Origin of the sequence: Nocardiopsis suaedae, from assembly GCF_027706745.1 — a bacterium.
GTDB lineage: Bacteria > Actinomycetota > Actinomycetes > Streptosporangiales > Streptosporangiaceae > Nocardiopsis_A > Nocardiopsis_A suaedae.
This window is the reverse complement of record NZ_JAQFWP010000018.1, coordinates 1-56,445: the sequence shown is the minus strand read 5'-3', so window position 1 is coordinate 56,445 and position 56,445 is coordinate 1. Positions and strand designations below refer to the sequence as shown.

Annotated in this window: 51 protein-coding genes (1 of these 51 only partly in view); 18 read left to right on the top strand and 33 right to left on the bottom strand. The window is 73.7% G+C overall.

The window, feature by feature from the left end:
* Window positions 1–170, bottom strand: partial view of a COG4315 family predicted lipoprotein gene (locus O4U47_RS11990; protein ID WP_270677888.1) — the 5' portion only. It extends 487 nt beyond the left edge of the window; 170 of the gene's 657 nt are visible here — the first part of the coding sequence; it begins with the start codon at window positions 168–170; its stop codon lies off the left edge, out of view.
* Window positions 171–357: 187 nt separating this feature from the next.
* Between O4U47_RS11990 and O4U47_RS11985 the strand changes: the two genes are divergently transcribed.
* The 3 genes from O4U47_RS11985 to O4U47_RS11975 are packed head-to-tail and all read left to right on the top strand — an operon-like array spanning window position 358 to window position 3,153.
* Window positions 358–1,233 (top strand): hypothetical protein, encoded by an 876-nt coding sequence (locus tag O4U47_RS11985; RefSeq protein ID WP_270677887.1) that lies wholly within the window; start codon window positions 358–360, stop codon window positions 1,231–1,233.
* Window positions 1,230–2,711, top strand: a complete 1,482-nt coding sequence (locus O4U47_RS11980; protein ID WP_270677886.1) for an NADH-quinone oxidoreductase subunit NuoF family protein — start codon at window positions 1,230–1,232, stop codon at window positions 2,709–2,711. Before O4U47_RS11985 ends, O4U47_RS11980 begins: the two co-directional genes overlap by 4 nt.
* A 46-nt stretch (window positions 2,712–2,757) precedes the next feature.
* Window positions 2,758–3,153, top strand: coding sequence for a VOC family protein (locus tag O4U47_RS11975; protein WP_270677885.1), 396 nt, complete (start codon window positions 2,758–2,760; stop codon window positions 3,151–3,153).
* Window positions 3,154–3,222: 69 nt separating this feature from the next.
* On the opposite strand, the gene O4U47_RS11970 is transcribed toward O4U47_RS11975, so the two are convergent.
* The 5 genes from O4U47_RS11970 to O4U47_RS11950 form a co-directional block, all read right to left on the bottom strand.
* The gene (locus tag O4U47_RS11970) at window positions 3,223–3,717 is read right to left on the bottom strand and encodes a sigma-70 family RNA polymerase sigma factor (protein WP_270677927.1); all 495 of its coding nucleotides are present in this window, start codon (window positions 3,715–3,717) and stop codon (window positions 3,223–3,225) included.
* 163 nt (window positions 3,718–3,880) lie between these two features.
* Complete coding sequence (locus tag O4U47_RS11965; RefSeq protein ID WP_270677884.1) at window positions 3,881–5,053, bottom strand: anhydro-N-acetylmuramic acid kinase; 1,173 nt, start codon at window positions 5,051–5,053, stop codon at window positions 3,881–3,883.
* Window positions 5,054–5,095: 42 nt separating this feature from the next.
* Entirely contained in the window at window positions 5,096–5,881 is a 786-nt protein-coding gene (locus O4U47_RS11960) for an SDR family oxidoreductase (RefSeq protein WP_270677883.1), read from the bottom strand.
* A 35-nt stretch (window positions 5,882–5,916) separates the two neighbouring features.
* Window positions 5,917–6,906 carry an NADPH:quinone oxidoreductase family protein gene (locus O4U47_RS11955; RefSeq protein WP_270677881.1) on the bottom strand — a complete coding sequence of 330 codons (990 nt, stop codon included), beginning with the start codon at window positions 6,904–6,906 and terminating at the stop codon, window positions 5,917–5,919.
* A gap of 123 nt (window positions 6,907–7,029) precedes the next feature.
* On the bottom strand, window positions 7,030–7,953 hold the full coding sequence (locus O4U47_RS11950) for a universal stress protein (protein ID WP_270677880.1): 924 nt from the start codon (window positions 7,951–7,953) through the stop codon (window positions 7,030–7,032).
* A 215-nt stretch (window positions 7,954–8,168) separates the two neighbouring features.
* Here O4U47_RS11950 and O4U47_RS11945 point away from each other — a divergent pair, with 215 nt between their 5' ends.
* From O4U47_RS11945 to O4U47_RS11935, 3 genes are all read left to right on the top strand, one after another.
* The gene (locus O4U47_RS11945) at window positions 8,169–8,891 is read left to right on the top strand and encodes a response regulator transcription factor (protein ID WP_270677879.1); all 723 of its coding nucleotides are present in this window, start codon (window positions 8,169–8,171) and stop codon (window positions 8,889–8,891) included.
* A 4-nt stretch (window positions 8,892–8,895) separates the two neighbouring features.
* Entirely contained in the window at window positions 8,896–10,326 is a 1,431-nt protein-coding gene (locus O4U47_RS11940) for a sensor histidine kinase (RefSeq protein ID WP_270677878.1), read from the top strand.
* A gap of 285 nt (window positions 10,327–10,611) precedes the next feature.
* A complete protein-coding gene (locus O4U47_RS11935; protein ID WP_270677877.1) occupies window positions 10,612–11,505 on the top strand; it encodes a DMT family transporter in 894 nt (297 codons plus the stop codon).
* On the opposite strand, the gene O4U47_RS11930 is transcribed toward O4U47_RS11935, so the two are convergent.
* From O4U47_RS11930 to O4U47_RS11900, 7 genes are all read right to left on the bottom strand, one after another.
* The gene (locus tag O4U47_RS11930) at window positions 11,463–12,725 is read right to left on the bottom strand and encodes a glycosyltransferase (RefSeq protein ID WP_270677876.1); all 1,263 of its coding nucleotides are present in this window, start codon (window positions 12,723–12,725) and stop codon (window positions 11,463–11,465) included. The two genes, O4U47_RS11935 and O4U47_RS11930, sit on opposite strands and share 43 nt — an antisense overlap.
* 483 nt (window positions 12,726–13,208) lie before the next feature.
* Entirely contained in the window at window positions 13,209–14,891 is a 1,683-nt protein-coding gene (locus O4U47_RS11925) for a S1C family serine protease (RefSeq protein ID WP_270677875.1), read from the bottom strand.
* A 244-nt stretch (window positions 14,892–15,135) separates the two neighbouring features.
* The gene (locus O4U47_RS11920) at window positions 15,136–16,017 is read right to left on the bottom strand and encodes a sulfurtransferase (protein WP_270677874.1); all 882 of its coding nucleotides are present in this window, start codon (window positions 16,015–16,017) and stop codon (window positions 15,136–15,138) included.
* A gap of 25 nt (window positions 16,018–16,042) precedes the next feature.
* Window positions 16,043–16,483, bottom strand: a complete 441-nt coding sequence (locus O4U47_RS11915) for a hypothetical protein (protein ID WP_270677873.1) — start codon at window positions 16,481–16,483, stop codon at window positions 16,043–16,045.
* On the bottom strand, window positions 16,476–16,841 hold the full coding sequence (locus tag O4U47_RS11910) for a hypothetical protein (protein WP_270677872.1): 366 nt from the start codon (window positions 16,839–16,841) through the stop codon (window positions 16,476–16,478). The genes O4U47_RS11915 and O4U47_RS11910 overlap by 8 nt, the downstream gene beginning before the upstream one ends.
* A gap of 132 nt (window positions 16,842–16,973) precedes the next feature.
* Window positions 16,974–17,579, bottom strand: a complete 606-nt coding sequence (locus tag O4U47_RS11905) for a DUF4352 domain-containing protein (RefSeq protein ID WP_270677871.1) — start codon at window positions 17,577–17,579, stop codon at window positions 16,974–16,976.
* Between the two features lie 219 nt (window positions 17,580–17,798).
* A complete protein-coding gene (locus O4U47_RS11900; protein WP_270677869.1) occupies window positions 17,799–18,518 on the bottom strand; it encodes an MIP/aquaporin family protein in 720 nt (239 codons plus the stop codon).
* A gap of 381 nt (window positions 18,519–18,899) precedes the next feature.
* On the opposite strand from O4U47_RS11900, the gene O4U47_RS11895 reads away from it, so the two are divergent.
* Both O4U47_RS11895 and O4U47_RS11890 read left to right on the top strand, forming a co-directional pair.
* A complete protein-coding gene (locus tag O4U47_RS11895; RefSeq protein ID WP_270677868.1) occupies window positions 18,900–20,996 on the top strand; it encodes a HelD family protein in 2,097 nt (698 codons plus the stop codon).
* Between the two features lie 73 nt (window positions 20,997–21,069).
* Window positions 21,070–22,572: a CYTH and CHAD domain-containing protein gene (locus O4U47_RS11890; protein ID WP_270677867.1), complete on the top strand. Its 1,503-nt coding sequence runs from the start codon at window positions 21,070–21,072 to the stop codon at window positions 22,570–22,572.
* 96 nt (window positions 22,573–22,668) lie between these two features.
* On the opposite strand, the gene O4U47_RS11885 is transcribed toward O4U47_RS11890, so the two are convergent.
* The 4 genes from O4U47_RS11885 to O4U47_RS11870 form a co-directional block, all read right to left on the bottom strand.
* Window positions 22,669–23,592, bottom strand: a complete 924-nt coding sequence (locus O4U47_RS11885) for an ABC transporter ATP-binding protein (protein WP_270677866.1) — start codon at window positions 23,590–23,592, stop codon at window positions 22,669–22,671.
* A gap of 61 nt (window positions 23,593–23,653) precedes the next feature.
* Window positions 23,654–24,751 (bottom strand): FecCD family ABC transporter permease, encoded by a 1,098-nt coding sequence (locus O4U47_RS11880; RefSeq protein WP_270677865.1) that lies wholly within the window; start codon window positions 24,749–24,751, stop codon window positions 23,654–23,656.
* Window positions 24,748–25,836, bottom strand: a complete 1,089-nt coding sequence (locus O4U47_RS11875) for a FecCD family ABC transporter permease (protein WP_270677864.1) — start codon at window positions 25,834–25,836, stop codon at window positions 24,748–24,750. The genes O4U47_RS11880 and O4U47_RS11875 overlap by 4 nt, the downstream gene beginning before the upstream one ends.
* 125 nt (window positions 25,837–25,961) lie before the next feature.
* Window positions 25,962–28,325, bottom strand: a complete 2,364-nt coding sequence (locus tag O4U47_RS11870) for a molybdopterin-dependent oxidoreductase (RefSeq protein WP_270677863.1) — start codon at window positions 28,323–28,325, stop codon at window positions 25,962–25,964.
* A gap of 160 nt (window positions 28,326–28,485) precedes the next feature.
* Here O4U47_RS11870 and O4U47_RS11865 point away from each other — a divergent pair, with 160 nt between their 5' ends.
* Window positions 28,486–29,427, top strand: a complete 942-nt coding sequence (locus tag O4U47_RS11865; RefSeq protein WP_270677861.1) for an HpcH/HpaI aldolase/citrate lyase family protein — start codon at window positions 28,486–28,488, stop codon at window positions 29,425–29,427.
* 177 nt (window positions 29,428–29,604) lie between these two features.
* Here O4U47_RS11865 and O4U47_RS11860 read toward each other — a convergent pair whose 3' ends face one another.
* Window positions 29,605–31,260, bottom strand: coding sequence for a glycine/sarcosine N-methyltransferase (locus O4U47_RS11860; RefSeq protein ID WP_270677860.1), 1,656 nt, complete (start codon window positions 31,258–31,260; stop codon window positions 29,605–29,607).
* 436 nt (window positions 31,261–31,696) lie between these two features.
* Between O4U47_RS11860 and O4U47_RS11855 the strand changes: the two genes are divergently transcribed.
* Window positions 31,697–33,013, top strand: a complete 1,317-nt coding sequence (locus O4U47_RS11855; protein WP_270677859.1) for an aminotransferase class I/II-fold pyridoxal phosphate-dependent enzyme — start codon at window positions 31,697–31,699, stop codon at window positions 33,011–33,013.
* Between the two features lie 48 nt (window positions 33,014–33,061).
* Here O4U47_RS11855 and O4U47_RS11850 read toward each other — a convergent pair whose 3' ends face one another.
* From O4U47_RS11850 to O4U47_RS11835, 4 genes are all read right to left on the bottom strand, one after another.
* On the bottom strand, window positions 33,062–35,212 hold the full coding sequence (locus O4U47_RS11850; protein WP_270677858.1) for a HEAT repeat domain-containing protein: 2,151 nt from the start codon (window positions 35,210–35,212) through the stop codon (window positions 33,062–33,064).
* Between the two features lie 111 nt (window positions 35,213–35,323).
* Window positions 35,324–35,956, bottom strand: a complete 633-nt coding sequence (locus tag O4U47_RS11845; RefSeq protein ID WP_270677857.1) for an AAA family ATPase — start codon at window positions 35,954–35,956, stop codon at window positions 35,324–35,326.
* Window positions 35,953–36,354: a TFIIB-type zinc ribbon-containing protein gene (locus tag O4U47_RS11840; RefSeq protein ID WP_270677856.1), complete on the bottom strand. Its 402-nt coding sequence runs from the start codon at window positions 36,352–36,354 to the stop codon at window positions 35,953–35,955. The genes O4U47_RS11845 and O4U47_RS11840 overlap by 4 nt, the downstream gene beginning before the upstream one ends.
* Before the next feature lie 103 nt (window positions 36,355–36,457).
* A complete protein-coding gene (locus O4U47_RS11835; RefSeq protein WP_270677855.1) occupies window positions 36,458–38,779 on the bottom strand; it encodes a glycosyl hydrolase in 2,322 nt (773 codons plus the stop codon).
* Window positions 38,780–39,112: 333 nt separating this feature from the next.
* Here O4U47_RS11835 and O4U47_RS11830 point away from each other — a divergent pair, with 333 nt between their 5' ends.
* Both O4U47_RS11830 and O4U47_RS11825 read left to right on the top strand, forming a co-directional pair.
* A complete protein-coding gene (locus O4U47_RS11830) occupies window positions 39,113–39,781 on the top strand; it encodes a hypothetical protein (protein WP_270677854.1) in 669 nt (222 codons plus the stop codon).
* A 164-nt stretch (window positions 39,782–39,945) separates the two neighbouring features.
* On the top strand, window positions 39,946–40,581 hold the full coding sequence (locus O4U47_RS11825; RefSeq protein ID WP_270677853.1) for a hypothetical protein: 636 nt from the start codon (window positions 39,946–39,948) through the stop codon (window positions 40,579–40,581).
* A 28-nt stretch (window positions 40,582–40,609) separates the two neighbouring features.
* Here O4U47_RS11825 and O4U47_RS11820 read toward each other — a convergent pair whose 3' ends face one another.
* Window positions 40,610–41,227 carry a CAP family protein gene (locus O4U47_RS11820; protein ID WP_270677852.1) on the bottom strand — a complete coding sequence of 206 codons (618 nt, stop codon included), beginning with the start codon at window positions 41,225–41,227 and terminating at the stop codon, window positions 40,610–40,612.
* 307 nt (window positions 41,228–41,534) lie between these two features.
* Here O4U47_RS11820 and O4U47_RS11815 point away from each other — a divergent pair, with 307 nt between their 5' ends.
* Both O4U47_RS11815 and O4U47_RS11810 read left to right on the top strand, forming a co-directional pair.
* A complete protein-coding gene (locus tag O4U47_RS11815; RefSeq protein WP_270677851.1) occupies window positions 41,535–42,356 on the top strand; it encodes a GH12 family glycosyl hydrolase domain-containing protein in 822 nt (273 codons plus the stop codon).
* A 121-nt stretch (window positions 42,357–42,477) separates the two neighbouring features.
* Window positions 42,478–42,948: a DUF6653 family protein gene (locus O4U47_RS11810; protein ID WP_270677850.1), complete on the top strand. Its 471-nt coding sequence runs from the start codon at window positions 42,478–42,480 to the stop codon at window positions 42,946–42,948.
* Between the two features lie 10 nt (window positions 42,949–42,958).
* Here O4U47_RS11810 and O4U47_RS11805 read toward each other — a convergent pair whose 3' ends face one another.
* The gene (locus O4U47_RS11805; protein WP_270677849.1) at window positions 42,959–44,206 is read right to left on the bottom strand and encodes an MFS transporter; all 1,248 of its coding nucleotides are present in this window, start codon (window positions 44,204–44,206) and stop codon (window positions 42,959–42,961) included.
* Window positions 44,207–44,319: 113 nt separating this feature from the next.
* On the opposite strand from O4U47_RS11805, the gene O4U47_RS11800 reads away from it, so the two are divergent.
* Entirely contained in the window at window positions 44,320–45,327 is a 1,008-nt protein-coding gene (locus O4U47_RS11800; RefSeq protein WP_270677848.1) for a GlxA family transcriptional regulator, read from the top strand.
* 63 nt (window positions 45,328–45,390) lie between these two features.
* Here O4U47_RS11800 and O4U47_RS11795 read toward each other — a convergent pair whose 3' ends face one another.
* Complete coding sequence (locus O4U47_RS11795) at window positions 45,391–46,059, bottom strand: DUF4360 domain-containing protein (protein ID WP_270677847.1); 669 nt, start codon at window positions 46,057–46,059, stop codon at window positions 45,391–45,393.
* A gap of 670 nt (window positions 46,060–46,729) precedes the next feature.
* Here O4U47_RS11795 and O4U47_RS11790 point away from each other — a divergent pair.
* Window positions 46,730–47,266: a class I SAM-dependent methyltransferase gene (locus tag O4U47_RS11790; protein WP_333563643.1), complete on the top strand. Its 537-nt coding sequence runs from the start codon at window positions 46,730–46,732 to the stop codon at window positions 47,264–47,266.
* A gap of 119 nt (window positions 47,267–47,385) precedes the next feature.
* Entirely contained in the window at window positions 47,386–49,566 is a 2,181-nt protein-coding gene (locus O4U47_RS11785) for a WD40 repeat domain-containing serine/threonine protein kinase (RefSeq protein WP_270677845.1), read from the top strand.
* Between the two features lie 190 nt (window positions 49,567–49,756).
* Here O4U47_RS11785 and O4U47_RS11780 read toward each other — a convergent pair whose 3' ends face one another.
* The 5 genes from O4U47_RS11780 to O4U47_RS11760 all read right to left on the bottom strand — a co-directional run bounded on the left by O4U47_RS11780 (window position 49,757) and on the right by O4U47_RS11760 (window position 53,555).
* Window positions 49,757–50,554, bottom strand: a complete 798-nt coding sequence (locus O4U47_RS11780; protein WP_270677844.1) for a siderophore-interacting protein — start codon at window positions 50,552–50,554, stop codon at window positions 49,757–49,759.
* A 171-nt stretch (window positions 50,555–50,725) separates the two neighbouring features.
* On the bottom strand, window positions 50,726–51,361 hold the full coding sequence (locus O4U47_RS11775; protein WP_270677843.1) for a hypothetical protein: 636 nt from the start codon (window positions 51,359–51,361) through the stop codon (window positions 50,726–50,728).
* Window positions 51,352–51,933: a hypothetical protein gene (locus O4U47_RS11770; protein WP_270677926.1), complete on the bottom strand. Its 582-nt coding sequence runs from the start codon at window positions 51,931–51,933 to the stop codon at window positions 51,352–51,354. Before O4U47_RS11770 ends, O4U47_RS11775 begins: the two co-directional genes overlap by 10 nt.
* A 111-nt stretch (window positions 51,934–52,044) precedes the next feature.
* Window positions 52,045–52,560, bottom strand: a complete 516-nt coding sequence (locus O4U47_RS11765; protein ID WP_270677842.1) for a hypothetical protein — start codon at window positions 52,558–52,560, stop codon at window positions 52,045–52,047.
* Window positions 52,561–52,988: 428 nt separating this feature from the next.
* Window positions 52,989–53,555 carry a TetR/AcrR family transcriptional regulator gene (locus O4U47_RS11760; RefSeq protein WP_270677841.1) on the bottom strand — a complete coding sequence of 189 codons (567 nt, stop codon included), beginning with the start codon at window positions 53,553–53,555 and terminating at the stop codon, window positions 52,989–52,991.
* Between the two features lie 92 nt (window positions 53,556–53,647).
* Between O4U47_RS11760 and O4U47_RS11755 the strand changes: the two genes are divergently transcribed.
* On the top strand, window positions 53,648–54,664 hold the full coding sequence (locus tag O4U47_RS11755) for an alpha/beta hydrolase (protein ID WP_270677840.1): 1,017 nt from the start codon (window positions 53,648–53,650) through the stop codon (window positions 54,662–54,664).
* Window positions 54,665–54,695: 31 nt separating this feature from the next.
* Here the strand turns inward: O4U47_RS11755 and O4U47_RS11750 are convergent, their stop codons facing one another.
* Genes O4U47_RS11750 through O4U47_RS11740 form a run of 3 tightly spaced genes read right to left on the bottom strand, consistent with a single transcriptional unit; the run spans window position 54,696 to window position 56,219 of the window.
* Window positions 54,696–55,118, bottom strand: a complete 423-nt coding sequence (locus tag O4U47_RS11750; protein WP_270677839.1) for an NUDIX hydrolase — start codon at window positions 55,116–55,118, stop codon at window positions 54,696–54,698.
* A 7-nt stretch (window positions 55,119–55,125) separates the two neighbouring features.
* Window positions 55,126–55,314, bottom strand: coding sequence for a DUF397 domain-containing protein (locus tag O4U47_RS11745; RefSeq protein ID WP_270677837.1), 189 nt, complete (start codon window positions 55,312–55,314; stop codon window positions 55,126–55,128).
* A gap of 23 nt (window positions 55,315–55,337) precedes the next feature.
* The gene (locus tag O4U47_RS11740; RefSeq protein ID WP_270677836.1) at window positions 55,338–56,219 is read right to left on the bottom strand and encodes a helix-turn-helix domain-containing protein; all 882 of its coding nucleotides are present in this window, start codon (window positions 56,217–56,219) and stop codon (window positions 55,338–55,340) included.
* Between the last annotated feature and the right edge of the window lie 226 nt (window positions 56,220–56,445).

Below are 56,445 nucleotides of genomic sequence, written 5' to 3'. Positions count from 1 at the left end.
CCCTCGCGCACCGCCAGCGCCCCCTCGGGGGCGTCCGGGGAGGCTCCGGCCTCCTCCTCGGCGGGCGCCGCGTCGTACTCGGGCAGCTCGCCCTGGCCGCCGCATCCGGCGGCGAGCACCGCCGCCGCTCCGCCGGCCAGGACCAGTGCGGTCGTTCCGGGTGCCTTCACGGTCCCTCCATCGGGTCCACGGTCATCGACCGTCACGGTTTCCCACCTGTTTCACGGCCGTTATCGCATAGAGATACGCATGACGGGCGCCACCGGTTCACCATATAAGCGATTTTCTTGATTCCCCCCACATGCGCTGCACGCGTGCTATGTTCTGTCACCCACCCGTGCCCGGTGGAGGCGGATAATGCCCGAGCGAACCGTCGCACAGACCCTCAAACAGGCTCTGACCTCGATTGATACCACCTTCAAGGCGCGGCGGCGGCCATTGGCCGCGCACGCGTTCCTCCTAATCGGACTAGTTATATCGAACACCGTCCTCGCCGTTGCGGCGCCGCGCCAATTGGATTTCCTGCGCGCGTTCCAGGATTTCCTCTGGGCGATGTCCGGGGTGCTCGCGCTGCTCGGCCTGACCGCCGCGACCGTCTGCGGGCTGCTGGCCACCGACCGGATCGTGCTGGACGTGCGGCGCCGGGTGCTGCTGCAGGCGGTGCACCGCTCGGTGGCGGTGGCCGCGGTGGGGTTCCTCTTCGCGCACGTGGCCCTGCAGGTGGCGTTCGGCCGGGTGGCCGCCCACCAGGCGGTGCTGCCGTTCGGGGCGGACGCGGCCGTGGCCTTCGGCGCGTTCTCCACCGACCTGCTGCTGGTCATCGTCGTGACCGGGCTGCTGCGGCGCCGCTTCGCCGGCGGGGGCCGCCCCCGGCTGTGGCGGGCCGTGCACGCGGCGGCCTACCTGTGCTGGCCGCTGGCGATCGTGCACGGGCTCACCGCCGGGCGCGAGCCCGCCGGATGGGTGGTGGCGGGGTACGCGCTGTGCCTGGCGGCCGTGGGTCTGGCCCTGGCGGCCCGGCTGCTGGTCGCCGCCGGGCCCGAGCGGGGCCGCGCGGACGCCGAGCGGCGGGTGACCGTGGTCCGCTCCGGAGGGCGGGACGCGGGGTCCGACGGGGTGTTCCCGCCCCCGGGGGACCGCACCGCGCAGGCGCGCCCGGCCGCCCCCCGGGACGGCGACGGCCTCGCCGAGGACCTGGAGTTCTGGGCGGCCATCCGGGAGGGGCGGCGGTGAGCGCGGAAGATGCGCCGACGGCCGTGCGCGCGCTGGGCCCGGCGCGGCTGACCGCCGGGCTGGAGGGCGGGGCCCGCCTCGCCCTGGACGGCCACCGCGCCCTGCACCCGGCGCCGCCCCGGCTGCGCCCCGACGACCTGGTGGCCCTGGCGGGCCTGGGCGAGCTGCGGGGCCGGGGCGGGGCGCACTTCCCGTTCGCCCGCAAGGTCGCCGCCGTGCTGCGCGCGTGCGGACGGCGCGGGTGCCCGGCGCGCGTGGTCGTCAACGCCGCCGAGGGCGAGCCGGGCAGCCGCAAGGACCGGACGCTGCTGGAACGCGCCCCGCACCTGGTGCTGGACGGGGCGGAGCTGGCCGCCTCCGCCCTGGACGCGCACGAGGTGGTGGTGGGCACCGCGGGCGGCGGCGGGGCCGAGCGGTCACTGCTGGACGCGATCGCCGAACGCGGGCCGGGCCCGGCGGTGCGGGTCGTCCGCCTCCCGGACCGGTTCCTGTCCGGGGAGGGCGGGGCGCTGGTGCGCGGCGTCAACGGGAGCACCCCCGTCCCGCCGGGCGTGAAGCGGCGCGCCAGCGACACGGGCGTGGACGGGCTCCCGACGCTGCTGTCCAACGCCGAGACCTATGCCCAGCTCGCGGTGCTCACCGCCCTGGGGGCGGACCGGTTCGGGATCGTCGGCGCACCCGGCGAGCCGGGGACGCTGCTCCTCACCGTGGGAGGGGCGGCCCGCTCCCCCGCCGTGGTGGAGGTCCCGCTGGGCACGCCCTTGGACGAGGTGCTGGAGGCGTGCGGGGCCGAGCCCGGGCGGGGCGTGCTCGTGGGCGGCTACCACGGGGCGTGGCTGGCGCCCAGGGACGTCGCGGGGGCCGTGCTCTCGCGCGCGGGAATGGAGGAGCGGGGCGGGGCGCTCGGGGCGGGGATCGTGCTCCCCATCGGCCCGGACGCCTGTCCGCTGGACGAGACGGCCCGTGTGCTGCGCTACCTGGCCGAGGAGAACGCCCGCCAGTGCGGACCGTGCGTGCGCGGACTACCGCGGCTGGCCCGTGCCTTCGGAGATCTGGCCGGGGGCGAGGGGACGCCCGAGGCGGTCACCGAGGCGGCGGGCATCGGGGCGGGCCGGGGGGCGTGCGCCCACCCGGACGGCGCGGCGCGGCTGGCGGCGTCGGCGCTGGAGGCCTTCCGCGACGACATCGCCGTGCACGCCGTGACCGGGTCGTGCCGCCCTCGCGAGCGGGAGGTGCTGCCGCTCCCCGGGGGCACGGCCGCGCAGTCGCGGCTGACGGTGGACTGGTCGCGGTGCGACGCCCATGGGCTGTGCGCGCACCTGGCTCCGGGGCTGATCCGGCTGGACCGGCACGGCTACCCGGAGGCGCCGGAGGTCACCGTTCCCGAACGCTTCGCAGAGGAGGCGGGCAAGGCCGTGGACATGTGCCCGGCCCTGGCCCTGCGGCTGTCGCCCGAATCGCCGCCCCGGTCGGGGTGAGGGGTCGGGGTGAGCGCCCGGACGGGGCCGCCCCTACAGTGTCGGCATGAAGATGGGCCTGGAATACGTCACCGTCATCGTCGACGAGTACGACCCGGCGATCGAATTCTTCACCGAAGCCCTGGGGTTCGAGCTGGTCGAGGACTCCCCTGCCCTCACGTCGGCCGAGGGGCGGCCCAAGCGGTGGGTCGTCGTGCGCCCTCCGGGCGGGGGTACGGGGCTCCTCCTCGCGCGCGCCGACGGGGAGCGCCAGGCCGCGGCCGTCGGCGACCAGATGGCCGGGCGCGTGGGGTTCTTCCTGCGCGTGGACGACTTCGACCGCGCCTACGCGCGGATGGTGGAGGCCGGTGTCCGCTTCGTCGGAGAGCCGCGCAGCGAGCCCTACGGCCGGGTGGCGGTGTTCCTCGACATCGCGGGCAACCGCTGGGACCTCCTGGGATGACCCCGGTTCCCCGTTGATCTCGGGAAAAACGACCCTACAAGCGCGGTTTTAGCGTCGTTTTTCCCGAGATCAACGACGGAGGGGGCCGTCGCCGTCGGGGCCGCCCACCGCCTCGCGCAGGGCGCGCAGGCCGTAGTGGATCCGGGACTTCACCGTGCCCGGCGGCACGCCCAGCTCCGCGGCGGCCTCGCCCACCGACCGGTCCCGCAGGTAGACGAGCACGAGCGCCTCCCGGTGGTGGTCGGCCAGGACCGGCAGCACCTGGGCGAGCACCAGGGCCGACAGGGTCGGCTCGGAGCCGTCCGGCACCGCCGGGTCCACGCCCCGCTCGGCCTCCACCTCCACCGGGCGGGTGCCGCGCTGGCGGCGGTCGTCGATGACGATGCGGCGGGACACGGTCATCATCCATGCCCACAGCTCGCCGCGCTCCCGGCTCAGGGCGTCGGCGCGGCGCCAGGCGCGCAGTGCGGCCTCCTGGAAGACGTCCTCGGCCCACTGCTCGTCGCCGCCGGTCAGCAGGCGCACGTTTCGCAGCAGGGGGGCGCGGAACTCCCGGTAGAGCAGTGCGACGAGCTCGTCGCCGCGGCCGCCGGCCGCCGGAGCGTCCGCGCCCGCCCAGCCCCCGGGTCCGGCGGATCCGCGCCCAGGGACATGGTCACCGATGAACCATGATCAGGTACACCGATCGGGCGAATCCGCCCCGGAGGGACGGAGCCCCCGTCCGGACCTAAACGCCCGAATGGGCGTCGCCGCTGATGCGCAGCCGCGCCGGGAGCGGCGCATCGGGCCCGGGGCGCCCCACCCGCCCCGACAGCACCGGGTGCGCGGCCCCGGTGCACTCCGGGACGGTCGACGGGATGCCGTGCCAGGTCAGGAATCCCAGGAGCGCGAAGAGGTAGGCCTCCTTGGCGTCCGGGCCGACGCCCAGCGCCTCCGACCCGCGGACCGGGGCGGGCGCGAGCGCCGCGCGCAGGACCTGCATCAGGCCGTGATTGTGCACGCCGCCCCCGGAGGCCACCACCTCGCCCACGCCGTGGGCCTTGCAGGCGTCGGCGATGGTCACCGCGGTCAGGTCGGTCAGCGTGGCGAACACGTCGTCCCAGGAGGCGTCGACCCCCGCCAGGGCGCGCTCCAGGTAGTCGGCGTTGAAGAGTTCCTTGCCGGTGGTCTTGGGGGCGGGGCGGGCGAAGTAGGGCTCGGCCAGGAGCCGCTCCATCAGCTCGGGCACCACCTGCCCGCGCAGGGCGCGCTCCCCTCCGGCGTCCATCCGCCCGGTGCCGGGCGCCAGCGCGGCGGCGGCGTCGAGGAGGGCGTTGCCGGGGCCGGTGTCGAAGGCGACCGGCGGGGCGTCCGGGGCGACGACGGTCAGGTTGGCGATGCCGCCGATGTTGAGGGCGGCGGCGGGGGCGCCCCGGCCGGAGAGCCAGAGGACGTCGAAGACCGAGGCCAGCGGTGCGCCCTGGCCGCCCGCGGCGATGTCGGCGGCGCGCACGTCGGACACGACGGGCAGGCCGGTGGCCTCGGTGATCCAGGCCGGCTGGCCGAGCTGGAGCGAGCCGCGGACGGCGCCGTCCTCGACCCAGTGGTAGAGCGTCTGGCCGTGCGAGACGGCGAGGTCGGCGGTGCCGCCCGGGCACAGCTCGGCCACGGCGGTGCGGGCGGCGTCCGCGAAGGCGCGCCCGATGCCGGTGTCGATCCGGCAGACCTGTTCGAGCGTGGTCGCCGCGGGCGGGAGGGCGGCCAGCACCGCGTCCCGGACGGCGGGCGGGTAGGGGGCGGTGAGGTGGCCGAGCGGGTCGAGGCGGACCTCGTCGCCCTCCAGCCGAAGGTCGGCCGCCGCGGCGTCGATGCCGTCCACCGATGTCCCTGACGAGAGTCCGATGACGATCACGGGCACCACCTCCGGGGACCGTCATTCCCCGGTTTCCGGGCCCGTCCCCTCTCAGGCCCCCTTGAGCTTGGCCCAGGCCTTGCGCATGCCCTTGAGCCAGCGGTCGCGGTCCTGGGCGCGGCGGAGCTCGTAGTCGGCGGCCTCGGGATGCGGCAGGATCAGGAACCGCCCGTCGCGCAGGGCGGCCGCCACCGCCTGGGCGACGTCCTCCGGCTCCAGGTACTCCCCGCCCAGGCGGGTGGAGGCCGAGGCGCCGTCCCCGGCGGTCATGGCGGTGTTCACGCCCTGGGGGCACAGGCACGACACCCCGATGCCGTCGTCGGCGTGGCGGATGGCCAGCCACTCGGCCAGTGCGACCGCGCCGTGCTTGGTCACCGTGTAGGGGGCGGTGTCGAGGTTGGTCAGCAGTCCGGCGGCGGACGCGGTCACCATGAAGTGGCCGCCGCGCCCCGCCATCCGCGGGAACAGCGCGCGCGCCGCGTAGACGTGCGCCATGACGTGCACCCGCCAGGACAGGTCCCAGTCGGCGTCGTCGCCCAGGCCCTCGCCCGCGCCGACACCGGCGTTGGAGCACCACAGGTCGACCGGCCCGGCCCGGTCCCATACGCGGTCGACGGCGGCGGCGACGGCCTGCTCGTCGGCGACGTCGAACGCCTCCCAGGACGCGCGGGGGCCGAGGCCGCCGGCGGCCGCGCGGGCGCGGTCGGCGTCCCGGTCGGCGATGACGACGTGCGCCGCGCCGTCGGCGAGCAGCCGGGCGGCGACGGCACGGCCGATGCCTCCGGCCGCGCCGGTGACGACCGCGTTGGTTCCGGGGACGGAGAAGGGTCCGGGCACGGGGGCTCCTCAGGGGGGTCGGGGGTGGGGCGGGCTCAGGCGGAGGGGGAGAAGACCAGGCGCCCGACGGTCGACCCGTCGGCGAGCCGCTGGACCCCGTCGGCCAGGCCGCCGAACCCGACGCGCTCGCTCACCAGCGGCTTGACCAGGCCCTTGTCGGCGAGCTCGGTGAGACCGCGGTGGGCCTCACCGATCAGCTCGGGGGCGCGGCGCTGGTAGAGGCCCCAGTGCAGGCCCAGCAGCGAGTAGTTCTTGATCAGCACGTGGTTGAGCGCCTGCTCGGGGATGGTCCCGGAGGCGAACCCGATGATGACGATCCGGCCCTCGAAGGCGATGCACTTGGTGGAGCGGGCGAAGGAGTCGCCGCCGACCGGGTCGAAGACCACGTCGGCGCCGCGTCCGCCGGTCTGGGCCTTGACGACCTCGACGAAGTCCTCCGCGCGCCGGTCGACCACGACGTCGGCGCCGAGCTCGGCGGCGACGCGGGCCTTGTCCGGGCCCCCGGCCACGCCGATGACCCGGGCGCCGGCGGCCTTGGCGAGCTGCACGGCGGCGCTGCCCACGCCCCCGGCCGCGGCGTGGACCAGGACGGTCTCGCCGGGCTGCAGGGCGGCCCGGCGGTGCAGGGCGAACCAGCCGGTCTGGTAGCCGATGAAGAGGGAGGCGGCCTCGTCGTCGCCGAGGGAGTCGGGGGCGGGGAAGACCGCGTCGGCGGGCATGAGGGCGTACTCGGCGAAGGCCCCGTCGGGGAGGGCGGCGCCGCCGAGGACACGGGTCCCGGCGGGCGGGGCGCCGGTCCCGGGGCCCGCCTGGACGACCTCGCCGCACAGCTCCACGCCCGGGGTGAACGGCGGGTCGGGCTTGACCTGGTAGGTGCCGCGGCACAGCAGGGCGTCGGGGAAGTTGACGGCGGCGGAGCGCACACGGACGAGGACCTGCCCTTCTGCGGGCTCGGGGCGGGGGGTCTCCTCCACCCGCAGGACGTCCTCGGGCTCGCCGGGACCGTGTACGCGCAACGCCTTCACTGCCGCCTCCGCCTTCTCGGGGGATACCAACCGGTCGGTAATCGTCGACGGCCAGTGAACCGCGCCCCCGGGCACGCGGTCAAGGGGCCCTTCCCCCTCGGACGGTGTCCGCCTCCCACGGTGTCAGCGCACCACGACCACCGGGCCGTGCGCCCCGTGGAGGACGGACTGGCTCACCGAGCCCAGCAGCAGCCCCCGGAAGCCTCCCCTGCCCCGCGAGCCCACGACGACCAGGTCGGCCGGGGACGCCTCCTCCAGCAGCGCCACCACCGGGTGCGCCCGCACCGTGCGCAGGTCCACCACCACCTTGGGGTGCTGCGCGCGCAGGTCCTCCATGGCGGCCTCGGCGGTGCGGCGCGCCGCCGCCTCCACCGCCTCGTCGTCGAAGGCCTCCGGCGGCACCGGCCCCACCGACGAGGCGAACGCCGCCATCGGCTGCCAGGCGCAGATCGCCACCACCTCCGACCCGCTCCGCTCGGCCTGGCGGAACGCGAACGCCAGCGCCCGGCCACCGGTCTCGGAGCCGTCCACGCCCACGACGATCCGCCCGCGCCGCCCCTCGGCGGTCTCGTGGTGCTTGGGCAGCACCACCGTGGGCACCGGCGACTTGGCCGCCAGCTCCACCCCCACCGACCCCACGAAGGCCGAGGCGAGCCCGCCGAGCCCGCGCGACCCCACGACCACGCAGGCCGCACCGGGCTCCGAGGCGGCCTCCAGCAGGGCCTGCGCCGGACGCTCCTCGACCTCACGGGTCTCCACCGACAGCTCCGGGAACAGCCGGAGCACCCAGTCCCGCGCGTACGCCAGCAGCGCGCGGGCGTCGTGCCGCCGCGGCGACTCCTCGTCGTCGCCGTCCGCGCCGCCCCCGCCCCGGTGGATCAGCTCGCCGAACGGCCCCTCGGAGTCCGGCGGCCACACGGCGGTGACGATGCGGACGCCCAGTCCGTAGGTCATCGCCTGATTGGCCGACCATTCCAGCGCGTACCGGCTGGAGTCGGAACCGTCCACACCGACGACCACCCAGCGCGGGTCCTCTCCGGTGTCCATATCGCCTGCCTCGCTCTCCGTCGAGCCGGTCGGGTCCCCCGTCGTCCTGCACGGCCGCACCGCCCCGACGCGGGCGGCCACCGGGGTACCTACCCCGGTGGGCCCCGGAACAGCCGGGCCGAAGGACGTCCCGTCCGTCACCCCTCCTGCTCACCGCGGCGCGGCGGCCGTGTCCTCTTACCGTCGTCTCACCCGGATGGGCGACCATGTCCTCCATGACGTCCGCCAGTGCCCCCGCCGGTCGCGTGCTCCTCGCCGACGACGACCGCGCCATCCGCGAGTCCCTGGAACGCGCCCTCATGCTGGAGGGCTACGAGGTGCTGACCGCCGAGGACGGCGTGCAGGCGCTCACCGCCGCCCACGCCGAACCGGTGGACCTGCTGGTGCTCGACGTGATGATGCCCGGCGTCGACGGGCTGGGCGTGACCCGGGTGCTGCGCGCCGAGGGCGACCGGCGGCCCATCCTCATGCTGACCGCGCGGGTGGAGACCTCCGACCGGGTGGCCGGGCTCGACGCGGGCGCCGACGACTACCTGCCCAAGCCCTTCGAGCTGGAGGAGCTGATGGCGCGCATCCGGGCGCTGCTGCGCCGCGCCGGCCCCGCCTCCGCCGACGACGGCGAGCGCCCCGAGCCGGTTCTGCAGGCCGGCGACCTGCGGCTGGACCCGGCGGCGCGGCGCGTCTGGCGGGCGGGGCGCGAGGTGGAGCTGTCCAAGACCGAGTTCGACCTGCTGGAGCTGCTGGCCCGCAACGCCGGGATCGTGCTCGACCACCCCACCATCTACGACCGCATCTGGGGGTACGACTTCGGGCCGGACTCCAAGAACCTCGCCGTCTACATCAGCTACCTGCGGCGCAAGCTGGACGCGCCGGACGCGCCGCCGCTGATCCAGACGGTGCGCGGGGTGGGCTACACGCTGCGCCCCCAGGAGGGCTGAGCGGATGCGCGGGCGGCCGGCGGTCCTCAGGCGGCGCGCGGCGGTGCTCGCCCGGTACGCGGCCTCGCCGGAGCGGTGGCGGCTGGGCACCAAGTTCGCGGTGGCCTTCGCCGTGGTGGCCGCCGCCGCCAGCCTGCTCACCGGGACCCTGGCCTACAGCACGGCATCGGTGCTGATCCGCAGCGACGCCAAGGAGCAGTTCCAGGCCACCGCCCAGCGGCTGGCCGACGACGTCAGCCGCCCCACCGCGGAGCTGGACGCCCGCCAGACGCTCACCTTCCTGCACTCGGACGACTTCACCTACCAGGGCGTCACGCCCAGCGGCTCGGTGGCGGTCCCGATCGGGGCCGACCGGTCGATCGAGGTGCTGCCGGTGCGCGACGACGACCGGGCGGTGGCGGCCGAGCGGAAGGCCGGGATCGTGCACACCCGCGAGGACACCGCCGACGGGGAGGACTACCGGATCGCGACGGTGTCCCTGGGCGGCGGGCGCGGCGCGATCCAGATCGGCCAGCGCCTCTCCCCGATGGAGCGGATGCTGGACGTGCTCGCGCTGCAGATCACCGTGGTGGGCGTGGGGGTGCTGGCGGTCGCCGCCGGTGCCGGGTGGCTGCTGGCGCGGCGGGTCACCAAGCGGCTGGTGCGCCTGACCGACACCGCCGAGCAGGTGCGCACGACGGGGCGCCTGGACCTGGTGGCGCCGGAGGGCGGTGCGTCCCCGGACGAGGTCGGGCGGCTCGGGCGGGCGTTCAACGCGATGCTGACCCGGCTGGCGGGGGCCGAGGCCGAGCAGCGGCGCCTGGTGCAGAACGCCTCGCACGAGCTGCGCACCCCGCTGACCAGCCTGCGCACCAACGTCAGCGTGATGCGCTCGTTCGACCGGCTGGGGTCCGACGCCCAGCAGCGGCTCGTCGACGACCTCCAAGGCGAGACGCGGGAGCTGTCCAAGCTCGTGGACGAGCTGGTGCAGCTGGCGACCGGGACCCGCGAGGACGAGGCGCCCGCGGACGTGGAGCTGGGGCCGCTGGCCGAGCGCGTGGCCGACCGGGTGCGGCGGCGGACGGGCCGGGAGGTGGTGGTCGACGCCGACGGGAGCACGGTGCACGGGCGCCCGACGGCGCTGGAGCGCGCGCTGTCCAACCCTGTGGAGAACGCCACGAAGTTCGACGCGGAGAGCGGCGGACCGATCGAGATCGTGGTCCGGGACGGCCGGGTGGAGGTGCGCGACCGGGGCCCGGGGATCGCCCCGGAGGAGGTGGAGCACGTCTTCGAGCGGTTCTACCGGTCCGACGCCGCCCGCGCGCTGCCGGGGTCGGGGCTGGGCCTGTCCATGGTGAAGGAGATCGTGCACGCTCAGGGAGGAACGGTGTTCGCGGCGAACCGCGAGGGGGGCGGGGCGGTCATCGGGTTCACGCTGCCGACCGTGGAGCGCTGAGGGGGGACGGCGTCCGCCGGCCCTGCCGGAATGTAGCGCATCTCACTCCCCCTCCCCCGCCCCGCTCCGGGCCCGATCCGCCCCCTCGGTGCACACGCGGGTCCGTGCTCTGCAGTAACCTCGTCACGCCCCCGTCTGCACGGCGTCCCCCGCCCAGCCTCCTCAGGTCCACCCGGCGGCGCGGGGCGGTGATGAGGCGGTGCGACGCGGCCCCGCGGCCGGACTCCGGCCCGCTCGGGCGGGCGCCGCACGCCGACGGGCACCCGGACACGAAGGGCGGGATCGATGACGTGGGCCGTCGCCGTGGCGCTGTCCGGGGCGTTCTCCGTCGCCGCCGGCGCCGCCGTGCACGACCGTGCGCTGCTGACCGCCCCCATCCGGGGCATCGGCCAGCTCGCCCTGCTGCGCGCGCTGCTGCGGATGCCCCTGTGGTGGCTCGGCACCCTCCTGACGATGGCCGGCATCGTCGCGCACCTGTGGGCGCTCACCCAGGCGCCCCTGGTGGTGATCCAGCCGATCGGCATCACCGGCCTGCTCTTCGCCGTGGTGCTCTCCGCCGTCTTCCGGCGGCGCCGCCCCAGCCCCGCGCAGGTCCTGGGGTCCCTGGCGGTCAGCCTCGCCCTGGCCGGACTCCTCACCACCGTCCCGCACGCCCAGGGCAGCGCCCCCGACGCGATGGGCCTGACCGAGATCGCCGTGATCGCGGGCGGGGCCATGGCGCTGTGTGTGGCGGTGGGACGCACCCGGCGCGGCGCCCTGCGGGCCGGCTCCTTCGCGCTGGCCAGCGGCATCGCCTACGCCGCCACGTCGGCCTTCGGCCGGGTGATCGGCATCGCCGCGCTGGCCGACCCGACGGCGGCGGTGCAGCCGATGACCGCCGTGGCCGTCGGCATCGGCCTCACCGGCGGGCTGATCATGCAGAACGCCTACCGCACCGACCACTTCACCCTGGCCTACGCCACCCTGATGCTCAGCGACCCGATCGCCGCCACCGTCATCGGCGTGGCCTACTTCGGCGAGCGCCTGCCCACCGACCCCGCGCACGCCGCGATCGCGGCCGGAGCGGCGGTGCTGGGCGCCGCGGGGGTGGTGACGCTGGCCCGCGCCTCCGGCCCGCAGCGGCCCGCCCGCGCCGGTCAGCCGCCGCGCAGCGACGACCTCAGCGCCACGTCGGCGTAGATCCGCTCGAAGCGGTCCAGCGAGCGCTCGTGGTCGTGCCGGGCGGCCATCGCGCGGCTCTCCGCCCCCATCCGGGACCGCTCCTCGGGGGAGGCGAGGATGGCGCTCAGGTACTTGGCGAGGTCGTCGGGGCTGCCCGGCTCGTAGAGGTAGCCGTTGCGGCCCTGCTCCACCAGGTGCGGCAGGGCCATCGCCTCGGCGGCCACCACCGGCAGCCCGCTGGCCATCGCCTCCAGGGTGGCGATCGACTGCAGCTCCGCTATCCCGGCGATCGCGAACACGTCCGCCGCCCGGTACACCAGCGGCAGGTCCCCGTGCGGCACGAAGCCGAGGAAGCGCACCCGGTCGGCCACGCCCTCCTCCTCGGCCAGGCGCTCCAGGGCGCCCCGCTGGGCGCCGGTCCCGGCCAGCACGAGCTGCGCGCCGTCGACGGTGGTCCGCCGTACCGCGCGGACCAGGTCGACGATGCGCTTCTCCTCGTCGAGGCGCCCGACGAAGGCGAAGGTGGGCCGGTCCGGGATGCCGAGCCGCTCCCGAAGGTCGGCACGGGGCGCGCCGTCGCCCGGCGGGTGGAAGCGGCGCAGGTCGATGCCGCAGGAGACGGCCTCCACCGGGCGGGCGAACCCCTGGTCGAGGAGGAGCTGGGCGGCGGTGGGGGTGGGCGTGGTGACGTGCTCGGCCCCCTGCAGCGCCCGGCGGAAGTCGCGCCAGGCGACGCGGCCCACGGGGCGGCGCAGCGCCTCGGGCACGAACAGGTAGTTGAACAGGTTCTCCGGCATGAAGTGGTTGGTGGCCACGAGCGGCACCCGGTGGCGCCGGGCGGCGGAGATGAGCAGGCGGCCGACGAGGAAGTGGTTCTGGACGTGCACCGCGTGCGGGCGCACCCGCCGGATCAGCCGGTCGAGGTGGCCGGGGGCGCCCGGCGGCAGGGCCAGCCGCACGGTCTCGTGGACCAGCGAGGACATCGAGCGCAGCCGGTGCTCCACCACCCCGTCCACGCGGGCGGTGTGCGGTGGGCCGTCCGGGGACTGGCACACCACGTGCACCTCGTGCCCGCGCGCGGCCAGGCCGCGGGCGAGGCGGGCGGTGAAGTAGGCGGCGCCGTTGACGTCGGGCGGGTAGGTGTCGGTGCCGATGAGCACGCGCAGGCGCTCGGGACGGGGGTCGGAACGCGGTTCGGGAGGCTGCTCGCGGGTGGCGGCGGATGCGAGTGCGGCCATCTCGGCCCTCCTGGGGGTGTGCGCGGGCGCGCAAGCCGGACGGGCCGGGCCCCTGACCGCCAGGACGGCCCGAACCCGGGTGGTCCCGGGGACGATACTCCGGGCGGTCCGCCGCGCGGCCCCGGTTCGGCGCCCATGTTGCCGACTGTTTACCCGCGCCCGCGGGCATTCACGGCGAACCCGCGGAAAACAGTGGGCGGCGACTGCGGATGAGGAAGGAATCCGCAGGTCGCCGCCGACGACCGAAACCGGCCGTACCCCCGTGGAAGGGGTTATCGCCCCCTTCGGAGAGGTCAAACGCACGGCACGCGGAAAAAGTTTCCCCTAGGGCGACGGATCGGTCGGATCTTCGCTTTCCGCTCGCCCATTCGTCATTCGGTGTTGGCGCGGGCCGGGGCCTCCCGGGAGGCGGCGCCCGCCCGCACGCGGCGGACCGGAGGCCCACACCCCCGGTCCGCCGCTCCCCCGTGTGCTCCGGCCGGCTCAGCCGCCGATGCTGTCGGCCGACTGGGCCGACAGCTTCACCTCGACCTCCTGCTCCTTGCCGTCGCGGGTGATCCCCAGCTTCACCGTCTCCCCCGGCTGCTTCGAGCGGATCTTGGCGATCAGCGCGTCCGGGCTGTCCACCGCGTCCCCGTCGACGGAGGTCACCACGTCGCCGCCCTTCAGCCCGGCCTCGGCCGCCGCTCCGCCCTTGGACGTGTCCACGATGCGCACGCCCCCCCGGTCGGCCGCCACGGTCGCGTCGATCGCCGCGTAGTCCGCGCTGCCCTGGTCGATGAGCTGCTCGGCGATGGGCTGGGCCTGGTTGATCGGGATCGCGAAGCCCAGGCCGATCGACCCGGCCTCGCCCTGCCCGCCCGACGAGGTCCCGGCGATCGCCGTGTTGATCCCGATCACCTCGCCCTTCATGTTGATCAGCGGCCCGCCGGAGTTCCCCGGGTTGATCGGGGCGTCCGTCTGGATCGCGTTGATCACCGTGGAGGTCCGCACCTCCCCCTGGCCCTGCTGCGGGGCGCCCAGGCCGAACGGCTCCTCCTGCCGCTCCTGTCCGCCGTCCACCACACCGGTGTTCACCGGCCGGTCCACGGCGCTGACCACACCGGAGGTGACCGTCCCGGACAGCCCCAGCGGCGACCCGATCGCCACCACGTCCGCGCCGACCTCGACCTTGTCGGAGTCGCCGAAGGTCGCGGGGGTCAGCCCGCTCACCCCCTTGGCCTCGAGCACCGCGATGTCGGAGACCTCGTCCGTGGCGACCACGCGCGCCTCGGCGTCCGAGCCGTCGTTGAACCGCACCCGGACGCTCTCGCCACGCGCCCCGGCCACCACGTGGGCGTTGGTGAGGATCTGCCCGTCGGAGCTGATCACCACCCCGCTGCCGCTGCCGCCCTCGGTCTCGATCGACACCACGCTCGGCAGCACCTTCTCGGCGACCTCGCTGACGTCCCCGGACGACACCGACCCGGCGGTCCCCCCGGTCAGGGAGCTGACCGGGGAGCTCGACCCCCCGGTGAGGTAGGTGGTGGCCACGGCCGCCGCGGGCCCCACGATGAGGCTGGTGACCAGCGCGGTCGCGGCCGCGATCGCCACCGGTCCGGGGCGCTTGCGCTTGCCGCCGCCTTCGGCGCCCCCGGGCGGCGGGACCGCCCCGGGCCAGTCCGGCGGGGCCGCGCCCCCGCCGCCCACCCCCGGCTGCGGTGCGGTGTGCTGGGGCCCGGTGTGCTGCGCCTGGTGGGCGCCGGGGTAGGGCTGCCCTGCGTAGTGGCCGCCGGGGTACTGCGGGGGCATGGCCCCGCCCGCGGGCGCGCCGAAGGCGCCCGCGCCCGTGAAGTGGCCGTGCCGGCCGTGCTGACCCTGTTGCCCGTGCCGGCCCTGCGGCCCGTAGGGCTCGGCGCCGGACGGATGACCGCCGCCCTGGGCCCGCATGCTCCACGCGCCGGCGCCCGGCGGGGACCACGGCCCGGCCTCGGCGGGCGTCTGCGCCTCCGGAGCGGTGTCCGCGGTCGGGGCGGCCTCGAAGGTGGGCCCGGACGCGGCGTCCGGGCTCTGGCCCGCCTCCTGTCCGGCATCGGCGTCGGACACGCCGCCGGTACCGTCGGTCTCCGGGGTCTCGTCGGTCCGGGGTTCCTCGCCCGGCCCGTCTCGCCTGTCCTCCGCGCTCATCCGAATCCTCCGGCTTCTCGTCCTGTAGCGATGAGTATCGGCGCCAGGGGTTAGAGCCCGGTGAGACGGCGCCTAGGTGCGGTTTCGAGGTCGGATCGGCGCGTCGTCCCCATTCGGGCCCCATCGTGACGGAACATGGTCATTGCCTCCCTCACGAGGTCCACCGCGTGGCCGCCTGCCAACCCGAGATGTCCGAAGGCCACGCGGTGCAGTCCCGACGGTGCGCCGCTCACGCGGTTCGCCGTCAGTCCCCGCCCTCCGCATCACCGGTCTCCGCCGGGAGCGCCGCGTCGGCCCCCCACGCGCTCCAGGAGCCCGGGTACAGCCGTGCCCCGGTGAACCCGGCGTGCTCCAGCGCGATGAGGTCGTGGCACGCGGTCACCCCGGAGCCGCAGTAGGCGGTGACCGACTCGGCCCCCTCGACGCCCAGTGCGGCGAAGCGCTCGCGCAGGCGCTCCGGCGAGGCGAACCGGCCGTCCGGCCCGAGGTTGCCCTGCCACTCCGCACTGCGCGCGCCGGGGATGTGCCCGGGGCGGGCATCGACGGGCGCGGGCTCCTCGCCGGTGTAGCGGCCCCGCGCGCGGGCGTCCAAGAGCAGTCGGCCGTACGGACGCGCCTTCAGGTCCTTCAGCTCCTCCGTGGTGGCGATCCGCTCGGCCGGCCACGGGACGGCCGTGCGCGTGCGCGGTTCGCGGCGCACCTCCCCCGTCTCCAGCGGGCCGTCCCAGGCCTGGATCCCGCCGTCGAGGACCGAGGCCGGGGTGCCCAGTGCGCGCAGCATCCACACCAGCCGCGCGGCGGTGGACCCGCCCGCGTCGTCGTAGGCGACGACCTCCGTGGCGTCGCCGATGCCGAGCCGCCCCAGCGCCTCGGCGAAGGCCTCGGGGGTCGGGAGCGGGTGACGCCCGCCCTCCGGGGTCGGTTCGGACGCCAGGTCCGAGTCCACGTCGGCCCAGACCGCCCCGGGAAGGTGCCCGGACAGGTAGGCCGCGTGCCCGTCCCGGCCGTCGAGGTACCACCGCACGTCGACGACGGCCAGGTCCCCGCCCTCACGCAGGCGCTCGGCCAAGCGCGCGGGGGAGACGACGGGCGGGACGGAGGACTGCTCGCTGCGCGGTTCACTCATGGTGCCAGCCTAGGACGGCACCCCCTCAGACCGCCTGTGCCGTCTCCCCTGTCCGGATCTTCTCCACGTGTCGCAGCCAGAGCATGCCCAGCACGGGCAGGACGAGCGGGATGAACAGGTAGCCGCTGCCGAAGCGCGACCACACGGTGTCGTCGGGGAACGCCGCCGGGTCCAGGAGGCTGAGCGTGCCCACGGCCAGCACGCCGCACAGCTCGATCGCGCAGGAGACCATGGCGACCCGGTGGGAGGTGCGCCCGCTGCGGGCGATCCCCACGGTCGCGACGATGTAGATGACGCCCGCCGCCAGCGAGAGCAGGTAGGCGAGCGGCGCCTCCTGGAACTTGGTGGCGATCTGCACGCCCGCGCGCGCGGTGGCGGCGAGGGCGAACAGGGCGTAGAGCGCGACCAGGACACGGCCGGGCCCGGAGCGGCCGGCGGCGTTCGCGGACGGGGCGCTCTCAGACAACGGGCGGGTTCCAGATCTGTTCGAGGCGGACCATGAGGACCGGGAGGATGAAGCAGGCGACGGAGATGACCGCGGGCCCCCACCGGCTGCGCTCCATGAACCCCCACACGGCGCACGCAGGGGGCAGGAGCACTACGGTGGCCAGGTACCCGACGAGCGTCGCCGGTTCGGCGGGCGGGTCGCCGCCCGCCCAGACCACCGTGGAGACGACGGCCTGGGCGATGGTGAGCAGCCACAGCACGCCCATGCCGACCAGGTGCGGAACGACCATGGGCCGGTCGCGGAAGGCCGAGACCATGCACCACACCGCCATCGCCAGCGACACCAGCTGGATGGTGCTCGTCAGCCCCTCGACCACGTCCGCTCCCCTGTTCCCGCCTGTCGCCGTTCGCCTCCGGTGCCCGTCCGCACCAGCGCGGATCGCTACTACATACGGTAGTACGGGCGTACCGCCCCCCGGACCGGGGGGGCGGTGCGCCCGGGCCGGCTCCTATGCGCCGGACACGTCGACCACGGCCGAGGAGTCGAGACTGATGAAGTCCCGGAGCTCCAGCCTGTCGAGCTCCACGTCCTCGGGGACATCGAAGATCAACTGGCCCTCGACCGTGTTGCCGGGGTTGATCTCGTTGAGGAGGCTCTCGGTGTCTCCCGTGATCTCCGCGACCGTGTCCGTGCTGTACTCCTTGCCGTCCGCGTCGATCAGCTTCTGCGAGGACGAGTCGAAGTAGCCGGACTCCTCCCCGATGTTCTCGACGGTGACGTCCACGACCACGTACTGCCCGTCGGGGGTCTCCGTCACGAACCCGGACTCGTCGGAGACCTCGGTGACACCGGTCTCCACACCGGTCACGGTGAACGCGAACGCGCCGGACTCCACCGTTTCCCCGATCGCGGCCGCGTCCTGCCCACCGGACCCGCCGTCGCCGGATCCGCCCTCCCCTTCCGATCCTCCGCCGTCGGCGGACGGGTCGGCGGACCCCCCGTCGTCGGACGGCGGCGAAGAGACGATCAGCGCCACACAGCCTCCGATGAGCAGGAGGAAGCCGAGGGCCGCGGCCAGGCCGCACCCGAGTCCGATCTTGGCTCCGGTGGACATGCCGCTCTTCGGCGGCTGGGGCGGGGGCGGAGGCGGGGGAACGTTTCCGTAAGCCATTGACGTGCTTCTTTCCGATGGGGGACTTCCGATCACGAGGTTGCCGTGCCTGGGCCCCCTCGGGGGGCGTTTTCCCGAAGACGGTCCGATCCCGGTCAACGGGGACACGCGAGGCGGGCGGGGTCGCCCCCGCCCGCCTCTGGTGTCCCGGTGGTCGCACGGCTACATCAGGCCGTACACCCAGCCGCCGAGGACGCCGCCGACGACGCCGCCGGCCAGGGGGCCGACGACGGGGATCCAGGAGTAGCCCCAGTCCGAGCCGCCCTTGCCCTTGAGGGGCAGGAGCTGGTGGACGATGCGGGGTCCCAGGTCACGTGCCGGGTTGATGGCGTAGCCGGTGGGCGCGCCCAGGCTCATGCCGATGCCGACCACGCCCAGGGCGACGATGAGCACGCCCATCCCGGACAGCGCCAGCTCCTGGTTCTGTCCGGTCGCGGTGACGACGAACAGCAGGGCGGCGGTGGCGATGAACTCGGTGAGGAAGTTCGGCCCCGGGCTGCGCACCTCCGGCTCGGTGGAGAAGATCCCCAGGAACGGCCCGTCGGAGTGCTTGAACTGGCTGTAGTAGGTCAGCCAGGCCAGGGCGGCGCCGATGATCCCGCCGAGCAGCTGCGCGAGGACGCGGACGGGCACAGTGGACCAGTCCCCTTCCGCCGCGGCCAGGCCGAAGGTGACCGCCGGGTTGATGTGCCCGCCGGACAGCGGCAGCGCGAAGTAGGCGCCCGCCATGACGCCGAAGCCCCACCCGAAGGTGATCAGGACCCAGCCCCCACCGTGCGCCTTGGACTTGTTCAGGACGTGGGCGGCCACCACGCCGCACCCGAAGAGCACCAGGATCGCCGTTCCGAACAGCTCTCCGAAGAAGATCGTCGTCGTCGTCACCGTCGCCTCCGTTCGCACCGGTGGGAATACCGGACGGATACCCCTTCCGGGCCCTGATCACCATCCCGGGAAGCGCACTTGCCCGCTGGTTTATCCCATCGTTACCGCTGGTCGCGCCCGTTCGGCGGGCGACGGGCCGGGCGCGCGCCGAACCGTTTCCCCGGGGCGGGGAATCAGGGAAAAGAGGATTGCCAGGCTCCTCCCCCGCGGGTATCATCGCTCCTTCGCGGCGGAAGTGCACCACGGCACACCGACGCGCAGAGGATCGGAACGAACCGGCCGTCGCCACGCCGGGGCGGGACCCGCGCATCCGCCGCCCCGACGACCAGCCCGACCGATCCCGGGGAGTCCTCCGTGTCCTCGTGCACACCGCCGGCGCGCATGCCCGATTCCGCCGCCGCCCCTGACGCCGAACTCCGCGCGGAACGGCGCCACCTCGCCTCCTCCCGCGAGGCACTGCGCGAAATGCGCGAAGAGGTCCTCACGACCGAGACGGCCCTCGCTGACGCCGTCGTCGACAAATACACCAACGCCGTTCTGCAGCGCGCACGCGAACGCCGTGCCGAGGCACTGGCCGAACTCCCGGACGCGCCCCTCTTCTTCGGCCGCCTCACCTACCCGCCCGGAGATCTTTACGAGGCGGAACCCGGAGAACCCTTCACTTCCACACGCACCCCCGGCGCCGATTTCGCCTATATCGGCCGACGGAATGTGCGCGAAAGGTCCGGTGCGACGATGGTCCTGGATTGGCGGGCGCCCGTCTCCGCGGCCTTTTACCGCGCCGGTCCGCAATCGCCCATGGGCGTCCTGTCCCGCCGCCGCTACGGGTTCGGCACCGACGGCGCACTGACCGCGTTCGAGGACGAGGACCTCACCCTTCCCGAGCCCGCCCGAGCAGACGCCGGGGCAGCGCTCTTGGCCGCGGAGATCGAGCGCCCCCGCACCGGCCCCATGCGCGACATCGTCGCCACCATCCAGCCCGACCAGGACGACCTGGTCCGCGCCTCTCTGGACACGAGCCTGTGCGTGCAGGGCGCCCCCGGAACCGGCAAGACCGCCGTCGGCCTGCACCGCATCGCCTTCCTGCTCTACGCCGAGCGGGTGCGCCTGCGCCGCGAGGGCGGCGTGGCGATCGTCGGCCCCAGCAGCTCCTTCCTCTCCTACATCCGCGACGTCCTTCCCGCCCTGGGAGAGGCCGAGGCGGGCCAGCTCACCCTGGAGGAGCTGGCCGACCGGGGCACGCCCAAGGGGGCCGACTCACCGCAGGCCGCGCGCCTCAAGGGCGACGCCCGCATGGCCGAGGTCCTCTCCCGGGCCCTGTGGGCGCAGGTGCGCCCCGCCGCGGAGACGCTGGTGGTGACGGCCGGTTCGCGCAAGTACCGGGTGCCGCCGGAGGACATCGCGGAGATCGTCGACGGCATCCGCCGCCAGCGGGCCTCCTACGGGGCCGGGCGGGACCTGCTGGCGCAGCGCCTGGGCGGCGCGGTGCAGGGCCTCATGGAGGCCTCGGGCGGCACCTCCGACGCGGGCACCCGCGGCCGCATGGCCCGCTCCCGGGAGGTGAAGGCGGCCGTCACCGCGATGTGGCCCAAGGCCGACCCGGTCAAACTGGTCTTCGCCCTGCTCACCGACCCCGACCTGCTGGCCCGCGCCGCCGCGGGCGTCCTTGACCCCGAGGAGCAGGCGGCCGTCCGGTTCCCCCGGCGCCCGCGCTCCCCCAGGTCCGCCCCCTGGTCCCCGGCCGACCTGGTGCTGATCGACGAGGCCGCGTGCCTGGTGCAGCGGCCCCCGTCGCTCGGACACATCGTCCTGGACGAGGCCCAGGACCTGAGCCCGATGCAGTGCCGGGCGGTGGCCCGCCGCGTCCCGTCCGGGTCGGTCACGGTGCTCGGCGACATCGCCCAGGGCACCGCCCCGGCGGCGGCCCGGACCTGGGCGGACCTGCTGCGCCACCTCGGCAAGGACGACGCCCGCCTGCAGGTCCTCAGCCGCGGCTACCGGGTGCCCGCGCAGATCATCGACTTCGCGGCGCGGCTGCTCCCGGAGATCGCACCCGACCTGCCCGCCCCCAGCGCGGCCCGGCAGGCGCCCGGGGCGCTGCGCATCGAGGCCGCGCCCGCGCCCCGGCTCACCGGCGCCGTGCTGGACGCCTGCAAGCGCGCGCTGGACGAGGAGGGCTCGATCGGCGTCATCGCGGCCGACGGCCGCCTCGACGGTCTCCACACGGCGCTGGCCGAGCGCGGAATCGGGGCGGGCCACCTGGGCCGGGACCCGGACGCGCTGGAGGCGTACCGGGTCGTCTGCGTTCCCGCCTCGCTCGCCAAGGGCCTGGAGTTCGACACCGTCGTCGCCGTGGAGCCCGCGGACATCGCCGACGCCGAGGAGCGCGGGCTCAACCGCCTCTACGTGGTCCTCACCCGCGCGGTCAGCCGCCTGCACGTGGTGCACTCACGGCCGCTGCCCGAGCCGCTCGGTTGACGATCGCGCGGCCGGGGGAGAACGGGGGCACCGGAACCGCGGATGTTCCGTCCCGACGCCGTTGGAGGCCGCGATGGCCGACCAGTTGGAGATCGAGACGACGTTCGAGGTCGGTGCCGGGTTCTCCCTCCCCCGGCCGGCCGATCTCGCCCCGGGCGGTGTGGACGAGCGCGCGCACCGGCTCACCGCCACCTACTTCGACACCGGCGACCTCCGGCTCGCCGCCCGGGGGATCACGCTGCGCCGCCGCCTCGGCGGTCCGGACGCCGGGTGGCACCTGAAGATCCCCTGGGGGCGCGACGGCAAACGGGAGTTCCACGCGCCCCAGGGCTCGCACGCCGTCCGGATCCCCGCCCGGCTGGTCCGGCTGGCGGCGTCCGCCGCGCGCGGGGCGCCGCTAGCCCCGGTCGCCCGGATCACCACCGAGCGCACCGAGCTGGGTCTGCTCGGCGAGGAGACCCGGCGGCCGCTCGCGCTCATCGCCGATGACCGGGTGCACGGCGAGGTGCTGGACGGTGCCGGAGGCGACGGCGGCGGGGAGATCCGCTGGCGGGAGGTGGAGGCCGAGCTCGGGTCGGGCGACCGCGACCTGCTGGACGCCATCGGCCGCCGCCTGCTGGACGCGGGCGCCCGCCCCTCCCGCATCGGCTCCAAGCTGCTGACGCTGCTGGGCGACCGGGTGCCCGCGCCGCCCGAGCGCCCCTCGGGGGACACCGCGGACGCCGTTGTCCGGGGCTACCTCTTCGACCAGGTGGAATACGTGCTCGACCTGGACCCCCGGGTGCGGCTCGGCGAGGAGGACGCGATCCACCGGATGCGGGTGGCCGCCCGCCGCATCCGCACGGTCCTGCGGGGGTTCCCCTCGGTCGTCGACCGCAAGGCGGTCCGGGGCACGGCGGCGGCCCTGCGGGAGCTGGCCGCGTCCCTGGGGACCGCCCGCGACCTCGAAGTGCTCCGGGAGAGGTTCGCCGCGCGCTTGGCGGAGCTCCCGGCCCGCGCCGGGGGCGTGGCCCTGACGGCGGACTGGCTCGCCGCCTTCGACCGGCGGCTGGAGGAGGCACGGCGCAAGGCGGTGCGCGCGCTGGACGGGCAGGAGTACCTGGACCTGCTCGACGAGCTGGACCGGCTGCGAGCCACCCCGCTGACCGGGCGCCGCGCCCGAAGTTCGGCCGACCAGGTGCTGGAAGCCGAGCTCGGCGACGCGGTCGACCGCATGCGCGCCCTCCACGGGCGCGCGCTGGCGGCCGGGGACGGGCCCGGCCGGGGCGACGCGTGGCACGAGGTCCGCAAGGCCGCGAAGCGCGTCCGGTACACGGCCACGGCCGCCGAACCCGTGCTGGGCAAGCGCGCCACCCGGATGCGCCGCTGGTCGGCAGCGCTCCAGGAGGTGCTCGGCGACCACCAGGACGGCGCCGCGGCCCTCCGGTTCATCGCGGTGTCCGGAGCACGGCTCGCGGGGAGCGCCCCGGACCGCGCGTCGGCGTCGGCGACACTGGCGGCCCTGGCGGGAGCCGAGACGGCGGCGGCACCGTACCTGCTCGCCGAGGCCCAGCGGACATGGGAGGTGGGCCCGTAGGCGGCCCCTCACCGATGATCTCGACAAAAGCGCTGCCATTCCGGCGGTTTTGACAGCACTCTTGTCGAGATCATCGGCTGGTGGCGCGCGGAGGGGTCAGGCGGAGCGCTTCTCCAGGAGTTCGCCGTCCTGGTCCGCGTCGCCCTCCTGGGAGACGTCGGCGGCGTCCGCGACAGCCTCCTGGGCCCCGTCCGTCTCCGCGCCGCCGCGCGCGCGGCGGCCGATGGTCCCCCGCCGGTCCACCGCGACGATCATCGGGGTCCCGGTCTCCGGGTCGGGCACCACCCGCACCGGCAGCCCGAACACCTTCTCCACCAGATCGGCGGTGACGATGTCCGACGGCTCGCCCTCGGCGACCACCGCCCCCTCCTTCATGACGATCAGGTGGGTGGCGTACCGGCACGCCTGGTTCAGGTCGTGCAGCACCGCGACCAGCGTGTACTCGCGCTCGTGGTGCAGGTCCGCGCACAGGTCGAGCACGTCCATCTGGTGGGCGATGTCGAGGTAGGTGGTGGGCTCGTCCAGCAGCAGCAGCGGCGTCTGCTGGGCCAGCACCATGGCCAGCCACACCCGCTGGCGCTGCCCGCCGGACAGCTCGTCCACCATCCGGTCCGCCAGCTCGGCGACGCCGGTGGCCTCCATGGACTCGGTGATCACCGACTCGTCGGAGCGGGACCACTGGCGCAGCAGCTTCTGGTGCGGGTAGCGGCCGCGCGCCACCAGGTCGGCCACGGTGATGCCGTCGGGGGCCACCGACGACTGCGGCAGCAGGCCCAGCCGCCGCGCCACCTCCTTGGAGGGGTAGGACGAGATGAGCCTCCCGTCCAGGTGCACCGCCCCCGACTGCGGCTTGAGCATCCGGGACAGCGCCCGCAGCAGCGTGGACTTTCCGCAGGCGTTGGGGCCGACGATGACCGTGAAGGAGTTGTCCGGGATGCTGATCCCCAGGTCTCGGGAGATGACGCTCTGGTCGTAGGCGAGCGTCAGGTTCTCCCCCCACAGCCGGGACGGTTCGGGCATCGCGCTTTCTCCTGTGTGTGCGTCGTGTCGGGGGAGCTGGTCGTCGTGTCGGGTCCGCCGGTCAGGCACGTCCGGTCCGCCATTCACGGTAGAGGAGCCAGACGAGGTAGCTGCCGCCGATGACCGCGGTCACCGCGCCCACCGGGAGCCGCGCGTCCCCCACCGCGTGCTGGGCGACGAGGTCGGCGGCGGTGAGCAGGAGCGCGCCCATCAGCGCCGCGCCGAACAGCGTGGTGCCGTTGGAGCGCAGCAGCCTGCGGGCGAGCTGGGGGGCGGCCAGGGCGATGAAGGAGATCGGCCCGGCGACGGCGATCGCCGCGCCGGTCAGCGCACTGGCCGCCAGCAGCGCGACGGCCTGCGTCCGCTGCACCGGGACGCCGAGGGCCTGCGCGCTCTGGTCGCCCATCTCCATCAGCCGCAGCCGGGGGCCCAGAGCGAGGAGCGGCGGCAGCAGCAGCGCCATGCACACGGCCACCGCGATGACCTCGCTCCACCCGCGCGCGTTGAGGCTGCCGATCATCCACACCTGGGCGGCCTTGGCCTCGGTGAGGTCGGCGCGGGTGATCAGGTAGTCCCGCACCGAGGTGAGCATGGCGCTGATGCCGATGCCGACGAGGATCAGCCGGTAGCCCTGCACGCCGTTGCGCATGGCCAGCAGGTACACCAGCCCGGCGGTGGCGACGCCGCCGACGACCGCGCCGAGCGACACCTGGAGCATCGACCCGCCCAGGACCAGGATGGTCAGCACCGCGCCGGTGGCCGCGCCGCCGGTGAAGCCGATGATGTCCGGGCTGCCCAGGGGGTTGCGGGACAGGCTCTGGAAGACCGCGCCGGCCACCCCGAGGGAGGCGCCGACGAGCACGGCCGCCCAGGCGCGGGGAAGGCGCACATCGCGCACGAAGAACAGGTCCAGCCGCTCGCCGGTCCCGGCCAGGGCGGCGACCACCCGGGGCAGCGGGATCTCGTACTCGCCGAGCATCAGCAGCGCCGCGAAGACGGCGGCGATGGCCGCCACCAGCACGCCGAACACCACGGCGGTGCGCGGCCGGAGCAGGAAGGACACGCGGCCCAGGCGCACCGGGCGGCCGGGGCGCACGGTGCCCCGGGCGGTCGCGGGGGCGTCCGCCGGGGAGGCGGTGCGCGGGGTCGTCGCGGTCATAGCTGGGCCATCCTCGTGCGCCGGACCAGGGCGATGAACACCGGCGCCCCCACCAGCGCGGTGATGATGCCGACCTCCAGTTCGCCGCTGGGCAGCACCACGCGGCCCAGGGTGTCGGCGGCGGTGAGCAGGATGGCGGCGAGCACCGCCGAGTAGGGCAGCAGCCAGCGCTGGTCGGGGCCGGTGATCGCGCGCGCCACGTGCGGCACGGTCAGCCCCACGAACCAGATGGGCCCGGCGGTGGCGGTGGCCGCCCCGCACATGAGCACGATCGCCACGGCCGCCAGCAGGCGGGTGCGGTTGATCCGTGCGCCCAGCGCCGAGGCCAGGTCGTCGCCGAGGGCGACGGTGTTCAGCGCGGGCGCCAGCAGCAGGGCGATGACCACCCCGGCCGCCAGGAACGGCCAGATGCGGGAGAACAGCTCCAGGTCGCGGCCGACCAGGGAGCCGACCTGCCAGAAGCGGATCCGGTCGAAGACGAAGTCGTCCAGCACGATGACCGTGTAGACCAGGCCCTGCAGCACGGCGGCGACGGCGGTCCCGGCCAGCGCCAGGCGCACCGGGGTGGCCTGGCTGCGGCCGCGGCTGCCCAGGGCGTAGACGGCGACCGAGGCCAGGGCGGCGCCGAGGAACGCGAACCACACGTAGGCGTTCGGGCTGGTGAGGCCGAAGACGTAGATGGCGGTGACGATGGCGGCCGCCGCGCCGGAGTTGACGCCGAGGATGCCCGGTTCGGCCAGCGGGTTGCGGGTCAGCCCCTGCATCAGCGCCCCGGACAGCCCCAGGGCGGCGCCGACGAACACGCCGAGGACCGCGCGGGGGATGCGCAGCTCGACGATGACGCTGTGGTCATAGGAGCCGTCGTTGCTGAACAGCGCGTCCCACACGGTGCCCAGGGGGATGGACTTGGCCCCCACCGAGACGCTGAGGCCCGCGCACAGCACCAGCACGCCGACGGCGGCGAGCAGTCCCAGCGCCCGCGCGGTGTGCACCCGGGTGTGGGCCCGGGTGCGCCGGTCGAGCGCCTGCACGGCCTCTTCCCGGTCCGCCGCGGCCCGGTCGGGCGCCGCCGTCTCCAAGGGCACTCGTCTTCCTCCGACTTTCGTTCCGGTCCTGTTCCGGGCACGGCAGGGGCGCCACGGGCGCGCCGACGCCGGAGGGGGCCGGCGTCGGCGCGAGGAACTTAGTAGAGGCTAACCTATGCTCCAGATCAGGAGGAAGGGGGCACCGGCACCGGCGGGGTGAAGGCCCTCACGGGCGGCGGGTCGCCGCGGTAGGCCTCGATCTCCACCAGCACGTGCTGGCCGGTCGACCCCTGGGCCAGGCGCGAGGTCCCGGCGACGTCGGTGAGCACGTTCGGGTTGCCGTGCGCGCAGGTCACCTCGGTGGAGGACGGGTCGTACCAGGCGCCCGTGGACAGCTGCGCCACCCCGGGGCGCAGGTCGCCGCTGACGCGCACCCCGGCGAGCAGGCCGCCCCGGTCGTTGTGCACGCGCACTAGGTCGCCGTCGGCGAGCCCGCGCGCGGCGGCGTCGTCGGGGTGCATGCGCACCGGCGCGCGCCCGTCCACCTTCAGCGAGGCGCTGTAGGCGCCCATGTCCTGCTGGCTGTGCAGGCGCCCCTTGGGCTGGTTGGCCAGCAGCAGCAGCGGCCAGCGCCGCGAGCGGGCCGACCCCAGCCGCTCCTCCCCCGGAAGCCAGATCGGGTACCCGGGGCAGTCGGGGTAGCCGAAGCCCGCGATGGTCGCCGAGAACAGCTCGATGCGGCCGCTCGGGGTCTGCAGCGGGTGCGCCACCGGGTCCTCGCGGAACCCGGCGAAGGCCGCCATGGCCGCGTCGTCCACCCGGCCGGGCAGGTCCACTCCCCCGGCCCGGCGGAAGGCGTCGTAGGAGGGCAGGTCGGCGCCGAACAGGTCGTGCTGCCGCTCGCGCCACCCCTCGTACATGTGCCGCATCCACTCCTCGGCGGTGCGGCCCTCGGTGAACTCCTTCTCCAGGCCCATGCGGGCGGTGACCGCCCGGTAGATCTCGAACTCGTCGCGCGCCTGGCCGTAGGGGGCGACCGCCCGGCGCATCGCGTTCAGCCGCAGGTCGCCCTGGCTGGCGGCCATGTCCTCGCGTTCGAGGGCGGTGGTGGAGGGCAGCACGATGTCGGCGTGGCGCGCGGTCGCCGTCCAGTGCGTCTCCACGACCAGCACGGTGTCCGGGCGGCCGAAGGCGCGGGTGAGCCGGGACAGGTCCTGGTGGTGGTGGAACGGGTTGCCCCCGGACCAGGCGACCAGCCGGATGTCGGGGTAGGTGAGGCGCTCGCCGTCGAAGTCGAACTCCTCCCCCGGGCGCAGCAGCATCTCCGATGTGTGGGCGACCGGGATGAGGCGGTCGACCGGGTTGGCGCCCTTGGGGAAGCGCGGCAGGCCGCCGGGGGTGGCGCCGCCGCCGTAGCGCCCCATGGAGCCGTACCCGGTGGCGAAGCCGCCGCCGGGCAGGCCGATCTGGCCCAGGAACGCGGCCAGCGCCAGGCCCGCCCACAGCGGCTGCTCGCCGTACTGCGTGCGCTGCACCGACCAGCCGACGTTGACCAGGGTGCGCCCGGCGGCCATGCGGCGCGCCAGGGAGCGCAGCGCGTCGGCGGGCAGCTCGCAGACCGGCTCGGCCCACTCGGGGGTCTTGGCCACGCCGTCGGTCTCGCCGGTGACATAGCGGCGCACCACGTCGGCGCCGACCGTGAAGCGGTCGAGGAAGGCGCGGTCGGCCAGGTCCTCCTCGATGAGGACGTGGAGGAGGGCGAGCATCACCGCGGTGTCGGTGCCGGGCGCCGCGGGCAGCCACTCGGCGTCCATCTCCTCGATGGTGTCGTCCTTGAGCGGGCTGACGGACACGGTGCGCAGGCCGCGCGCGGCCGCCTCGCGCATGCCCGGGGCGGCGGTGTGCGCGGCGCGCCCGCCCGAGGCGATCCAGGTGTTCGACAGGCGCAGGCCGCCGAAGCTGACCATGAGGTCGGTGTGCTCGGCGATCGCCTCCCAGGTGGGGGCGCGCTCCAGCAGCGCGTGCGCGCCCTCCGCGCCGACCAGGTGCGGGAAGAGCACCTCCACCGCGGCATGGCTGTAGGTGGCCCGGCTGCGGGTGTAGCCGCCGGTGGTGTTGAGGAACCGGTGGAGCTGGCTCTGCGAGTGGTGGAAGCGCCCGGCGCTCCCCCAGCCGTAGGAGCCGCCGAAGACGGCCTCGCCGCCGTGCTCGCGGTGGACCCGCTTCAGCTCGCCGGCGACCAGTTCGGCGGCGGTGTCCCAGTCCACCTCCACGTAGGCGTCGTCGGGGGCGCCGCGTTCGGGGTCGGGGCCGGGGCCGTTCTCCAGCCAGCGGCGCCGCACGGCCGGGCGGGCCACACGGGTGGGGTGGTGCTGGGCCCCGGGGGCGTTGCCGATGAGCGGGGAGGGGTCCGGGTCGCCGGGGTCGGGCCGGGTGCCGACCACCTGCCCGTCCCGCACGAGCACCTCGTAGGTGCCCCAGTGCGAGCTGGTCGGATACGCCTCGGTGCCCGCCTCGCCGTGAGGCGGCGCGTCGTTCGTCCGGCTCATCGTTCCCCTTTCCCCCATGGTGTGGTTCCCCCGCGGCGCGGCGGCTTACGCACGCTCGCGCCTGGAATGCACCCTAATGTTCGTTTCGGGGGCCGGATAGAGTCCAACCGCACGGCGGCCGGGAGCGGCCCCGGACGCCTCTCAACGGCAGGAGTGGAACATGGCGCCCTTCCGGTCGCGACGCTCGGTCCTCGCGGTCCCGGCCTCCAACCCGCGCTTCGTGGACAAGGCGCGCGGCATCGCCTCCGACGCGTTCTTCCTCGACCTGGAGGACGCGGTGGCGCCGTCGGAGAAGGAGCGCGCCCGCGACGCCGCGGCCGCCGCGCTCACTGAGGGCGGATGGGGGGCGCGCGTGCGCACGGTCCGGGTGAACGCCCTGGACACCCCGTGGACCTACCGCGACGTGGCCACCGTGGTCGAACGGGCCGGGGCCGGCCTGGACTGCCTGGTGCTTCCCAAGGTCACCGAACCGCTCCACGTCCAGTGGCTCGACCTGCTGCTCACCCAGGTGGAGCGCGCCTGCGGCCTGGAGGCGGGGCGGATCGGCATCGAGGCGCAGATCGAGGACGCGCGCGGGCTGTCCGCCGTCGACGCGATCGCCGCCGCCTCGCCGCGCCTGGAGACGCTGGTCTACGGCCCCGCCGACTTCATGGCGTCGGTGAACATCCGCAGCCTGGAGGTCGGCGCACAGCCGCCCGGCTACGACGCCGGGGACGCCTACCACTACGTCCTCTTCCGCATCCTGACGGCGGCGCGGGCCAACGGCCTCCAGGCGATCGACGGACCCGAGCTCAAGGTCCGCGACCCCGAGGCGTTCCGCGCCTCCGCCGGGCGCACCGCGGCGCTGGGCTACGACGGCAAGTGGACGGTGCACCCCTCGCAGGTCGAGGCCGCCAACGGGATCTACTCCCCCGGCCAGGAGGAGTTCGACCGCGCCGAGCGCATCCTCGACGCCTACGAGCACGCCACCTCCGTGGAGCGCCGGGGCGCGGTCACCCTCGACGGGGAGATGCTGGACGAGGCGTCCCGGAAGATGGCCCTGGTCGTCTCCGCCAAGGGGCGGGCGGCCGGGCTGGCCCGGTCGTCCCCTCCGGACGCCTGAGGCCCGTCCGAAGGGGACGGACGGGCCGGTACGGGGGCGCGGCAGGCCGACGCGACGCCGCGCCCCCGAGCCTCGGAAGGGGTGCCCGGGTGGACCGCCGGCCCGGCCCCCCGCGAGCCGGGGGCCGGGCCGGGGCGGCGGGCCCAGGGCGCGCCCGCCGTTCCCGGGAGGTCGGGATCAGGACTTGTAGTGCAGGATCCCCCAGGCGAGCGAGCCGGACTCGCCGCCGTTCACCCAGTTGCGCAGCCCCGTCTTCATCCGGGTCAGATACGCCTCGCTGATCTTGCCGTTCAGCTCGGACTCGCGCGCCTCGGTCTCGGCGAGGACGCGGCCGTAGTGGCGCGGGAGCTGCTCGGTGAGGTCGTCGAACTCCACCTTGGACAGGCCCAGGCGGGCCGTCTGCTTGTCGTAGAAGCCCGGCGTGCCCATGCTGTCCAGGTGCAGCCGGTCCAGGATCGGCCGCAGGGCGTCCTGGGTCGCGCCGTCCGAGGCCATCGGGTCGGTGAAGATCAGGTGCCCGCCGGTGCGCAGCACGCGGGCCACCTCCTCCAGCACCCGGGGCCGGTCGCCGCTGTGCAGGAACGCGTCCTGGGACCACACGACGTCGAACGCGTTGTCCTGGCAGGGGATGTCCTCGAAGGAGCCGTCGACCACCGTGATCAGGTGGTCCAGGCCCGCCTCCCGGTTCATCTCCCTGTTGCGCTCGTTCTCCACCTCGCTGAGGTTGAGGCAGGTCACCTTGCACCCGAACTGGCGGGCCAGGAACCGCGCGGATCCGCCGTACCCGGCGCCGACGTCGATGACCTCGGTGTCCGGGCCGATCTCCACCTTGCCCGCCATGCGCTCCACGGTGCGGCGGCTCGCCTCGGCGATGTCGCCGTCCGGGGAGTCGTACAGCCCGACGTGGATGTCGGTGCCGCCCCAGATGGTGTGGTAGAAGGTGTCGGCGTCGCTGGAGTTGTAGTACTCCCGGGCGGTCCGGACGGCCGCCGAGTACGCCTCGGAGAGGTCGTCCTCCCGCAGGTAGGACTTCTCGGCGATGTGGATGTAGAAGTCCGGTTCCTCGCCCTGGTGGGTCTCCTGGAAGTCGCCGAAGGTCTCCACCTTCTGGAAGCCCACCTCGCGCAGGAGCCGCCGCGTGTAGTTCTTGCGCAGCGGGAACATGTTGAGGTGGTACTCGGACTTGTCCGGGAACCGGTAGACGAAGCGCGCGAGGCCCTCGTCGACGTGCTCCGGCTCGGCGGACACCTCCTCACCGCAGTAGTAGTAGGTGTGCTTGTTCCCGTACTTGCCGTCCAGCAGGGCGTCGTAGTTGCGCTGGTCGATGATCAGCACGCCGTCGTGCTTGAGCATCGCGTAGAACTCGGCCAGCGCCTTGCGGCGGTCCCGCTCGGAGAACAGGTGGGTGAACGAGTTGCCCAGACAGATGATCGCGTCATAGGTCCCGTGCACGTCGCGGTTGAGCCAGCGCCAGTCGGCCTGGACGACGCGCAGGATGTGCCCGCCGTAGGCCATCCCGTTGTGGAAGGCCTTGGCGAGCATCTCAGGGCTTCCGTCAGCGCTGACGGTGTCGAACCCCTCTTCGACCAAGCGCACCGAGTGGAAGCCGGTCCCGGTCGCGACATCGAGGACCTCGCGGACACCGCGCTCCTTGAGCTGATCCACGAAGAAGCGCCCCTCGCTCTCGTAGCGGCGCTTCCAGTCGATCAGCTCGTCCCACTTGTCAACGAACCCGGTGACGTATTCGGCTTTGTAGTGGTCGGTGTCGCGAACGGCTAGCGGGTCGTCTCCAAATCGCTGCTGATCCTGCCCTTTAATAGGTCGACTCCTCACACTAGAACACTCCCCGGACGTCCGGCACATGACGTCGAGGGTGAAACTTCGCGTATCCCCATTGAAAGGCATGACCCCCACCCCACTTCAAGTGGGCTCGGCCGCCGAGATGCCTTAACCCCAGGTCAGAGCGCGCAAATTCGTTGGACGAACCCCCTGCACACGGCCTCGCGAGGGCCCATGGAGCCCGCCGGACGGAGCCCCGAGAGCATTGTGCGGCTCACCCGAAGAATCGCAGGACGCAACGCATTGCGCAGCACGCAATGTACAATCGATAAAAAATGCGGGAGAAATTGAATTCAATCGCGGTCCACCGATAATCGTCCATCCGCCGCGCCGGGTCGACCCCTTTGTGCGCACGCGGCCGGCGTTCACCGCTCCGGGCGCCCGCCGCGCCGGTGTGCCCGGCGGGGCCGCACTGCTGGATAATGCGGTCATGGTCATCACCGGACGCGGCTCGCACGAGATCGCCGACAGCGTGGAACGGGAGATCGTCGGCGGAGGGCTCCAGGCGGGGGCGCTCCTGCCCCCCATCCGCGACCTCGCCGGCGAGCTGGGGGTCAACCCCAACACCGTGGCGGCCGCCTACCGCCTGCTGCGCGACCGCGGGCTGGTGGAGACCGGAGGGCGGCGCGGCACCCGGGTGCGGCAGCGGCCCGCCGCCGCCCCGCGCGAGACCGGCCCCGGCGCGGTGCCGCCGGGGACCGTCGACGCCGCCACCGGCAACCCCGACCCGCGGCTCCTGCCCGACCTGGGCGGCGCCCTGGCCGCGGTCGCCCGCCGCCGCAGCGGGCGCACGCCCCCGCTGTACGGCGACGCGCCGGTGCTGCCCGCGATGGCCGAGGCGGCCGGGGAGGTGTTCGGGGCCGACGGCGTCCCGGCGGGCTCGCTCGCGCTGACCTCCGGCGCGCTGGACGGCGTCGACCGGGTGCTGCGCTCGGCGCTGCGCCCCGGCGACACGGTGGCCCTGGAGGACCCCGGCTGGCCCAGCGAACACGACCTGCTCGCCGCGATCGGGCTGAAGAGCGTGCCGATGGCGGTCGACGACGAGGGCCCACTGCCGGGCGAGCTGTCCGCGGCCCTGCGCGCGGGCGCCCGCGCCGTCGTGCTCACCAACAGGGCGCAGAACCCCACCGGGGCCGCCCTCAGCGCGGACCGGGCCCGGGCCCTGCGCGGGGTGCTGTCCGAGCACCCCGCGGTGCTGACCGTCGAGGACGACCACGGGTTCGGCTGGGTGGAGCTGCCCTTCCACGGGGTGTTCGGGGCCACCGACCGCTGGGCGCTGGTCCGGTCGGTCGCCAAAGGGTACGGCCCCGACCTGCGGCTGGCGATGCTCGCCGGGGACATGGTCACCGTCGACCGGGTGCGCGCCCTGATCCAGACCGGGCCCGGGTGGGTGAGCCACGCCCTCCAGGAGGCGTTCGTGGAGATGTGGCGCACGGGCGCGGTATCGGCCGAGGAGGTGGGGCGCTCCTACACCGAGCGCAGGACCGCCCTGATCGACCACCTGGCCGGGCACGGCCTGGAGGCGCGCGGACGGTCGGGCGTGAACGTGTGGGTCCCGGTCCCGGACGAGGGGGCCGCGGTGGCGGGCCTCCTGGCCCGCGGGTGGGCGGTGTCCCCGGGCTCCCGCTTCCGCAACGGGGCACGCCCGGCGCTGCGGGTGACGGTGTCGGCCCTGGGGGAGGGGGACATGCCCGCCTTGGCGGCGGCCATAGCCGCCGCGACCAGGCACGGCGGCCCCGCCGTGTGAGGGGACGGCCGGGCGGCGACGGCGGCGGAATCCGTCGCCGCCCTCGCGTCAGCCCTGGATCGCGGCCAGCGCGCGGGTGCAGGCCTCGCGCAGCTCCTCGTCCGTGCGGGCCGCTCGGAAGTCGGGGTGGCGGTCACCCACCCGGATCGCGACGCCGCGGCGCAGATTGGCGCGGCGCCACTGGGCGAGCTCCCTGCGGAGCGCCGGAGCGGCGGGGGCCGCGGCAGCCCCCATCTGCTCAAACGCCTCCGCGATGTCCGCCGACGGCTGCAGATTCCACGCGTCCAGGAGCGCGGCGAGCCCGGCCTCCGTGTCGCCCGTGACGGGCCACAGGGCCTGGGCCGCGCGGCTCCTGGTCTCGATCTCCCAGCTCCGCGCCCGGAACTCGCCCGGATCCTCGACGCACGCGCGGACCAGGTCCGCAAGGGGCGCGGCCTCGGCCCCCATGAGCTGCGCCGTCTCCAGGACGTCGTCCAGGCAGGGGCCGCGCTCCTCCATGACCCGCGCCAGGACCGGCAGCACCGGCTCGGCGTCGCCGGTGATCAGCCAGTACGCGCTCGCTGCCAGCGGGGGACCCCACCCCGGCAGCCCGTCGTCGGCCATGTGGCCCGCGAGGACGGGGGCGGCCTCCCGCGCGGTGGGCCCGATGAGCCCGAGGAGTTCGAACACGTCCCGGCCGGGCTCCCGCGCGACCAGGAACGGCACCGCGGCGCTCGCGTCGGCGCCGACCGCCGTCACCGCCCGTACGGCGTCCTTGACCGTCTCGGAGTCCGGCTCCTCCTCGGCCAGACGGACGGCGAGGAACTCCTGCAGGGCCGGGCCCAGGTCCGCACCAGCGGCCCCCATGCTCTGCGCCTTCATCAGCGCGAACTCGGTCCAGTGCTCGACGTCGAGCATCTCCTCGATGATCTCCAGCGCCCGCGGGTCCCCGATCTCGGCCCACAGGTCGGTGGCGGCTTCGAGCGCCGCGCCTCCGTCGGAGGCCTCCAGCACCTCCTCGACGGCGTCGGCGAACGGGGCGGCCAGCGGACCGGCCGTGATCACGACCCGCGCCGCTTCGACGGCGACCTTGACCTCCTCGTCGTCGTCCTCGCTCCCGAGGAATCCGAGGGCGCGTGCGATCAGTGCGCCGTGGTCACCGCGCCAGCCTTCGAGCAGTTCCCGCACCATGGTGAGCGTCCTTGCGGTGCTCTCCAGGTCGGGCCGGTCGAGAAGCCGCTCCAGGAGGGCCCACCGCTCTTCGATCCGGCCGTCCAGCGCGTAGTCGACCAGGGTGAGCAGCACCCCGTGGTAGTACGACCTGTCGCCGTCCCCCTGGATGGCCGGGACCTCGTCCCCCCGCACCTCGGCCACCAGGGCCAGGATCGCGTCCGTGTCGAGCGGGGACGGGCGGTCGGGGAAGCGCCGCATCAGCTCGGTGAAGGCGCGCATCCGCACCGACGGGCTCGCGTCGCGTACGGCAGCCTCGGCGAGCCCGTCCGCGATGGGAGCGGTGTCCTCCGGCCTGGAGCGGACGGCGACGATCCCCAGAAGCGAGGCCACGAACTCCCGGACCTTGGGGTGATCGTCCTCGTGGAGGCGTCCCAGAAGCGCCGCGGTGGTCTCCGTGTCCGGCACGCCCGCCACCGCCGCCATGCAGGCGGTCCACCGGACGCCGGGGTCGGGGTCGGTGAGCAGGCGCAGGTAATCGGCCCGGCCCTCGGCCACGGCGAGGACGGCGCGAGCGTAGGGGTTGCCGTTCTGAATGTTCTGCTCAATGATCTCCGCGTACCCGGGACGGTCGCCGTCGTCACCGCTGAGGGCGTCCGCCGGAGGGACGACGCGGGCGGTGTCACCACCGCCGGTCAGGGGGTCCGAGCCTTCGAGGACCTGCTCGTAGTAGCCGACGTTGTCGAACACCATGGCGAGGTCTTCGATCTCAACGCCGCCGAGGCTGGCCAGCAGCGCCATCAGGTCGTCCTTGTCCCGCGCCGCGGGATCGCGCAACGCGTGGATCAGGAACGGCACCGCGGCGACGGTGCTCTCGTACACGTCGCCCTGGTGGTGGACGGCCCCGTAGAACTCGGAGAACGCCTTGCCGCGCTCTCCGGGGTCGTCGCCGACCATCCGTCGCAGCATGTCCGGCACGTCCTCAGCGGAACCGTAGGCGTGCCCCATCGAGGCCCAGTCGACATCGTCCAGGCCCGGGAAGTCGGTCATAGCGGTCTTGTTTTCCTAGCGGTGAGGAACACGGCGCCGGTGAGCCCGGCGGATGGGGACCACTATGACGAGACCGGGGACGGGCCGGTTCCGCCTCAACGGCAGGGGAAGTCAGAAGCCCTGGGCCGACCGTTCCAGCCACCCGCGGACGGCCTTCGCCGTCTCCTCAGGGGGCGAGTGGGTCGTGTCCAGCAGGTCGACGGGCGGATCCATCTCCGCGGCCGTCTCCTCCACCCACTGCGCGTAGTCCAGCATCTCCGCGATGCGCCCCTCGTCCCACTCCCGCCAGGACGGCCGCGCGCGCAGCCGGGCCGCCAGGACCTCCGGGTCGCACGTCAGCGCGAGGTAGTGGATGCGCGAGAACAGGATGCGCTCGGGCAGCGGTTCGAACTCCGGCGGCACCACCGTCCCGAAGAGCACCACGGGGCGCCCGCTCTGCTGGATCATCGCCGCCGTGCGCAGCCATGTCGAGCGGAACGGCCGGTGCTCATAGGAGTCGTCGCGCAGCCCCTCGACCCACAGCACGTCCTGTTCGAGGACGACGAACCGGTCCGACAGGGCCTTGATGAGCATCCGCCCCACGGTCGACTTCCCCGTGCCGCTGGGCCCGGTCACACAGAACAGCGGCATGCGGAGGAGGGGCCGCGCGTGGCCGCAGAAGCGGCAGCGCAGCCCCTCCCCCGACGGTTCGGCGACGGGCGCCTCGTCGAGTTCGCCGCACTCAGGGCAGATGAGCGGGTTCAATCGAAGAGCTGTTCCAGGAAGCTCTTGTTCTTCTTCCGCCCATAGGGGCGCGGCGAGTCCTTGTATCCGTATCCGCCGCCGTATCCGCCCCCGTACGGCTTCGGAGAGTCCTTATAGCCGTGGCCCCGGTGGCCATAGGGGCGGGGCGAGTCGGGGCGGCCCCGGTACCCGTGCGGGGAGTCCGGGGGAACCGGGTACGCCGGTCCGCCATGGTGCGGGGCGCCGTGCGGCTGGCCCGGGTAGGGCGGGGGAGCACCGTAGTGGCTCTCCTCCGCCCTGACGATCTGCTCCAGCTCACCACGGTCGAGGAAGATCCCTCGGCAGCCTGTGCACTGCTCGATGTGGATCCCCTGCCGGTCGAAGGTCTGCATGCGGCCTTGGCACTTGGGACATGTCACCCGTCCAGCCTATGTCGGGGACATTAAACGGGCGTGAAGACGGCCGCATCCGGCGGAGCGGGGGCAGGGCTCCGCCGGTGGGCCCCTGGAGGCCGGACGGCGCTCAGGACGTGGCGGTCCCCAGCTCACCGGGTTCCAGGCTCATGGTCGTCCCGTCGGAGAAGGCGACCTCCAGCGGCGCGGTGCCCGGGTTGAAGGCCGTATAGGTCTTCGTCCCGCCGTCGTCGAACACCGCGTAGTGCGCGGTGTCCGCGGTCACCGACGTGTCCACCGTGCCGACGTCCGCCAGCGTCGACACCCACTGGTAGGTGTGCGCCTTGGACTCGCCCGCCTCGGGCTCGTAGGAGGTCCACTGCTCCTCGAAGCGGGCCAGGGCGCCCGGCCCATCGGACAGCGCCTGGTGCTCCCAGTGGACGTCCCGCCAGATCTGCGGCTGACCGCCCAGCTTCTCCTCCAGGGAGGCGTGCATGGCGGCGGCGTGCTCGGGGTCGTACCCCAGGTACAGCGAGGACGCCGTGATCGGCAGGTAGTTGATGCCGTAGTGCTCCTCGTCGCCGCCGTCCCACCAGATGCGGTAGTCGCCGCCGTCGCCCCACACCATGCCGACGACGTCGTGCCCGAAGTCGTCGGGGAACGTCCCGCCGCCGTCGTCCTGCCAGTAGCGGGTCACCGTGGAGGCCTGCGTCGTGTGCAGGAAGACCCCCAGGTCGCGCAGTTCCTCGTCGCCGGTGGCCGCGCCGAAGTGGGCCGTGGCGGCGGCGAAGTGCATGCCCTCCGACGACGACTCCTGGTTGTTGCCCGCGGCGAACCCGGCGTGCCCGGACGCCCAGCCGTGCCCGGCGTAGGGCGAGAACGAGCGCAGCCGCGGGAACATGTCCGACTCCGGATCGGTCTCGGCGACGTCCCGGATGAGCATGCGGACCATGCCTCCCCAGGCGTCCTCGGCGGCCCAGTCGCGGTCGTAGCGGGCGACGACGGCTGCGGCCTGCACGAAGTAGCCGTAATGGAAGTCGTGGTCGTTGATCTGGTCGGCGGCCCCGAACGAGTCCGGGTAGCCGAGCATGGTCCCCCACGTGGAGTCGTAGTGGAACCGCCGCCCGCCGTCCCCGGCGGTCAGCCAGTCCTGCAGGCGGCCCTTGACCAGCTCCAACAGGCCGTCCCGGCCCTCGGTGTAGCCGATGGAGTCGGCGATGGGCACGAGCTGGGCCAGCCGCCCCAGGGCCTTTCCGTTCCAGTAGGTGTCGTCGCCTCCCCGGAACGGGTCCTCGTGGTTCAGCTCCTCGTCGATGAGAGCCCGCATCCGCGCCTCGTCGGCGCCCTCGGCCGTGGGCAGGCTCGGCATCAGGCCCTGCGTGGTGAGCGAGGTGGTGAACTCCGCCCCGTCGACGACGCGCATCTCCCCGCGCGGGGAGGCGTAGGCCAGGTCGGTCAGCGGGTCGCCCGTGTTCTCCCACTGGTGCGGGTAGAGCGCCATGAGCGTGCCGTCCTCGGTGCCCTCCTTCGGCTCGGTGGTGAGCCGGTAGGTGGTGGTGAGCTCGGCGGCCGCCTCGTCGTAGGCGTACTCCACGCGCGAATCGGTCACGAAGGAGTGGGCGTAGGGCGCGAACGCGTCCAGGTCGCCGGGGTCGGGCAGCACCGCGACCGAGTAGTGGTCGGCGCCCGCCGCGGTGAAGGTGCCGCCGGAGCGCGTCCACGGGGTGCCGGACGGGGCGAACAGCGCGTAGTGCCTGCCGCCGACGCTGGCACCGACCACGCCGTCCTCGGAGTGCCACACCTCGGGCGTGCCGGTGAAGGCCACCTCGGGGTCGGCCCCCTCGGTCTCGGCGTAGGCGAAGGGCAGCCCTTGGCCGATGGTAGTGCGCAGGGTGCCGCCGCCCTCCCACTGGGCGGTGACGGTCCAGTCGCCGCTGTCGGCGACCTCGGTGCGCGGGGCGTCCAGCCCGGTGGCGCCCATGGTCAGGTCGGCGGTGTGGGGGTATTCGTACTTCAGCCCGTCGGCGACGAGCCGGTGCTCGTCCGGGTAGCCCACCTCCAGCCCGCCGGAGTGCGGGCGGAAGCTGAACGGGTGGGCGAAGAGGTTCTCGCCGTAGGGGTTGCCGGGATAGCGCTGGAAGATGAGCGAGGACCACCACTCGTTGGTGGGGGCGGGGTCCGTGAAGCCGTCGGCCACCTTGGGCTCGACGGGGTCGCCGTTCTGGTCGCTGGGCCCGGGCTCGCCTTCCGGGCGGACGTCGGTGTAGCTCCCGGCGCCCACGGGGACGACGGCGGCGGAGTCGGCGGACGCCGGGGCGGCCCCGGAGGCGTCCCTCGCCGCGTCGGCCGCCGCGAGGCCGGCGGCGCCGATCACGAGCGCGGCGACGGCCGCGGGGGCCGGTCGGAGGCGGGGGGCGCGGAGGACACGCCATCGGTCGCGGGTACGTGCCATGGTCGGCCTTTCTTCTTTGGGAGCGCTCCCACGCGGGGCGCACGAGCCCCGAGTGTCGGACGGGGCGGCGGCGGGGGCAATCCGGGGGAATTGGATAGTTTCCTAACCGTTACGTGGGGTGAGCATCGGCGCACAGCGAGGGGCGGGCGCGGAACCCCCGAGGGACGCCCGCCGTGTCACAATTCACCCCCGTTGCGACTACCCCGCACCGATCGCCCGATCACCGTGTGCGACCATTGAGGCGGTCCCTCCCTTCTCCTCGGCTAAGGCCACCGCATGACGTATCCGCCTCCCCCGCCCCCGCACGGCCCGCCTGGGCCTCCCGGGCCGCCGATGCCCCCTGCACGGCCCGCCCGCAAAGGGGCGGCCATCGGCGCCACCGTCGCCGTGACACTGATCGTCGCCGGCTCGCTCACCGCCGCGGGCGTGTACGCCTACGACCACCTCACCACCGCCGGTCCGCGGACCGTCCCCGGCCTGCCGACCGACCCGTGCGGCGCCCTGGGCGAGGACGTCCTCGACGGCCTCGGCGCCGAGCCGGACTCCCAGGGCACAATGCGCTACGAGACCGGATGCACGTGGGAGGCCGAGGTCGACGGCCGAGAGGCCACCCTGAACGCCCGCTGGATCGCCCCCTATGCCGAGTCCGACGCCGACCTCGTGGACCGGTACGGGGACGAGGAGGCGCCCCGGGACACCGACTCCGCCTATGAACAGCGGATCGAACAGGCCTCGGAGCCCGACCTGTACGCGCCGGAGGAGGCGGAGGCCGATTCCGAGGAGCGGGACCTCGGCCTCGGCGAGGAGAGCGTGCTCGTGCTCACCACCATCGACGACGGCCTGGCCTACGCCGATGACCGGGAGCAGCGCGCGAGCGTCGTCGTCCGCGAGGGGGAGGTGGTGGGGACGCTCACCCTCGCCCTCTCCGACGAGGCCGACGAGATCGATATCGACGATGCCGAGGACCTGCTCGGCGACGCCGCCGCCGAGGCGTTCGGCTGACCTGGAAAGCGGCGGTCGCCCGAGCTGCGACCGAGGAACGCAACGCCTGACCCGGAAGGAGCTGGGCCGTGTACCCAGGCCCACCGAACGTCCCCCCGCCCGGCGCGCCGCCGCAGCCCCCACCGCCCCCGCAGCCTCAGCGGGGCGGCGGGACCGCGCGCACCGTGGCGATCACGGCGGCGGTCACCCTCGGCGCCTATGCGGTGGTCGCAGGGACGACGGGGACCGTGCTGGCCCTCAGGGAGCCGCCCGCGCCGGAAGGGGCCGCACCCCGGAACGAGGACCTTCCGGATCCCCCGTGCGGCGTTCCGACCCGCGACCAGCTGGACGGGGTCGGCGCCGCGCTACCGAACGCGTCGATCGAGGAGAGCGATTCGCGCTGCTCCTGGTACAGCGAGTTCTCCGACGGGACGCTCGGGTGGCTGCGCGTCTCCTACGGCCTGCCGACCGACGAGGAGGGCGAGCTCACCCCGGGCACGCGGGCGGCCGAAGAGGAGTTCGCATCGGACTCCGAGTACCTCCTCGAAGAGTCGGACGATGAGTACTGGACCTCGCAGGTGATCGACTCCCACGAGCCCGACCTCGGGGACGAGGCGCTGCTGGTCCACTACCGCTGGGGCGGCGCGGACGACGACCTGCGGGCGTCGAGCAGGGTCGTGGTGCGCGTGGACGACGTGCTGGTGCGGGTCTCGATGGAAGAGGCCGGCGATGCGCGGGGCGGCTCCGGAGAGGCCGGCCTCTCCGGGGACGAGGAGACGCTGCTCGGGGTCGCCGAGCGTGCCGTCGCCGCGCTGGAGTGAGCCGGACGCCCCGGCCGCCCGGCGGCGCTCACCCCTCCGGCGGAAGCACGTTCTCCTCGTACTCACCGCGCATGTTTCCGGGCGGCGAGTAGACGAGGACGACGTAGTGCTCGCGCCAGGTGTCCTGCTCCGACACGGGCTCGCTGACGCGCGCCGCGCCGACCTCGGTCGTCGCCTTCCACACGAGCTGGGTGAACTGGCCCGTCTCCGACGAGAAGCCCGGGGCGCCGTAGTCGTACTCCTCGTTGGCCGCGTACCAGTGGTCGACGGCGTCGCCGCCGCCCGGTGCGGCGCCGGGGTCGGTCGAGGCGGAGTAGTAGACGGTCTCGCCGCGTCCCGGCTGCCGCCCCCTGTGGCCCTCGTCGAGCCCTTCGTACTCGGAGAACTCCCGGGCGCGCTCGAGGGCGTGGGCGTTGAGCTCTCCGTCCGGTTCGAGCGGGGGCGCGCCGTGCCGCGCACGGTGGGCGTTGGCGGCCTCGACCGCCTCGCCCAGGAAGACGTCGTCGGTGCTGTCGGGGAAGGCCGGGCGCACGGAGCCGGTTCCGGCGTGCTCGGTGTTCGCGGCGTCCGCCGGGGCGGGGGCCGCGGGGCCGACGAGGACGGCCGTGGTGAAGAGCGGGAGGAGCGGAAGGAGTCGGGAACGCATCGGTCTCCTGGCGCGGTCGGGAGGACGTCGGGGGTCGGGCGGCCCGGCGGGCGGTCGCCCGAACGGGACTCTAACTCAGAATCATCATCCGTTTACATGGAGTGATGAAATTCGTCGGCCCCGCCGACCGGACTGGACGCCCCGCCCGGAGAAGAAGGGCCCCCGGGGGCGATTGCCGCGCCCGCCGCCGCGCCGTAGAGTCGGCCTCCCCGGGGCGGTCCGAGGTGAAGGAAAGCGCTTCCCTCATGAGCGTCGCGCCTCCCCGCCCCCTTTTCTCCCCCCGCTAGGAGAACAGGAGAGCACCCCCATGGCCACGACCCCCCGCACCCCTGCCCGCCTCGGCGCAGGGGCGGCCGCACTGCTCCTGACCACCGCCGCGCTCACCTCCGGAACGGCCGCGGCCGCCTCCGAGGGCCCACACGCGGCCGCCACCGTCTGCGAACCGTTCGACACGATCCCCATGGGCAAGTACTGGCTCAACAACAACCTGTGGGGGCAGGACGCCGGGTCCGGCTCCCAGTGCGTCGAGGACCTGTACCAGAGCGGCGACACCATCGGGTGGCGCACCGAGTGGCAGTGGGGCGGCGAGCCCTACGAGGTGAAGTCCTACGTCAGCTCGGTGCTCGGATGGCACTGGGGCTGGAACGCGGAGAACACCGGGCTCCCGGTCCCGCTGTGGACGGAGGAGCCCCTGACCACCACGTGGGACTACGACATCCGGACCGATGGCCCCGCCTCGGTCGCCTACGACATGTGGGTCCACGACGTCCCCGATCCGACCTGGGAGGACGACCCCAGCGACGAGGTGATGGTCTGGCTGTCGGCGCACCACGGCGCCGGACCCCTGGGCCAGAGGATCGACACGGTGACCGTCGGCGGCGAGCAGTGGGACCTCTACCGCGGCGAGATCAGGGGTGACGACGGACAGCTCCTCTGGCACGTCCACTCGTTCGTGCACACGAGCGGGACCGACTCCTTCACCGGCGACCTGACCGCGTTCACGGACCACCTGGCCGCCCGGGGATCGCTCTCCTGGGACCAGCACCTGTCCAGTGTCCAGTCGGGCATCGAGGTCTTCCAGGGATCGGGAGAGCTGCAGACCAACGCCTACAGCGTCACGAAGGGGTGACGCGGCGGGCCCGAAGACCATTGCCCCTTCGGTGCGACCGGAGTAGCGTCCCTTTCCGGTGAGCCGGGAAGCCTGGTCGGCGAAGTTGTCCGAGTGTTCGATGTCGATTCGGAGGCCGACCATGGCACAGCTCTCCTCCCCCGGCGCATCCGGCGCATCCGGCGAGGACGCGGGGTTCATCGCGCGCGCTCGGCGGGCGGTGTTCGCGCGGCACTGCAACCCGTGGAGCGCCTGGACCCGGTGGGCCACCACGCCGCTCATCCTCGTCCCGGTATGGACGCGGAGCTGGAAGCACGCCGTCGCCGTCGGGGCGTGGTTCGCGGTGAACCCGGTGATCTTCCCCGACCCCAAGGACGACTCCGCCTGGGCGACCAAGGCCATGCTCGGTGAAGAGCAGTGGATCGCCGAGCGCCCCAAGGACGCCGCGCTGGCGGTCCAGGCCGTGGCGTCGGCGGCCAACACGGTCGCGGTGGCCGCCGCGTGGCGCCGCAAGGCGGTCCCGGCGGTGGCCGGGACCGCGGTCATGATGGGCCTGACGATGGTCTACTGGGAGCAGATGGCGCGCTACTACGAGGAGAACAAGCGGGCCTGACCCGTCCCCCTCACGAACGGCCGCACACGGCGCCCGCCCTCTCCCCCGCCGCTTCGGCGGGGCCGGAGGGGGCCGGGCGCCGTGCTCCGCGCATCGGCAGAGTGAGCAGGGCGATCCCGGCGGTGGCGAGGAACGCCGCCCGGAGCCCGTAGGCGTCGGCCACCGCGCCCAGCGCAGCCGGTCCGACGACGGTGCCCACCCCGAGGAAGAAGACGACGCCGCTGAACCCGGCGGCGGGGCGCTCCGGGAACAGGCGCAGGCTCGCCACGGCGAGGAGGCCGGACACCGCCATGAACGCGGGTCCGTACAGCACCGCGGACAGTGCCGCCGGGACCGCCGCCGGGAGCGGTCCGGGCACGGCCGCCAGTAGGCCGACCGCCGCCGCCAGGGCCGCGAACAGCACGGTGTGCGACCGGCGCAGGCCGAGCCGGTCGAACAGGCGCCCGGAGGCCAGCCCGCCGACCCCGGCGACGCCCATCAGCGTCCAGAAGAGCGGTGCCGCGTCGACCCCCGAGCCCGAAGCGGTGACCGCCTCGACCGCGAAGGTCCAGTACACCGACCCGATCAGCCCGTAGGACAGGGCCGTGGTCAGCAGCGGGGCCGCCTCCGGGCGCAGGAAGGCGCGCGGCCCCGAGCGCGCGCTCCGCCCCCCGTCGGCGGGGCGCACCGGGGTGCCGGGGATCAGGCGCGCGTTGTACAGCGTCACCACCACCGCCACCGCGGCGAACGCGAGCCACGCGTGCCGCCAGTCGCCCCCGCGTGCGGCCAGGGCCAGCACGCCCGCGACGGCGGTCCCGAAGGCGGTCCCGGTGGGCAGCAGCGCCAGCAGGCCGGCGCGGCGCTCCTCCGGTGCGAGGAGCTGCACCGCGTCGGAGTAGGGCGCCCACGCCCACCCCGAGCTGGTTCCCGCCAGGACCAGCCCCGCCACGGCGACGGCGGGGTGGTCGGCGACGGCGACCGCCCCCATCCCGACGGCGGCCGAGGCGCCCGCGGCGACGACCGGCAGCCGGGGTCCGACCGTTCCGGCGAGCAGCCCGACCAGGACGAGGGCGGCGAGGTACCCGAGGTAGGTGGCACTGCCGACCAGGCCGACCTCCGCGACCGACAGCCCGAACTCCGCGCGGATCTCGGGCAGGAACAGGCCGTAGCCGTAGCGGGCGAACCCGAACCCCACACCGATGGTCGCCACCCCGGCCAGCGCCACCTTCCACTCCGCGGGGCGGCCGTCCCGCCGCCGCGCCTGCCGACCGTCCGTCATCGGTCCTCCGCTCCCCGTCTCCCGGTGTCCTGTGCGATCACGCCCGGCCAGCATGGATTCGCGGGTCGCGGCGCACCATTGGCGGAAACGTCACGGTCCGAGAGATTCACGCCATGAGCGAGGTGGAAGGCGCCGGGCACCCGGAGGGCGCGCCCGCGAAGCGGATCCGTGTCGTCGTGCCCGTCCTCGAGGACTGCCCCATGTTCGAGCTGGCCGTGCCCAGCGGTGTGTTCGGTACCGACCGGCGGGACCTGGACCCCCGCTGGTACGAGGTGGTGCTGTGCGGCACCGGCACGGGACCGCACCGCGCCGCGGGCGGGCTGCGGCTCCTCCCCGAGCACGGGCTGGAGGCGGTGGAGTCCGCCGACCTGGTCGTGGTCCCGGCGTGCGTGATGCCGTCCTACCGCCCGCCGCGCGCGCTGCTGGAGGCCCTGCGGTCCGCCCACGAGCGCGGCGCACGGGTCGCGGGCCTGTGCTCGGGCGCGTTCGTGCTGGCCGAGGCGGGGCTCCTCGACGGCCGCGAGGCCACCACGCACTGGATGTACGCCGATGAGCTGCGGCGCCGCCATCCCCGGGTACGGGTCACCGAGCGGTCGATCTACGTCGACGAGGGGTCCGTGCTCACCAGCGCGGGGACGGCCTCCGCCATCGACCTGTGCCTGCACATCGTGCGCACGGACTTCGGGGCGTCGGCCGCGGCCGACGTCGGGCGGCGGATGGTCGTCGCCCCGCACCGGGAGGGCGGCCAGTCGCAGTTCGTCCCGGCGCGGGCGGAGGCGGCGCGCCCGGCCGACCCCTTCGCCGAGGTGCTGGAGTGGGCGGCCGGGCGCCTGGAGGAGCCGTTGGCCGTCGCGGAGCTGGCGGAGCGGGCGGGGATGAGCACGCGCACCTTCGGGCGCCGCTTCGCCGAGCAGGTGGGGACGACGCCCCTGAAGTGGCTGACCGGGCAGCGCCTGGCGCGGGCGCGCGAGCTGCTGGAGACGACCGACCTGCCGGTCGAGGCGGTCGCGGCCCGCACCGGCCTGGGCACGGGCGCGGGGCTGCGGCAGCACTTCCGGCGCCGGGTGGGGACGTCCCCGGCGGCCTACCGGCGGGTGTTCCGGGAGCGCTCCGCAGGGTGAGGGGAGGGGGTGCGCGCCCGGCCCGGGCGGGCCGGGCGCGCACGGCGGCCGACGGCTACCCGGTCAGTCGCACTTCTTCCACGAGAAGACGTAGGTGGTGGTGATGCTGGCGTCGGTGGAGTCCATGGCCATCCAGCTCACCCGGTCCGGGTCGGACCCGGCGTCCACCCGCAGCTCGGTGTTGATGTTGAAGTTGCGCTCGGCGTTGCAGGGGGCGTAGATGGCCACGTTGGCCCGGTCGTTGAACTGCCAGTTCTCCTGGTAGGGGCCGGGCAGCTCGTGGGTGACGGCCTCGGTCTGGGGCATGCCCTGGAAGTAGTAGCTGGCCTTCTGGGTGCCCGTGGCGCCGTCGGCGAGGTCGGCGTAGCCGCGGTACTCGGCGCGGGCGATGGCGTAGGTGTAGCCCTGCGGGACGCTCACCAGGACCGCGAGCTGGCAGTTCTTCCGGCTGTCGATGGGGCTCGACCCGCCGCCCGCCTGGGCGAGGTACTCGCTGTAGGTGACGGTGAACGCGGTCTTGTCGGGGGCCACGGAGGCGGCGGCGGTGCCGGGGGCGCAGCCGGAGCCGTTCGCGTTGACCAGGTCGATCTCGACCTGGCCGGGCGGCGGGGGCTCGGTGGGCGGGAAGGGCCAGGTGGCGTCGGAGGCGTCGGAGGCGACCGCCGGGGCGGCGGACAGGGCCAGGGCCGCGGCGAAGGCCGCGGCGGTGGATGCCAGGCGGGTTCTGGGCATGGGGGACCACCTTCGGGGGATTGTGGGGCGGGGCCGGTGTGGGGCCGGTCCCGTGGTGCGTCCGCCCGGCACGGCCGGCCGAATAGGGGGACGGGGGTTCGGAGAACGCCGGACGAACGCTTCCCTTGGGAATGTAGGCAGCCGAATACGGAGCGTCAATCCCCCTGGCCCATGATCCTTTTTCACAGTCGAGAGGGATGAGAATGTGAATCCGACCGGGGAAGCGTTTTCGCACCTCCGTGCTTTCTCCGCGTATTGAGGGAATCATCCTCTATCCCGACGAGGGGACGGCCGACACGCGCCCGCGCCACACGACGGACTGTCGGCCCCGCCTGCCCCGCCCCCTGGTTCCGGTGGCCCGCCCTGTGATCGCTGAACTACTATTTCCGAACCCGGTCGGACGGCAGCGGGCCGCTTTCCCGCCATGGGCGATGAACTCCCCGTGCCCCCGGTGTTCGCGGGCGGAGGCGACCGGGTGTCCCGAACAGCGGGACCGACCCGAATTCTCCTTCTTCGGACCTTTCAGGAGGCCGCCATCCGACTCCATGACAGCCCCCGCGGCGATACGCGTTCCGCGGCGGAGGGACACCAGGCCGAGACGGTCGAGGCGTATTCCGCGTACGCCGAGTGGTATGCGCGCAAGACCAAGGGTTTCACCCCGTACTCCCCCTTGCGGACGGAGATCCACGAGTTCTGCAGGGCGAGTTCGGGGCCGCTCCTGGACGCCGGGGCCGGATGCCGCCGCGACGCCGTCCAGATGGCCCGGGCCGGGCGGGACGTCGTCGCCGTCGACGCCGTCCCCGCGCTCCTGGAGGCCGAGCCGCCGCACACCCGGGTCCGTCCGGTCGTGGGCGATGTCCGCGACCTGCCCGTGCACGACGCCTCCGTCGGGGCCGTGTGGTGCTCGGCGGTCCTCCTGCATATGGACCCCGCGGATTTCGTCGCGGCGCTGCGCGAATTCCTGCGCGTACTCGCCCCCGGCGGGTTCGCGCAGATCTCCCTCAAAGAGGGCGACGGCCATTCCGCGGAGCCGATGGCCGACAGCACCGTGCACCGTCGGCATTTCTTCTTCTATCCTCTCGACCGCCTCAGGGATTTCTCCGCCGCCGCCGGTTTCCGCATCGAAGGGACGTGGACGGGCGAACAGGCCGACTCCAGCGGCACCGTGCAGACCTGGCGCAAACTCCTTCTCCGCCCTCTGGGCTGACCCCCGGCACCCCCTCCCTCCTTCCGCGCCCCCTTTCCCGGCGGATCCGACAGAAGGGACATTGCGGGCTGGTAGCGTGACCCGCCGGGCGGGCGCGGCGACGGAAAGGGCGGTCTGGCGTGCGGGACCTGGGGCCGGATGATCCCCGCGAGATCGGCGGCCACCGGCTGCTGCGCCGGATCGGAGCGGGCGGGATGGGCGTCGTCTACCTCGGGCGCGCCCCGGGCGGCGGTCTGAGCGCCGTCAAGGTCGTCCGCGCCGAGTTCGCCGACGACGAGGAGTTCCGGGCGCGCTTCCGCCGCGAGGCCACCGCCGCCGGGCGGGTGCACGGCCCGTTCACCGCACGCGTGCTCGACGCGCGCACCGACGGCCCCGTGCCCTGGATGGCGACCGAGTACATCCCCGGGCTGAGCCTGGACCGCGCCGTTCGCGAAGTGGGCGGGTTCCGCGGGGAGCCGCTGCGGATGCTCGCCTCCGGGCTCGCCGAGGCGCTGCGCGCGATCCACGCCGCCGGGCTGGTCCACCGCGACCTCAAGCCCTCCAACGTGCTGCTCTGCGAGCGCGGCCCACAGGTCATCGACTTCGGCATCGCCCGCGCCGCCGACGCCACCGCGCTCACCGGGACGGGGCAGGCCCTGGGGACGCCCGGCTACATGGCTCCCGAGCAGGTCACCGGCGGCGACGCCGGGCCGCTCGGCGACATCTTCGCCTTCGGCGGCGTGCTGCTGTACGCGGCGACGGGGCGCAGGCCGTTCGGCGGCGGCGACCCCATGGCGGTGCTGGACCGCTCCGTGCGCGAGGAGCCCGACCTGAGCGGGCTGGAGGGGGCCGTCGCCGAGCTGGTCCGGGCCTGCCTGGCCAAGGACCCCGCGGACCGGCCCGACTTGGACGAGGTGCGCGCCGCGCTGGCCGCCCCGGGGGCCTCGGCCCCGCCGGACGCGGCCGAGATCGCCCGCACCGTGCTGCTGCCCGCCAAGGTGGCCGAGGGGATCGCGCGCGGAGCGGCCGAGGCCGACCGGATCCAGAGGACGGCGCCGCCGCCCTGGGCGTGGGCGGGGGCGGCCGCGCTCGCCGTGGTGATGCTGGCGGTCGGCGCGTTCGCCGCCTCGGCCGGGGGCCTGCTGGGCGGGGGGCGGCCCGGTGCGGCCGACGGGGGCGGTGCCGCCGAGCCGCTGAGCGGGGGTGTTCCCACTGACAGCGTCATCGGCGGCGCCGGGGAGACCGAGGCCCCGCGGGTCGCCGACGGGCTCGCGGGGCTGGAGTGCTCCGGCGCCCACGGCCCGCTGCGGGTCCACGGGGCGGCGTGGGTCGGGTACGGACCAGAGCTTCTCATGCTGTCGGACTACGGACTCTCGCTGTTCGACACCGAACAGGGCGAGGAGACCGCCCGGCTGAGCGGAGGCGACGGCGCGTGCCACGGCTACGGCGGCGACGGCGCCACCGGAGGCGGCACCGCTCGGCGGATGGACGTCAGCGACGACGGGCGCATCGCCGTACAGGTCGCCCCCGGGGGCGGCCGAATCCTCGCCTGGGACCTGGAGGCCCGCGAAGAGCTCGCGCCGATCGAGGTGGAGGGCGGGTTGGCGGACCCGGTCGTCGCGGTCAGCGGTGACGGCGGGACGGTCGCGGTCACCGGCGGCGACGATGCGGGGCGGCGGCGCCTGGAGGTCTTCCGCACGGAGGGCGGGGAGCCGCTGCTGAGCGACGACTCCCCCTACTTCGACATCGACCTCGACGCGGACGGCGGCCGGTTGGCGGCCGTCACCGGCACGGGCCCGAGGACGGTGGCGCTGCTCGACACGGGGACGGGCCGCCGTGAGGCCGACTACGCGGTGCGCGAGCCGAGCGGGGACCGGTCCTCGTCCCGCGTGGCCTTCGGGCAGGGGGACCTGCTCGCCTACACCACCGGCGGGGCGGTCGTCGTGTGGAATCCGGACACGGAGAGCGTGCTGCAGGAGTTCCCGTACACGCCGAACAGCGGCCCCGTGGACTGGTTGGCGTTCACCGGGGACTCGACGGTGGCGCTGGCGTTCTCCCCCCAGGCGTCGAATGCGCCCGGCGGGCTGGTGCGGCGGTGGAGCGTCGCCGACGGGTCGGAGATGTCGTCGCTGGAGGGGGCGGGCTGGCGGTTCCCCGCCTTCCACCCGAGCGCCCCGGACCGTGCGCCCGAGGTGGCGGCCTTCCGCACACCGGCCCAGGCGGGGGACGGGTTCACGGTGGCGCTCGTCCGCCCCGAATCCGGGCGGGACGCGACCCGGTGGCTGCCGTGGGGGCCGGCCGACCTGGGCGGATTCGCCTAGGGCGTGTTTCTCGGAGGCTTTTCGATCAGCGAGCGGCCGTCCCGGGCGGCGCTCGCAAGACGGGGCGCGAAGTTCATCCTGGTTGGCTGCTCGAGCGTCCCGGCGCAGCGAGCGTCGTCCTGGTGGTCGCGAGCCGAAAATGATCCGAGAAACACGCCCTAGGGGCGGCCGCGTTCAGGGGCCGTCCCCGTCAGTGGGAGACGCCGCGCTTCCAGTAGCCGCAGAAGAAGACGCGGTCCTTGTCCATGCCCCGGCCGGACACGAGGTGGCGGCGGAGGGAGGTCGCCAGCGTCGACTCCCCCGAGATCCACGCGTAGTCGAGCGGACCGAGGTCACGGCCCTCCACGTGGGCGAGGGCGGCCTCGCCCGGCTCGGCACCGTCGGCGGGGTGGAGGTGGACGCGCTCGACGCCGGGGTGGGCGGGGAGTCCGGGGGCGCTGCCGGGCCGGTATTCGAGGATCGCCAGGGCGCGCGCGTCGGCCGGGAGGCTCTCGATGATGGCGGCGAGGGCGGGCTGGGCCGTCTCGTCCGCCACGAGGAGGAGGTCGGTGGCACCGGCCGGCGGGGCGTACCCGGCGCGGTCGCTGAGGACGCCGATCCCGTCGCCCGGACGGGCGGCGGCGGCCCAGGCCGAGGCGGGCCCGGCGCTGTCGGTGTGCAGGACGAAGTCGACGTCGATCTCGGCGCGGGCGCGGTCGATGCGGCGGACCGTGTAGTTGCGGACCCGGGGGCGGTCGGGTTCGTCCATGGCCTGGATCTCCTTCCACCAGCCCGCCGACGAGCGCGGAAGGTTGAGCGCCCCGGTCGCGCCGGGGAGGAGGAGCCGGACGAGGTGGTCGGGGCCGTGGTAGGGGAAGCGCACCGGGTCGGCGAAGGAGGGGTGGGCGAGGGTGACGCGGACCATGTGGTCGGCGACCCGGCACGTGCCGACCGCGCGGGCGGCGACGGCGGTGACGTCCGACGTCTCGGTACGGGCCTGCACGGGCATGCGGTCCACTCCTCGTCCCCGGGGTCCGGCGGCCCCGGAGGCGGAGGCGGCCCATGGCGGTTGGGCCCACCCCCGGGGACATGGCGATGCACATCCTAAGGTAAGGCTTACTTTAACGTCGACGCAATGGGGGCCGGGCGCCCCCTGCGGTGCGCCCGGCCCCGGTGCGGATCAGCAGTGTGCGGCGCGCTCCTCGGAGGTCATCGGCCGCGTCGACTGGGTGACGGTTCCGCCCTGGTCACCGGTCGGTCCGGTCGCCTCGAAGGGGACGTACCAGTAGTAGTGGCCGTAGTAGCGGTCCGGGAAGTGCAGCTCGTACGTGCCGTTCACGGTCTGCATCCTCGGGCCCACGTACACCCGTCCGACCTCGCCGGGCCCCGCGATGACCGTCGTGGTCTGGGACTCGGTGTGCGAGGTCTTCCATTCATGGCCGTACGTGACCTCGAAGGAGACCTTGAAGACCTCGGAGAAGCCGTACTGGCCGCCCAACGACAGGCCGACGCTGTTGGTGTCGCTGGTGGTGTCGGACCAGCCGACCGACATCCACTGCTCCCGGTCGGTGCAGTTGTAGACCGGGGAGCCGACCACGCGACGGGCCGCCTGGTGCTCCTGCACCGGCCCCTCGGGGTGGAAGACGCAGACGTCGGTGCCGTTGTCGCACAGCTCCAGGAGCTGGCGGGCGGTGGGCGTGTCCTCGTGGTCGGCGTGGGCCGGGGCGGCGAGGCCGGCCGCGAGGAGGAGGGCCGCCGCGGCGGAGCCGCAGGCGACGGTGGTCCGGCGGAGCGCCGTTGCCGTGGTCACGGGCACGCGTTCCTCTCAGCCTGGGTCATGGGGCGGGTCTTCTGCACGATCGCCTCGTCGCCGCCCGGCGCGGGGCCGGTGGCCTCGAAGGGGACGTACCAGTAGTAGTGGCCGTAATAGCGGTCGGGGAAGTGCAGCTCATAGGTGCCCCCGACGCGCTCCATCCGGGGCTGGCGCTCCACCCAGCCGACCTCGCCGGGGCCGGTGAAGACCGTGGTGGTCTGGCTCTCGGTGTGGGAGTTGGTCCAGGTGCGCTCGTAGGTCGCCTCGAAGGTGGCCTTGAAGACCTCGGCGAAGCCGTACTCGGCGCTCAGGGAGAGGCCGACGCTGTTGGACTCCGAGGTGGTGTCCGACCAGCCGACCGTGAACCGCTGCTCCCGGCCGGTGCAGTTGTAGACCTCTTTGCCGACCTGCCGCGTGGTGCCCGCGACGTATTCGGGTCGGCCTTCGGGGTGGAAGACGCAGACGTCGGTGCCGTTGTCGCACAGCTCCAGGAGCTGGCGAGCGGTGGGCGTGTCCTCGTGGTCGGCGAGAGCGGGGGCGGGGGTGAACCCCGCCATGAGCGCCGCGGCGATCATGGCGGTGCGGAGAGTCCATCGTTTTCGCATGGGGGGATTCCGTCTTCCTCTCAGAAGTGGGGGCGCGTGCTTCAAAGGTGGGGACACGCGCTTCAGAGGCAGGGGAAGGCGTCAGCTGAAGCCGATCGAGTCGGTGCGGTCGTTCATGAAGTCGCCGACGTAGGCGGTGTTCTCCTTGTACGGGCCGTCACGGGACCCGCCGAGGTCGGGCTCGGGGTAGAGCCAGATCCAGCAGTCGGCCCACGGCTGAGCCGAGGAGATCCTGTTGGCCCAGCCTGCGAAGTCCCCGGTGAGGTTGAACTCGTAGTCCACCCAGCCGTCCTTGACGCAGGGGGCTTCGCCCCAGATCGTCAGCGAGTCTCCGCCGTAGCCCCGCTCCGTGAAGAAGGTGCCTTGGATGACGTCGTTCTGGGCCTGCGCGCTCAGGGTGGTGGGCCCGGAGGGCTCGGTCTCCTCCTCGGCGGCGGAGATCGCCGCGTCCAGGGTGGCGAAGCACTCCTGCTCGCCGGTGTCCATGTTGGCGATGCAGTGCTCGTCCCCCGCGGCGGACGCCGTCCCGGAGGTGAGCGCCGTGCTCAGCAGCAGGGCCGCGCCGCCGACGGCAGCTCGGGGAAGCGTTTTCTTCACCTGACCGCTCCTTTGGTTCGCATGGGGAGCAAATGGCGCGGTCACCTTAACGTCGCCCTGGGTGAGGGGAAACGGGTGCACAAGGGTGGCCCGTTTCACCGGGTTCGGCGCCGTCACCCTCCGCTTCCGAATGTGCGCCGGTCACGGATGGAAATGAAAATCTACTCCCGCGTATACCAATAGGTAGTGTGAGCGCAACCACAAGAGGCCGCCGCACGGACGACGATTTTCGGACAGCACTCAAGCCCGACTTCGTCACCCGAAACGCACCCAAAAGAACAGCATCCTGTGCACCGATGCATCGGTTCTTCTGCGTGAACACCTCGCCCTGGAAGGCGGGCACGCCGGGGCGGCATCGGACAAATAAGTAAAGGAGGCAGGTTTTTCAGTCGGCCCGGGACGTCCGCACTACAGCCGCGATGTGGAGGTCAGCCCGCCACCCGGTCGACCTCGGTGCGCAGGGTATGTTCCGCCTCGGCGGCCGATAGGCCTCCGATCAGCACGCGCATCGTCAGCCCGTCGGCGGTCGCCATCAGCGAGCGCGCCGCCTGGCGGGCGTCGGCGACACCGGGGGCGGCCCGCCGCAGCAGCCGCGCCGCCTCGGCCTCCGCACCCTCCTTGGCCTCGGCCAGCAGCTCCGCCAGGCCCGGGTGGCTGATCCCGGCGGCCACGTACTGGTGGAACACCGACACCATCGCCCGGGACGACTCCGCCAGCGGGATCGGCCCCGCGATGAGCCGCCACAGCGCCTCGCGGTCGTCGGCCCCTTCGGTCTCGGCCGAGTGGCGTTCCTCCGCGCCCGCCACCATCGCCTCCAGGCTGGCCCGCAGGAGCTCGTCCTTGCTGCGGAACCAGTACTGGATCCTGCCCACCGACACCCCCGCGGCCGACGCCACGTTCCGCATCGACACCGCGCCCATGCCGCTCTCGGCGATCACCCGCCACACCGCGCGGATGATCGCGGTCCGGCGGTCGTCGGGATCCGTGCTGTCCATGCCCCCACCCTAGCGGCTGCCAATACGGCCGTATTGACCGGTGTGTACACTCACACCGAGGGATCAATACGACTGTATTTGCGGGGGTCTCCATGAGCACCGGACCGAACCGCCGGCCCCGGCGGCGCCGCACGCTGACGGCCCTGAAGGTCCTCGCGGTCCTGGTCGCCGCGTGGCTCGCCATCGACAAGGCGGCCGGGATCGTCGCCCCCGAGCCGCAGGTCGGCCACTGGCGCAGCCAGGAGGGGTACGACTCCTACCGGGCGGCCTATGACGCCGTGATGGAGGACCTGCCCGAGCCGACCCGCACCCACGACGTGCGCACCGGGTTCGGCACCGTGCGCGTCTACGAGTGGGCGGCCGGGAAGGACGCGGCGGACGGGCGCCTGCCGGCCGTGCTGCTGCCCGGGATCAGCTCCGGCGCGCCGATGTGGGGCGACAACCTGCCGTCCTGGATCGGCGGCCGCACCCTCTACGCCATGGACGCGATCGGCGACTCGGGGATGTCCACCCAGTCCGTGCCCTTCGCCTCGTTCGCCGACCGGGCGGAGTGGGTGGAGCAGATGCTCGCGGGCCTGGACATCGACCGCGCGCACATGGTGGGGCACTCGTTCGGCGGGGCCGTCGCCGCGACCCATGCCTTGGACCGCCCCGGGCGGGTCGCCTCCCTGACACTGCTCGAACCGGTGGTGGTGCTGGAGGCGCTGCCGGTGTCGGTGTACCTGTGGTCGTCGCTGCTGATCCTGCCCGCGCCCCAGCCCTGGAAGGACCGCGCGCTCGCGGAGATCGGCGGTACGACGGTGGAGGAGGTGCGCGAGCGCACGCCGATGTCGGTGATGGTGGACGAGGGGGCCGAGCACTACGCCGCCCCAACTCAGGTCCCGAGGACCTTCACGGATGACGAGTGGCGGTCGATGGAGATGCCGGTGCGTGTCGACATCGCGGCAGAGAAGTCGCTCGCGGGAGGCGGGGAGGCGGTCGACCGGGCCCGGAGCCTCGGCATGGCCCCGGTGACCGTGTGGCCCGAGACCACGCACTCCCTACCCATGCAGGCGGCGGAAGAGCTGGGGCCCGAGCTGGAGGGCTACTGGTCCACGCACGATGGGTGACGGCGGCGGCGCCATCCGCCGACACCACACTTCAGAGGAGGTCGCGACCGTCGTGGACGCGGATGGCAGGTGGAGTACCCGGGGTGAGCGCGTCGAGGAGGCGGCAAGCGTAGGCGGGCGCCATACGGGCCTCGATCTCGTCGGGGGTGAGCCAGTCGATACCGGTGGTCTCGTCGGTGAGATGCGGCGCGCCCGAAGCAGGTGCGCAGCGGAAGACCAGCGCCACGACGTGGGCCTTCATGTTCTTGTAGACGCCGGTGAGGGGGCCGACGCGCACATGCAGGCCGGTCTCCTCACGGATCTCGCGGCGAACACCGGCCTCGATGTCCTCACTCGGCTCAAGGACACCGCCCGGGGGCTCCCAGTGCCCGTTGTCGGCACGGCGAATGGCCAGGATGCGGCCGTCCTCACGGACGACCGCACCGGCGACAGAGACGGAGTGAAGGGGAGGCACTGGTGGGTTAGAAGGCACCCCGCTTGGCGGCGTCGATGAAGGCGCGCCACTCAGGGGAGCCGAAGCGCAGGGCGCCGAGGTCACGGTGCTTGGTATCGCGCACGGCGCTGGCGCCGGGGGCGTCGGCGACCTCGACGCAGTTGTTGCTAGTGGCGGCACTGTAGCTGGACTTCTTCCACATGCCGTTCAGGTCCATGGGTCTTCTCTAATCTGTGCAGGCTAACTGGTGAGGGAGGCCAGGAGGCCGTTGGTCCTCTCGACCGATATGGCCGACGCCTGAAGCCGATCGAACACCAGTCTATAGCGCGCGATCTGCTCCTCCTCTTCGAGGTACAAGCCGTCCTGGTCGGCCTCGATATAGACGATGGAGTCCGTCTCCGAGAAGACTAGGATGCTGAACTGGAATCCAGCGGCGGCATGCGCCCCAGCATCGAACGGGAGTACCTGGAGATCGATATTGGGGCGCTGATTGACGTCGACGAGGTGCGCGATCTGCCTGCGCATGACGTCCGTCCCACCGACCTGCCGACGCAGGGCCGCCTCGTCGATGATCATCCACAACCGAGCAGGATCAGTCCGCTCCATCAAGGAGCGCTGGCGCTCCAAACGCGCTTCGACACGCTTGGACTTCTCGTCCTGGGTAGATATGAGCCCCGCCGAACTCTCCATGAGAGCGACCATGTAGTCCTCGGTCTGGAGGAGCCCGGGGACGATCGACGCGCTGTACTCATATATCGCGGAGGCCTCGGCCTCTAGCCCGATGAAGGGCCCCGCGAAGACGTTCTTATATCGGTACCACCAGCTCTTCTGCCTTGACTCCCGCGCTATCTCGGCCAGGTTCTCGGTTTCTTCCTCCGTCACCTGGTAGAGCCTGCACAGAGCGATGACGTCCGACGCCTTGATCCTTTGGAGCCGACCGCCCTCCAGGCGATGGATCTTGCCCCTGTCCCAGCCCATCTGCGAGGACACCTCGTCCTGGGACAGCCCGACGGCACCTCGGAGGCGCTTGAGCTCCCTGAGCAAGTGCCTCCGGCGCACTGGCCCTCCGTTGCCCATCGCCTCCTCCTCGGGGTCTCGGCGCTGCTTGGCTACGGCGATCATACGGACCCCCGACAGGAAACCACGCGTTTCAGGATAATGCCCCCAATCATAAATACCACCGTTGCATTTTCTAGTCTCACGGTGCATGCTAGCGCTCACTGGTCGTACTCGCGCCGCCACCGGTGGCGCACGAACCCCGTGGGGGCACCCATGTCCGCCTCGTCCCGCACACCCCGCCCGCCCACCTTCCGGCCGGTGCGGTGGGAACCGCGCATCTACCCCGGCA

Coding starts and splice junctions, on each gene's coding strand:
- O4U47_RS11985 (WP_270677887.1), top strand. CDS start 358: ATGCCCGAGCGAACCGTCGCACAGACCCTCAAACAGGCTCTGACCTCG.
- O4U47_RS11975 (WP_270677885.1), top strand. CDS start 2,758: ATGAAGATGGGCCTGGAATACGTCACCGTCATCGTCGACGAGTACGAC.
- O4U47_RS11950 (WP_270677880.1), bottom strand. CDS start 7,953: ATGGACACCGGAGAGGACCCGCGCTGGGTGGTCGTCGGTGTGGACGGT.
- O4U47_RS11945 (WP_270677879.1), top strand. CDS start 8,169: ATGACGTCCGCCAGTGCCCCCGCCGGTCGCGTGCTCCTCGCCGACGAC.
- O4U47_RS11940 (WP_270677878.1), top strand. CDS start 8,896: ATGCGCGGGCGGCCGGCGGTCCTCAGGCGGCGCGCGGCGGTGCTCGCC.
- O4U47_RS11935 (WP_270677877.1), top strand. CDS start 10,612: ATGACGTGGGCCGTCGCCGTGGCGCTGTCCGGGGCGTTCTCCGTCGCC.
- O4U47_RS11930 (WP_270677876.1), bottom strand. CDS start 12,725: ATGGCCGCACTCGCATCCGCCGCCACCCGCGAGCAGCCTCCCGAACCG.
- O4U47_RS11925 (WP_270677875.1), bottom strand. CDS start 14,891: ATGAGCGCGGAGGACAGGCGAGACGGGCCGGGCGAGGAACCCCGGACC.
- O4U47_RS11920 (WP_270677874.1), bottom strand. CDS start 16,017: ATGAGTGAACCGCGCAGCGAGCAGTCCTCCGTCCCGCCCGTCGTCTCC.
- O4U47_RS11905 (WP_270677871.1), bottom strand. CDS start 17,579: ATGTCCACCGGAGCCAAGATCGGACTCGGGTGCGGCCTGGCCGCGGCC.
- O4U47_RS11895 (WP_270677868.1), top strand. CDS start 18,900: ATGCCCGATTCCGCCGCCGCCCCTGACGCCGAACTCCGCGCGGAACGG.
- O4U47_RS11890 (WP_270677867.1), top strand. CDS start 21,070: ATGGCCGACCAGTTGGAGATCGAGACGACGTTCGAGGTCGGTGCCGGG.
- O4U47_RS11885 (WP_270677866.1), bottom strand. CDS start 23,592: ATGCCCGAACCGTCCCGGCTGTGGGGGGAGAACCTGACGCTCGCCTAC.
- O4U47_RS11880 (WP_270677865.1), bottom strand. CDS start 24,751: ATGACCGCGACGACCCCGCGCACCGCCTCCCCGGCGGACGCCCCCGCG.
- O4U47_RS11870 (WP_270677863.1), bottom strand. CDS start 28,325: ATGAGCCGGACGAACGACGCGCCGCCTCACGGCGAGGCGGGCACCGAG.
- O4U47_RS11865 (WP_270677861.1), top strand. CDS start 28,486: ATGGCGCCCTTCCGGTCGCGACGCTCGGTCCTCGCGGTCCCGGCCTCC.
- O4U47_RS11855 (WP_270677859.1), top strand. CDS start 31,697: ATGGTCATCACCGGACGCGGCTCGCACGAGATCGCCGACAGCGTGGAA.
- O4U47_RS11850 (WP_270677858.1), bottom strand. CDS start 35,212: ATGACCGACTTCCCGGGCCTGGACGATGTCGACTGGGCCTCGATGGGG.
- O4U47_RS11835 (WP_270677855.1), bottom strand. CDS start 38,779: ATGGCACGTACCCGCGACCGATGGCGTGTCCTCCGCGCCCCCCGCCTC.
- O4U47_RS11830 (WP_270677854.1), top strand. CDS start 39,113: ATGCCCCCTGCACGGCCCGCCCGCAAAGGGGCGGCCATCGGCGCCACC.
- O4U47_RS11820 (WP_270677852.1), bottom strand. CDS start 41,227: ATGCGTTCCCGACTCCTTCCGCTCCTCCCGCTCTTCACCACGGCCGTC.
- O4U47_RS11815 (WP_270677851.1), top strand. CDS start 41,535: ATGGCCACGACCCCCCGCACCCCTGCCCGCCTCGGCGCAGGGGCGGCC.
- O4U47_RS11810 (WP_270677850.1), top strand. CDS start 42,478: ATGGCACAGCTCTCCTCCCCCGGCGCATCCGGCGCATCCGGCGAGGAC.
- O4U47_RS11805 (WP_270677849.1), bottom strand. CDS start 44,206: ATGACGGACGGTCGGCAGGCGCGGCGGCGGGACGGCCGCCCCGCGGAG.
- O4U47_RS11800 (WP_270677848.1), top strand. CDS start 44,320: ATGAGCGAGGTGGAAGGCGCCGGGCACCCGGAGGGCGCGCCCGCGAAG.
- O4U47_RS11795 (WP_270677847.1), bottom strand. CDS start 46,059: ATGCCCAGAACCCGCCTGGCATCCACCGCCGCGGCCTTCGCCGCGGCC.
- O4U47_RS11780 (WP_270677844.1), bottom strand. CDS start 50,554: ATGCCCGTGCAGGCCCGTACCGAGACGTCGGACGTCACCGCCGTCGCC.
- O4U47_RS11770 (WP_270677926.1), bottom strand. CDS start 51,933: ATGATCGCCGCGGCGCTCATGGCGGGGTTCACCCCCGCCCCCGCTCTC.
- O4U47_RS11760 (WP_270677841.1), bottom strand. CDS start 53,555: ATGGACAGCACGGATCCCGACGACCGCCGGACCGCGATCATCCGCGCG.
- O4U47_RS11755 (WP_270677840.1), top strand. CDS start 53,648: ATGAGCACCGGACCGAACCGCCGGCCCCGGCGGCGCCGCACGCTGACG.
- O4U47_RS11745 (WP_270677837.1), bottom strand. CDS start 55,314: ATGGACCTGAACGGCATGTGGAAGAAGTCCAGCTACAGTGCCGCCACT.
- O4U47_RS11740 (WP_270677836.1), bottom strand. CDS start 56,219: ATGATCGCCGTAGCCAAGCAGCGCCGAGACCCCGAGGAGGAGGCGATG.